Origin of the sequence: Lacticaseibacillus baoqingensis (assembly GCF_003946165.1) — a bacterium.
Lineage (GTDB): Bacteria > Bacillota > Bacilli > Lactobacillales > Lactobacillaceae > Lacticaseibacillus > Lacticaseibacillus baoqingensis.
In genome coordinates, this window is sequence record NZ_RHOI01000010.1 from 1 (window position 1) to 57,671 (window position 57,671).

Genomic DNA, 57,671 nt, shown 5'->3' on the forward strand with positions numbered 1-57,671 from the left:
TTGTTAAAGAAGAAAGTATCGCCGATCATCATTATCTTTGGTTTGTTCATTGTGGGGATCTTGTTCCACGTTTGGGGCATCATGTAAAACAATTTTTCAGACCTGCGGCTCAGGCATTTGCCTGGGCTGTTTTGGTATAATGAATTAAAAACAAGGGAAACGGTGAAAAAATGGTCGAGTCTGCTTTTGGAAAAATCGAGTCATTGAACTCAAAGGTCGAATTAGTTGAAAAAGGGACCTCGTATTTAGGCCTGGGTGACTATGGGAAGATCATGATCGGTGATCGCGGGTTTGAATTCTACAGTGATCGCAATATCAAAAACTACATCCAATTACCTTGGCGAGAAGTCGATGTCGTGATCGCTTCGATCATGTTTGGCGGTAAGTGGATCCCGCGCTTTGCGATCAGGACCAAGAAAAATGGGACTTATTCTTTCGCGTCGCATGATCCTAAAGCCGTTTTGCGGGCTTGCCGTGAGCATATTCCGGCAGATCATATTGTCCGATCCTTAAGTTTCAATCAGGTATTTCGACAAGCCATCAAGAATTTCCCGCAAACCATGCATGCGCTTCCCGGCCGCTTGCGCAGCCGGTTGGGGAAACATAAGGATTAATATCATTAAGGACACTCCTATGATCGGGAGTGTTTTTTTTGCCTATTTTCCATCCGGGTCGGTGTTTTCGAGGAAAATTGACCGCACAAAACAAGCTGTCAAAGCCTGAAATCGCTTGCTGGGAAAATCACAAGCATATTATTAGACGAAAGCGCTATTAGTGGGTACACTGACAGCACAGTGATAAAAACGTTTGCTCGACGAACTTCAGGACGTCGCCATCAGGCGGCAGAAAAGGAGGCAACGCATGCAAGTGGGATTGATCGGATTGGGGAAAATGGGCGGTGCGCTGGCAGCCAATATGTTGGCCCATAATCTAGATGTCGTGGCGTATGACCCGCAACTTCCCGATAAGCTGCCGCCGACACTAGTGGCAGTCGCGGATGTGCCGACGCTGGTCGTTAAATTAGCTAAACCGCGCGTCATTTGGCTGATGGTCCCGGCCAAAGTCGTGAAAACGGTGGTCCAGGAACTAGTTGAGGTGTTAGCGCCAGGTGACGTGGTGATCGATGGCGGGAATTCGTTTTATCGAGATTCCGTGGCCCTCGCGGAGCGCTTAGCTGATTATGGCGTTGAGTTTTTGGACGTCGGTACTTCCGGTGGCGTGGCCGGTGCCCGTGAAGGGGCCTGTTTGATGATTGGCGGGCCGCAAGCAACGTATGCGCGCTTAGAGCCTTTGTTTGCGGCTGTGGCGGTGGCTAATGGGTATTTTTATGCCGGTCCAACTGGTGCCGGCCATTATCTCAAAATGGTGCACAATGGCATTGAATATGGCATGATGCAAGCTATTGGCGAAGGCTTTGAACTGTTGAGTCAAGCCCCTTACCAGTTTGATTTGGGCGGTGCGGCAGCCGTATGGACGCAAGGCTCCGTGATCAGAGGGTGGTTGATGGAATTAGCGGCGCAAGCTTTTGCCGCTGACCCGCAATTAACGGCGATCCAAGGTGTCATGCATTCTAGCGGTGAAGGGGCTTGGACCATGCAGGAAGGTTTAGCCCATCATGTGCCACTGCCGGCGCTAGGGGCCGCGTTGACCATGCGCTATCGCTCTGAAACCGCTGATACTATGACCGGAAAAACTGTGGCCGCCTTACGCAACGGGTTTGGCGGCCATGCGGTGGAAAGGAAAGTGTGAAATGGAAACCATGATCGGCGTTGATTTGGGTACCACGAGCACGAAAACCGTGTTGTTTGACGTGCAAGGGCATGTGCTGGCGACAGCAAACATTGATTATCCGCTGTACCAAGATGAGCCAGAAATGGCTGAAGAGGATCCAGAGACAATTTTTGAAGCCGTGATCGCGGGATTAAGTCAGGTTTTGCGCCAACAGCCGGAAAATGCGGCAGCAGTTCAAGGGGTCGCATTTTCTGCGGCCATGCACAGTGTGATCTTGCTGGATGAGCAATATCACCCGCTGACGCGCGTGATCACTTGGGCGGACAATCGCGCTGCGGCCGCCGCTGCGCAATTGCAGCAGTTGCCTGGCGCCCAAGCCTTGGTGCAAAGGACTGGTGTGCCGATCCATCCGATGTCGCCTTTAGCCAAGCTGATGTGGCTGCAAGCTGAGCGCCCTGAATTGGTTGCGCAAATGCGCTATGTGGTCGGGATCAAAGACTACGTATTGTGGCGGCTTTGCGGTGAATTAGTACAAGATTATTCGCTTGCCAATGCGACCGGGTGGTTCAACTTGCACACCATGGATTGGGACAGTGAAGCGCTGCAACTCGCAGGATTGACGCCGGCGCAATTGCCGCGATTGGTGGATACCAGCTATATCTTGCCGCGGATGGATCCTGCTTTTGCGACGGTCACTGGTTTGTCTGCAGAAACCCCGTTGATCATTGGGGCCAGCGATGGGACGCTGTCCAATTTAGGCGTGAATGCGATCGCGCCTGGGGTCTTGGCGGTCACGATCGGCACTTCCGGCGCCGTGCGGGCAGTGGTTGATCACCCGGTTGTGGATCCTAATGGAAAGTTGTTCACCTATTATCTCGCCCCAAACCGGTGGGTGGTCGGCGGCCCGGTGAATAATGGGGGCATCGTTTTTCGTTGGGTGCGTGATCAGCTATTTGCGCCGGAAAAGCTGACGGCAGAACAGTTGCAAATCGATCCATATACACTGCTGACAGAAATCGCGGCGAACGTGCCGGCAGGGGCAGAAGGATTATTGTTTCACCCATACCTGGGTGGTGAGCGCGCCCCGATCTGGAATGCGGATGCTCGCGGGAGCTTTTTTGGGTTGACGCGGCGGCATACCCGCGCGCATATGGTTCGCGCGACATTAGAAGGGATCGTATACAATTTGTATGCGGTGATGCTGATGATCCAAGGCGTTGCTGGAGAGCCAGTAGCGATCCAAGCAACCGGCGGATTTGCGCAAAGCGCATTGTGGCGGCAAATGTTGGCGGATATTTTTGAACGGGAGGTGACGATTCCAGCAAGCTTTGAAAGCTCCGCGTTAGGGGCTGCTGTGATCGGTATGCAGGCTTTAGGCATGATTGACAGCCTTGATGCCGTTGCTGAGATGGTTGGGGCCACTAATGTGCATCAGCCTAACGTTCAAACTTTTGATGCTTACCGTGCGTTATTGCCGATCTGGATCCGACTAGCCCGTGAAGTGGCCGGAGAGTATGCAGCGATCGCGGCTTATCAACGCGATCATCACTAAAAGGAGGAGAGCCTTGTGACGCTATTGATCTTAGTCTTAGGTATTGCGTTATTGTTGGTGTTGATCATTCGCTTCAAAATGAACACGTATCTGGCACTGATCATTACTGCGATCGTTGTGGCGTTAGGCTTGGGGATGCCGGCTGGGCAGATCGCAACTAGTATTCAAAATGGGATCGGCGCTCAGTTGGGAGAGTTGGCGTTAGTCTTTGGGTTTGGTGCGATGTTAGGGCGTTTGGTTGCAGATGCCGGTGGGGCCTATCGGATCGCGCATACTTTGATCGAAAAGTTTGGGCAAAGACGCCTGCAATGGGCGGTGGTCGTCGCATCGTTTATTATTGGCATCGCGCTGTTTTTTGAAGTCGGGATCGTGCTGTTAGTCCCGATCGTTTTTGCCATCGCAATAGAAGCAGGGGTGCCGATTTTGTATCTGGGATTGCCAATGGGGGCGGCTTTGTCAGTGACTCATGGCTTTTTGCCCCCGCATCCGGCACCGACAGCAATTGCCCAAGCACTAGGCGCGCCTGCTGGGGAAGTATTGTTGTATGGCATTGTGATCGCCATCCCCACGGTGATCATTGCCGGGCCGTTATTTACAAAAATCGCGCAAAGCTATGCGCCAAAAGCATTCACCAAAAGCGGCGACTTAAGCGCTTTAGGTCCGCAAAAAACGTTCAAGCTGGATCAAACGCCTAGTTTTGGCCTATCGGTGTTGACCTCGCTGTTTCCGGTATTATTAATGGCCTTAACGACGATCTATATGATGATGCGCCATGGCGGGACCATGCCCAAACAGCCTAGCGGATTAGATAATGCGGTAGCGTTTGTCGGTGCCCCAAGTATCGCCATGGTCATTTCATTGTTATTTGCCTTGTGGAGCATGGGGTATCAGCGGCATATCCCGACCAAAGCGATCATGACCAGTCTTGAAGAAGCGGTGAGATCCATTGCGATGTTGTTATTAGTGATCGGTGGTGGGGGTGCGTTTAAGCAAGTCTTGATCGATGGCGGAGTCGGCGATTCCGTCAAAGAACTGTTCTTAGGCGCCCATGTTTCACCGTTGCTCTTAGGGTGGCTGATCGCAGTGGTGTTACGCTTGGCATTAGGATCAGCAACGGTTGCGGCATTAACGGCTGCGGGTTTGGTGACACCATTGATGCAACAAGCCGGCGTCGACCCTGCCTTGATGGTGTTGGCGCTAGGGGCCGGCAGTTTAGCGGCAAGTCATGTGAATGATGCGGGCTTTTGGATGTTCAAAGAGTATTTTGATCTTTCCGTAAAAGAGACCTTGATGACGTGGACGGTGTTAGAAACGGTTATATCTGTTGTTGGATTGGCTGGTGTCTTGATACTTTCGCTTATCGTCTGACGCGTCAGGGATATTATGCTAAAATAAGACCATTGAGCGCCCTCGACTTTTCAAATCTTTGTGGGTGACAGTGGAGGATAATGTGACGAATCATCGCAGTCGAGCATATCGCATCAGCATTTTAGCGCTATTCATTGCTATTGTTGCGATTCAAAATGTGATCCCTTTTCTCGGATATATCCCTATTGGACCATTTAGTATTGCCATTATTCAAGTGACGGTCGTCATCGCTGCTGTCACCTTAGGCCCACGAGATGGTATGATCGTCGGCTTGACTTGGGGATTGATCAATTGGGTACGAGCGTTTGCATGGCCGACTAGTCCGTTGGCGGTTTATGTGTTGGTCAATCCGCTGGTTTCCGTTGTTCCTCGCGCTTTAGTCGGATTGATCAGTGGCTGGTTATTTTTACGGTTGGTGCGCGGTGATCGCCATCAAGCTAAGCTATGGCAACTGGCTATCGCCGGTTTGAGTGGCGCTTTGGTCAATACGATTTTGGTGTTGGGCTTGATGTGGGTGATGTATCTGTTTGGTTTAGTGCCATTAGCCAAAATGCACATCGACGCGTTGATGCCGTTTTTGCTGGGGATCATGGCTACCAATGGCATCCCCGAAGCGATCTTATCGATGATCGTCGTACCAGCAGTGGCTAAGCCGCTGTTGCGGATCATTGGTAAATAAAGCAGACGCTTTTCAGGGATGATGACAAAAAAGCCATCATCCCTGATTTTGCTTTTTGGTGTCTGAATCAGGTAACGATCGGCCCCCTCAAACGCCCCTAGATCTCTTTGAACATAGTCACTGACCAGGTTCGTGGTAGGCAGAAGCGGTTTTTGGCGCCTGAGACTAAACTCAAATGATTTCGCAATTTATTGGTTGAAAGCCTACAATAAAGGGGAAACTTTTGAGAAAGAGATGATCCTTTTGACCAAACGTTACCAAGGCTCTTGCACGACGATCTTAGTGGGCAAAAAAGCCAGCATTGATGGCTCGACGATGATCGCCCGCAACGAAGACGGGGCTGAAGCTCTTAACCCTGAGAAGTTCGTTTATGTGAAACCAGAAGACCAGCCGCGCCATTACCAGGCGGTGTTGTCCAAGTTCCACCTGGAATTGCCTAATGATCCGCTGGGCTATACGTCGACACCAGACGCGGTGGCTGGACACGGTATTTGGGCCGCTGCCGGTATCAACAGTGCCAATGTTGCGATGACAGCCACCGAAACGATCACGACCAACTCTCGAGCGTTAGGGGTCGACCCGCTGAATCCCGATGGCTTAGGGGAAGAAGATATTACTGCCATTGTCTTGCCTTACATCCATAGCGCTCGCGAAGGGGTGCTGCGCTTAGGCAAGCTGCTTGAAGAATACGGGACTTACGAAACCAATGGGATTTGCTTTTCTGACAAAGACGAGTGTTGGTATTTTGATAGTATTGCCGGGCACCACTGGGCGGCTGTGCGCATCCCCGATGATGCGTATGTGATTGCGCCTAACCGCTTCAACATTGACCATTTTGACTTTGATTCTGAGGATACCTTGTGCGCGCCGGACCTGAAACAATTGGTTGACGAGCACCACCTGAATCCCGATCCAACCGGCTACAACTTGCGGCACATTTTCGGTTCTGCAACGATCAAGGATACGCGCTATAATAACCCGCGGGCTTGGTATGGACAAAAGTATTTCAATCCAGAGATCAAACAAAGCCCGATCGACCAGGATCTGCCATTCATCTGTCGCACGGACAAGTTGATCGCCGTAGAAGACATCAAGTTTGTGTTGAGCTCACACTATGAAAACACTGACTTTGATCCTTATGGGACCACGAATACCGAAGGCCAAAAGCAGCTTTATCGGCCGATCGGCATCAACCGCAATCAAGAATTGCACATCTTACAGATCCGCAACGATGTCCCCAAGGCAATCGCCGGCATTCACTGGTTGGCATACGGTCCGAACACATTCAATGCGATCGTACCGTTTTACGCCAATGTCAATGACACACCGGTACAATACAAAAATACTGGGGCTCACTATACGCAAGGCAGTCAATACTGGTTGTCTTACCTGCTGGGGACGTTCGGGGATTATGACTTCCATTTATTTGAAGACTTCGAAAACATTTTCGAACAAAATACCGTGGGTGCTTGTCGCCATATCCAGTTGGCAGCAGACCAAGTTGCGCTGACGAAGCCTGACACGATCGGGTACCTCACTGAAGTCAACGCCAAGCTGGCAGAGGTCTCATTTGACAACTCCAACCAATTACTGGGTCAGATGATCGAGTTAGCTGCACCGCGGATGAAGCTGCAATTCACGCTGCATGATTGATCCGCTTAACCTCAGCGCAAAACGCCGTCACCACCGTTTCTCAAGAAACGGCAGTAACGGCGTTTTTTTGACTTTACGGCATCAAGGCAAACGTTAAGCGCGCAGGCGTATGGTCCGAGTACAAAAAGCTCGTATCCACGATTTTGACGGATTTGGCTAAGACGTTAGGCGAGAGAATAAAACCATCGATCAAGGTGACAAAACTCTTGCCTGGCACCCAAGGCTGGTCAAGGGCGCGCACGGAAGGCTGTGCTGCTTGGGCCAATCCCATTGTCGGAACGTAAAAGCCTTTAGGCAGGCGGGCATAAGGAAATAAGTGCGTCCAAGTTTCGTTTTGCGCACGCGTGTGAAAAATATGCGCCGAAGCGTTCAGCAAGCGATGATTATAATCGCCTCCAACGATCACATAATCGCCTTGGTGATAAGCTTGGGCGATGGACGCAAATAACTTGGCAAACTGTGCCGCTTGCAAGGCGCGATCTTTGGTAAAAGCAGAGAGATGCACATTGACAAGGTGCAGGTATTTACCATTGCTTGTTGGGACCTTAGTCACGGTATAGGCGCGGTCAAGGTCGGTAAACTTAGTTGGATCCGTCGCGATCGGCAAGGAATAACGTTGTGCCGCAGTGATCTTGAACTTAGCCAAGGTCATCAAGCCAGATTTAGCCGCACCGATGGGTTGGTTAAAGGGATAAAAAAGATAAGGGGAGTCATAATTTTGCCCGTAAACACTGCTGTATTGACGGCTAAATGCCGTGCTCAAGGCTGCAACTTCGTCAACGTGCCATGAGCGATCACCATTTTGGTCCACTTCTTGAAAAAAAGCGATATCCGGATCGCCGGCGCGAGTGGTTGCAATGATGCCAGCCAAGGCGGTTTGTACCGCTTTTTTACTGTAGGCGCGGGCATATCGGCCGCCATCCATGAAAAATGAGTAGCTGGGCGGATAAGCACCATAGCCGATATTGTATGTTTGGGCCAGATAGGTTTGTCCGACCTGGATGACGTTGGTTTGGAGATGTTTGGGCTGTAAAGGCAGATCGTCTGGCAGACGATAAAATGCCGCATACAAATACCCCACATAACCGCCTAAGGCCACAGCCGCTGCCCCAAGCAACCCGCCAAGTGTTTTCAATCCGCGGTGATTTTTCACAATGGGCCTCCTTGCAGCGATGCGCTTTATTTTACCATATTCGGCGCAAGTATAGCTGAAAGGTAAAATGGGGTATAATCTGTAAAGTGTTAGCTGAAAGATATCGAGATAGGCTGATAAGGATGGAAATTGGGTGATTGACCATCAATCAGAATTTTAGGAGTGAAAAAGTGGGTAACGACGCAAAAAATCAACGCAAAACAGTGATCCTTGAAGGCCTGTTCATCATACTTTGTGCAATTTGTTTGGTTTTGCCGCAGTGGCATCGACAAGGCTTGATCCTAGGAATGGATGTCTCCTTTCAATATAATCGCTTCTATGAAGCCTATATGCAATTGCGCACCGGCCACTGGAATTTCTTCCAGTCGCTGTTTTCGTTTGACCAATCTGGGCGTATTGTGAATGCTGTTTATGGCAATGGTCTCGCTTATTTAGGCGGGTTGATCATGTGGAAGCTGCACGATTGGCTCCAATTCCAAATGCTGATGGCGTTTTTGTGTGAATTAACAGCCGGGTTCACCATGCTTGCGTTCTTGCGGCGCTTGCGCTTGCGCTCTTGGATCGCAGTGTCTGGCGCAGTGTTATATATGAGCTCATTTGTAGTCAATACATGGATCTTGAACCAATCGGTCACCGGTTGGGGTGCAGCGTTGTTGCCGCTGGTTTTTATCGCGGGGGTGGCAGTACTCGACAACCACCGCAAAAGTTTCAATCCCATCTTATTGGGCAGCGCGATGGCACTTTTAGTGATGACACACTTAGTTTCGGCGCTGTTAGGCGCGATCGCATTAGTGCCATTTTTTATTGTGGGATTCATGCAAAGCCGGCAGCGGAGCCAACTGATCCAAAAGGGCTTGGTGGCCGTGGTGACGGCGATCATCTTGGCTGGGTCCAGCTTATTGGGACTGTTTGAAGTGCAGTCGAGCAACCATTTATACACCCCTTGGCACAACAAACACATGATGGACGCAACGGCGAATTTATCGACAGGCGATAATGGTATGATCACGATCGGGTTGATCTTTTCGGTGCTGTTTGTGTTCCAAATCGTATTGGTGCTGAGCTCTTGGCGTCGCCGCACGACCCAAGAACGCGTGTTGACCGCGACTGGGGCAGTATTTTTGATCCTCTCGTCGAAATTATTTCCTTGGGTCAGTGTCGCAAAACAATCTGATTTTATGGCGGGCTTACAGTTTCCATGGCGCTTTAGCGTGATCGCTTTTATCTTATTGTTGGCAGGGTTTGGTTTAACGTTGCAACGATGGATCACTGCGGTTGCGCAACGAGAAGAGATCATGCGGGCACTTTATGCCACCGGCGCCATCATTTTGGCGATGACTGCCATGACTTTGATCGATACGCGTACCAGTTATTGGCATGGGGATAACCCGACTGGGGCAGGCGATAACGCCCAGATCATCCATACGCGGGACCCGAAAAAGATCCGAGCAATTTTTGCGGATAAGAATTTATTAGTGGGGATCCAAAACTTGCAGCGGCCTAATCCTGATTATTTACCGCTGCCGGCAAATAAGCACCAGAATAAAATGCACGGCTATACCTTATATGATCGCGAGATCATTCATAACACTTTGCCAGTGAAAAAACAGATCACCGCAGATAATGCACTTGAATATACGTGGCATCAAAAAAATGCGGCTACTGTGACGGTGCCTGCGATCATCTATGCGCACTCCGCGGTGCGCGTCAATGGGGTGGCGACGGCACCGGCAAAAATCAAGAAAACAGGGATCGGTGCTGCTCGGATTCAAGCCAAACAAGGGCAAAATACGCTGGTTGTTGGCTATCAACAACCGCGTTTATTACCCATCATTTTGATCATTCAGATCATTGCTTGGGTCGGCGTATGCATGGCAGGCATCAAGGCATTGGTGCGCTGGGGGATCAGGCGACCCAGCAAGCATGAGAACACGCGGGGGGATGATCCCCAAGATGTGCGGATAAAATAGGCTAAAGGAATGGTGAAATGAAGCTGATCGCGACAACGGATCAACAGCTAAGATCAGGAAATTGGCTGCGCTGGCTGATATTAGGAATTTTTTTGGTCAATGCCTTGATTTGGGCTTGGCAGATCCCCTACAATGGCGGCCCAGATGAAAAAATGCGGTACTTGTTACCCTTATATCTTTATCACCATGGACAACTCCCATTTGGCACCCAAGATGCGGTCACGTATCAGTTGGGAAATTGGTCATACGCGTATTACCCGCAGTGGCTTGGGCCAATTTTTAGTGCGGTGAGCATGAAGCTCATGAGTGGTTTTTCGACCACCGCGCATGCGTTATTGTTCGCTGCTCGGCTGGTCAGTGTGTTGGCTGGTGCGATTTGTTTGTGGTTATGCGGGACATTGAGTACTTATTTGGCACGTTCGGCAGCTGTTGGCGGATTGGTTATGGCGGTCATAGGATTTTTACCGCAATACTTGTTCTTGGCGAGTTATGTGAATAATGATATTTTAAGCGTCTTAGGGGTGGCCATGATCATTACCGTGATCGTTTGTCGACAGTGGCGGTGGCGAGACTGCCTGCTGTTTGCAGGCGGGATCGTTGTTTGTGCCCTAAGTTACCTTAATGCCTATGGTTATATTCTGGCGGCGGTGGTGTTTTTTATCGGTCACGGGCTGATTGCAATCCAAAAAGGGTGCTGGACGTGGAAGCAATTTGTCGCCAAAGCGGGGATGATCACCGTATTATGTGCGATATTGGTGGTGCCATTTTATGTGCGCAACCTGCTGGCGTATGGCGATCTGTTTGGATTACAGGCATTTCATGCGGCGTATATGCGCTGGTTAGCCAAAGGCGGCGCGGTGTTGCAACATCGCTATCCGGGTACGCTCGGGCAATTATTGATGGATCCAGTCTTTTATCTCAAGCTAAGACTTTCCAGTATTGGCCGCTTCGGCTATTTGAGTGTGACCATGAGTGCTTGGGTCTATCGCCTGTATTCACTGCTTTGGGGCGGCTTGTTCATAGGGGCGCTTGTGGGGTGGGTGCGCGTTGGTTATCAAGCAGCCCAGCAAAAAAACTTGTGGTGCCGCATTCGGGCTAATTATTTAGAGGCCGGTTGCATTGGCTTAGGGAGTTTGATCACCCTGGCCTTATATTTTTACTATTGCCTGGAGACGGATTACCAAGTACAAGGCCGCTATTTGGTCACATTGCTCATTCCAATTGCAGCAGTGATTGCTGTTGGGTGGGGACAAGTGTTCAAAGACACGGCTGTGCGACGCCAAATGTGGCTGATTACACCGGTCACGATGGCATTGGCAGCAGGTGCGGTCGGTATTTATCATTGGTATATTACCCAGATATAAAGGTTAAGGACGGTTACGATGCGAACGATTTGGTTAAAGGGCAAACAATTCTTGGTGGCGCATCAACTTTTAGATGTGCTGGCGTATCTGATTTTTGGTGTGCTGACGACGCTGGTCAACATTGGCGTTTTCGCCTTAGCAACGCGGTTGTCATTGAGTTGGCAAGGTGCTAATTTTTGGGCGTGGTTACTGTCTGTGCTATTTGCCTTTGTGACGAATAAACGCTGGGTCTTCAAATCCCAAACCACCAGCTGGGGTAGTTTTTTATGGGAATTCAGCAAGTTTATTGGCGCACGCGTGTTGTCATTAGGGATCGATTATGCATGTATGTTCTTATTCATTCAGGCGTTGAGTTGGCATGATTTGGCAGCAAAAATCGTGACCCAAGTGGTGATCGTTGTCGCCAATTATTTGCTCAGCAAATTTTTGATCTTCACCGCTCATGCGTGACGACGTGATTACTGCTGGCGAGCATCAAAAAAGCGAGTCCCATAAGACTCGCTTTTTGACGTTTTATTTGATCTCTTTGGCGATGTAAATCGGCCGATTTTTCACTTCGATATAGATTTTGCCAATATAGCGGCCTAAGATCCCTAAGGCGAACAGCTGCAAGCCGCCAAACATCAAGAAGATCGAAACTAATGACGGCCAGCCAGGGGTCGGATCACCATAGATCAAGGCGCGAATGACGATGAATAACAAAGCCAAACCAGCCGTTACAAAACTGAATAGGCCGACCCAAGAAACGAAGGTCAACGGCGCATCAGAAAAGTCGATGATCCCATCTAAAGAATATTTGAACAGGTTGGTGAAACTCCATGACGTTTGGCCATATTGACGTTCGACATTTTTGTAAGGCAAGTACTTGGATTTGAACCCGATCCATCCGAAGATCCCCTTAGAAAAGCGGTTGTGTTCACTTAATGACAACACGGCATCGACATAACGCGGGGTCATCACGCGAAAATCTCGCGCGCCAGGGACGATGTCTGCTTGGGAGATACGCTTCATCAATTTGTAAAACAGGTTTGAAAAGAAGCTGCGCAATATTGGCTCACCCGTACGGTCGACGCGCGCGGCGCCGACCATTTCGTACCCATCGGCGATCCCGGCAAGCATTTCCGGCAGCATTTCTGGCGGATCTTGTAAGTCGGCATCCATGATGACATATAAGTCGGCTTTCGCGTTTTGCAAGCCCGCATACATGCCTGCTTCCTTACCAAAGCCGCGAGAAAAATCGATGTAGTGGACGTCTTTGTCGGCTTGCTGCAACTGTTGGATCGCCATTAAGGTGTGGTCAGTAGAGCCGTCGTTGATATACCAAAAAAGCGGTTGGTAAGCAGGCAAGGGTGCCAGTGCTTTTTGGACGGCGTGATAGAAAACCGCGATATTTTCCTCTTCATTGTGACAAGGAATAATGATAGCGAGCGTTTGGGTCAAGATAAAGCCTCCATTGTGAACTAACGGTATTGATTATAGCATATCGCAGACTTGAGATAGTGGCGTTTAGCCGAATAACAATACCATGGCACACCGTCAAAATGGTGATTTGGAGACGAGGCAGGCACTAATTTTTTGTTAAACCTGAGTATGCAACCATCACTGGGACACACGGTTTTAACTTGGGTGGTATTCTATGACTTTGGAGGGGACATTATGCCGCAAACAATCTTACTGGTCGAAGATGAAACCAGCTTGACCACATTTTTAACATCAGAATTAAAATTTGAAGGGTATTCAGTGATCGTCGCTGCAGATGGGCAAGCCGCCTGGCAAACTTATCAGGCCCAAAGCACCCAACTTGACTTGGTGATCTTAGACTGGATGCTGCCTAAGCTTGATGGGTTAGAAGTTTTACGGCGTATCCGTAAACAATCAGACATTCCAGTGATCATGATGACGGCTCGCGATTATGTTGGGGATAAAGTGGCCGGCTTGGATAATGGCGCCGATGATTACATCACCAAACCATTTGAGATCGAAGAGCTGCTAGCACGCGTACGGGTGTGTGTGCGCCGCCAAAAAACCAATGTGCACCCGACTTATCAAGTCGCGGATCTAACGTTGGATACCAAAGCACGCACCGTGCGTCGGGGTGAAGCAATCGCGGTGCTGACGCCACGTGAATATGATTTGTTACTAGCGTTGATGCAACACGTCGATGCTCCCATGACGCGTGATGAGTTGTTGGACGCTGCTTGGGGTGCCGACTTTGAAGGACAAGTGAATATCGTTGACGTGTATATTCGCTACTTACGGCAAAAAATTGACCATGCAGGCGCTGCTCCGTTGATCCATACGGTGCGCGGAGTAGGTTATGTGTTAGCGGCGGATTGGTGCCATGCGTCGTAAAAAGGAAGGGATCTCTAACGCGGCGCGGATCTCACAAGCTTATGCCGTTTTATTAGTGGTCTTAGTGACGATGATCGGCTTGGCGACGATCAGTGTGGTCGGGGTGCATTTAGTGCGCACGAAACGCGATGATGCCAATCAGTTGATGACGACTTTGAACAAGACGTTTGTGGGCAACAAACCAGATTGGGATTATTGGCGAGATACCGCAAATTTTAATTCCCATGCCAATTTTGTCCGGGTCACTGTGCAGTATCCAGATAAAAAGCCCCAACGCTTCTATTCGCACAATGCCAAGAAATTCTTGCGCGATAATTGGCAAACTTGGGCGTTATGGGCACATATTCAATACCAAGATGATCAAGGAATCTATTATCATCGGGTGCAAAAGGTCCGCCATAAAGGCGCTGTGGTCACCTTTGAATTGTGGTTAAGTCTCAACAACATGTTGGAACTGTTCAAGCTGATCTTGTCGGTGATCGTCGTGATCGCATTCATTGGGTTGGGTATGGGGATCTGGATGATCCAGATCTTGGCGCGCCGCTTGAATCAGCCATTGGTCCAGCTGACGCAAGCGGCGCATACGATCGTTGAAGCAGAAGATACGACTTATCATGAGACTTTGCCTGTGCCGCCGAATCCTCAAGAAGTGCAGACCCTCAGTCGCGAATTTAATCGCTTGTTGCAGTCGTTGAATACGCAAGTGATCCGTGATCATCAATTCGTTTCCGATGCTTCCCATGAATTACGCACGCCGCTAGCCGCGATTCGCGGCCATGTCGGTTTGATTCGGCGGCATGCCGCCACTCACCCGGAAATCATTCCGGATTCTTTAGCCACGATCGAAAGTGAGTCATTGAAGATGCAGCGGTTGATCGAGCGGCTCTTGGCATTGTCAAGGATGGATCATGCGCATTTGCAAGCTGACTGGTTCGATCTAGGCCAGTTAGTGGCGCGGGTCGTGCCGGCATATCAAGCTCAAGGCCAACAGCCGATCACGTTAGATGTGGCGCAGCAAGTACTCGCTTATGGCAATCAAGACAGCATTGAACAGATCTTGGTAATCTTGTTGAATAATGCGCAAAAGTACACCCCGACGGCTGCGCCAATCACGATCCAAGTGATCCGCAACGCGGATCAGGCTTGTTTGCGTGTTGGCGATCAAGGCGTGGGGATCGCAGATGCCTTCAAAGAAAAAGTATTTGACCGCTTTTATCGCGTCGATGCGTCACGGTCCAAAGCAGTAGGGGGGACAGGTTTGGGGTTAGCGATCGCCAAGCGTTTGACCACGCTGAACCATGGTGAACTGACGGTGCAGGATAATCACCCGCAAGGCAGTGTCTTTACCCTTAAATTGCCTACGACCACGATGGAACCGTAAATTCTGAGAATTTCTCAGGAATGTTTCAGATATCCTAGAGTGCAGCCCAACGCGGATGACGATACACTGGTCATCGTTAGCGTTGGGCTTTTTGAATGCGTGCAGAAAGGAGTCGTCATGCAAGTCGCCGTGATTATACCTTGGAGCGAAACCAAGGAGATCTTGCCGCCGTTGCTCACTATCCGCAAGCAACTGGCAGATTGTGCGCGTTTATGGCCGCAGATCCATTATGACTATTGGCTGATCGATGACGGCACTGCAACGGCGATCCGTACCCAACTGTGTCAAGCGCAAGCGCGTTGGCCAGAGTGTCACTTATTGACCTTATCGCGGCATTTTGGCTTTTTGGGGGCGGCACAAGCCGGCTTAGTGACTGCAACGGCTGATGCCTACTTGATCCTTGACGTGGCGTACCCGGCACAATTTGCCGCCATCCCGCAGCTGTTAGCGGCCATGAATGATGGTGGTTGTGCGATCGTCGGCTTTGCCAGCGAGCAGCCGCGGCATTGGTGGGGGCAAGAAGCGATGGTGACGTTTCACGATTGTTTAGTGACGACGCCGGCTAAAAGAGCGCTATTGCAAGCGGCTGCGCGGGCTGGATTTTCGCTTGAATTGTTAGCCGAAATCGGCTTCAAGCAAAAGCTGCTGGCATGGAGCGGTCCCTGGCCTAAGTCGCCGCATACGTCGCGGTGGCCTTGGGCGGCGGTGGTTGGCGCGGTCATTTTTTGCGGCTGGTGGTGGCCTAGTGCCGTGGCCTTGAACATGATCTTAAGCGGTGTGGTGCTTTGGCAGTGGCGGCAACAGCGGCAGCGGCTGCCGCGAATCGGTTATGTGGTCAGTTCGATCCAGCGATGAGGAGGAGCACATGCATAAAATTTCTTGGTGGCAGCGGCCAATGGTGCAGTTTATTGCCCGGACCGTTTTGTATAGCGTGATCATTATCGGCTTAGTGTATCTCTATAGCTATCGCGGTGTTGGCCAAAGTCACTTTATTTATAACGAATTTTGATTGAGAGGCAGCATAAATGATAACAAATGTGATCTCGGCGATCGATGCGATCGCGACCGCCACCCCAAATCGATGGGCATACGATGTATTAGGCGAAAAGCATACTTATGGGGAACTCAAGCAAGCCGCAGAGACGATCGCTTTGGCGATCGCTCAGCGGGAATTACCCGAAAAAGCACCGATCATGGTGTATTGTGACCAGAGCTTTTTGACGATCGCAACGTTTTTGGGTTGTGTCAAAGCCGGCCACGCGTATATCCCCGTTGATACGCATTCCCCGCAAACGCGCTTGCGCATGATCGCTGAGATCGCTCAGCCGGCGATGGTGATCGCAGTGGCGGCATTACCAGTCGCGCTTGATGTGCCCATCGCCACTGCGGCTGAATTGTTGAACACACCAGCAGTGGCGAATGCACTTTTGACGCCTGTGGTTGGGGCAGACACTTTTTATATTATTTTTACCTCAGGGACGACTGGCCAGCCTAAAGGCGTTCAGATCAGCCACGATAACCTGTTGAGTTTCGTCAACTGGATGGTCAGTTTTGACTGGCCAAAGCACCCCCAAACACTTAGCCAAGCGCCCTATTCGTTTGACTTATCGGTAATGTCGTTATATCCAGCTTTGACGCTGGGCGGGACGCTTAAGGTGTTACCGGCCGCCACAACCGCTGATCTTAAGGCTTTGTTTGCGGCGTTGCCAACGTTAGACTTGCAGGTTTGGGTCTCAACGCCTTCTTTTGCGGCAATCTGTTTGCTGGAGCCAACTTTCAATGCGGCACATTATCCGCAATTGACCAGGTTTTTCTTTTGTGGTGAAGAATTACCGCATGCACTGGCACAAGAATTGGTACGGCGTTTTCCTCAAGCGCAGGTGTATAACACCTATGGGCCAACGGAAACAACGGTGGCGGTTACGGCAGTGGCAATCACTCAATCGGTGTTGGACCAATATGATCGGCTGCCGATCGGCCAAGCCAAGCCAGACACTCGTATCAGCTTGCGCGCCGGCAGTCAACGTACAGATGGTGACCAAGCAGTGGGCGAATTGATGATCGCCGGTCCTAGTGTTTCCAAAGGTTATCTCAACCGGCCTGACAAAACTGCGGCAGCGTTTTTGCCGGCAGGTTATGCCACCGGTGATCTTGGGTTCATTGATGATACTGGCATGCTGTTTTATCGCGGCCGCACTGATTTTCAAATCAAACTGAATGGTTATCGGATCGAATTAGAAGAAGTCAGCCATTACTTAAATGATGAGTCTTTGATCCAACAGGCGGTGGCAGTGCCCAAGTATGGCGCGGATCACAAGGTCAAGCAATTATTAGCTTACGTCGTGCCTGCGGCCAATGACTATCCCAATGAACTGGCCTTAACCAAGGCCTTGCGGCAACGGCTGCAGGCCAAAATGATGGCCTACATGGTCCCGCAACGATTTATTTACCGGGAGTCGCTGCCTTTGACCACTAATGGTAAAGTTGCGATCAAGGCCTTGATCCAAGAGGCGAATGCATGATCAACTTACAACCATATGCCGATCCGCAATATTTTGCTTATCTGCTGGTGGCCTTGATCCCGCTGACGATTGGGTTATTGCGCGGGCACCGCTGGCATTTCTATGAAACTTTGGTCTCATTAGCGTTTATCATCTTGATGTTCACTGGCGCCAAGTGGCATCAAGCAATCGCGTTGCTTGGCTTTTTAGTTTTGGAGCTGCTGGTCGTGTCAGGCTATGCCAAATATCGTCAGCAACACAACCAGACACGCGTTTTTATCGCCGCAGTGGTGGCAGCGATTTTGCCGTTAGTGGTGGTCAAAACAACGCCGCTGTGGTCAACTCAGCCGTCATTGATCGGCTTTTTAGGGATCAGTTACCTGACGTTCAAGGCGGTGCAAATGGTCATGGAGCTGCGTGACGGGACGATCAAAGAATTTTCGAAGTTGGCATTTTTGCGCTTTTTATGTTTTATGCCGACGTTGTCTTCTGGACCGATCGATCGTTTCAGGCGGTTTCAAGCAGATTATGAGCACGTTCCTGAGCAGGCAGCTTATGTTGAGATGCTGGGTCGCGCGGTGCACTATTTGTTTTTAGGGTTCTTGTACAAGTTTTTACTCGGGTATATTTTTGGGACTGTCTTGTTACCTAAGTTAGCTCACTTGGCAATGTTACAACATGGTGCGTTTGGCGGCTTAGGGCTGTCATGGCCGTTGGTGGGTTACATGTATGACTACAGCATGTACTTGTTTTTTGATTTTGCAGGGTATTCGCTGTTTGCGGTAGCCATCAGTTTGGTGATGGGGATCGATACGCCGATGAACTTTAACCGCCCATTTGCTGCCGTGAATATCAAAGAGTTCTGGAATCGCTGGCACATGACCTTGAGCTTTTGGTTTCGCGATTTTGTCTTCATGCGGACAACGTTTTTCATTATGAAACATAAGTTGATCAAAAATCGTATCCGGGTGTCCCAAGCGGCTTACCTCATTAACTTTTTAGTCATGGGATTTTGGCATGGGGTCACTTGGTATTACATCGTTTATGGGCTATTTCATGCCGGAGCGATCATTATCAATGATATCTGGCTGCGGTTCAAAAAAAAGCATCGCCAACAATTGCCGCATAATCGTTGGACCCAAGGGCTAGCGATTTTGATCACCTTCAATGTGGTATGTTTCAGCTTTTTGATCTTTTCAGGTTTTCTCAATCAACTCTGGTTTGCGCCAAGCTTGAAGTAGCTTTGGCAACCTTGATCCTGACAATTTGCAATCAAAGGAGTACTAATTATGGACACAAAAGAAACTGTATTGGATATCTTGGCAACATTAACTGGTGAAGACTGGCATCACGCGTTAGATGATGACTTGTTTGCCAGTGGCATGCTCGATTCTATGGATACTGTCCAGTTGTTACTGGAATTACAAGACCAGCTTGGCGTTACCGTGCCGGTGTCTGAGTTTGACCGCAGTGAGTGGAATACCCCTAACAAGATCATTGCTAAGGCGCAGGCATGAAACGGCGCCTGTTACAGCTGTTTGGTCCGGTGCTCTTAGCTTGTGTGCTTGTCGGCGGGGTGTTTTTACTGCCATTGCCGCAAGGGCAAGCCAGCCAGCAAACCGTTAAAAAAGCTGCCGTTTCACTGTCGCCTAATGTCTTATTAGGGCGCCGTTTAAAAGCTCAGGCGCTGGCGGAGGGGTATGTGCCGTTTATGGGCAGCTCAGAACTGTCACGGTTGGATGCGTTTCACCCGACAGTGTTGGCTGAAAAGTATCATCGACCTTATCGGCCACTGCTGCTAGGGGCGCCAGGGACACAGTCATTGACGCATTTTTTGAATGATCAGTCTTGGATCCGGCAATATCGCGGCCGCAAAGTCGTCTTTGTTTTATCTTTGCAGTGGTTCACACCAGGTGGGCAGCGGCCAGACGCATTCAGCTATTATTATTCCCCGCTGCAGGCGATCACGTTCTTGAGAAATGCCCAACCGCATCGGATCGCTGATCGCTATGCGGCCCGCAGAATGTTGCAGATGCCGCCTTTGCAAGGGCACAGTGCGATTCGGGATGGGTTGTTAGAAGTGGCCGCTGGGCAGTATCCAGATCAAGGCGTTTGGACGCGGTTGAACTTACAAGACGTCGCCTTAAAAAATGAAGATGCCCTATTTTCGCGATTATTGCTCCCATCGCGGGCCAAAAAAATCACGCAAGGCTTGGCGCAGTTGCCAGCACACGCTACTGATCAGCAACTGGACGCGTTAGCAACGCAAATCGGTGCCCGCCAAACCACTAATAACCGCTTTGGCATCGACAACCAGTTTTATGCCAAGCGGCTTGGCGGTGATAAAGTGCAGGCACTTAAAGGCAGTCAAGCGCACTTTGACTACCGGCGTTCGCCGGAATACGGGGATCTGCAGCTATTATTGGCTCAATTTGCGCGGTATCACATTCAAGTGCAATTTGTGATTCCCCCAATCAACCAGAAATGGGCGAGTTATACCGGCTTATCACAACCTATGGTGGCCCAAACGACTGCCAAGCTGAAGCATCAGTTGACCAGTCAAGGCTTTACGCGGGTCTTAGATCTCACGCAAGCCGGCGGTGAACCGTATTTCATGCAAGATACGATCCATCTCGGGTGGCGCGGCTGGGTCGCAGTCGATCGCGCGGTGCAGCCATTTTTGACGCAAAAACAGCCGGCGGCGCATTATCGGCTGAATGATGACTATTTTACAAGCAGGTGGGCGCATGCGCGTTAAACAAAATCGGCGTTGGCGCAAAGAGCGTCTGTTCTTGATCAGCATCACGATTCTTTCGCTGAGCGTCGCTGCGCTCAGCGCGTGGCACACGACGCATCTTTTGAATACGATCCCGCGCGTCCATGCGCGGCACCGCGTTGCGGTCAAGCCGGCGATAAGCCGCAATGGCACCGCCACGCGGCAGTTAGCCCAGGCACTGCCGGCAACGGCATTTTCAGGTACGGCGATCATCGTCCAAAACGGGCGTGTGATCGCACAGTTGAGCCGTGGGTATGCAGATCGCAAAACGCAACAGCCGAACACATTGAAGACCTTATATGAAATTGATTCCGTGCAAAAATCGCTGACTGCCGCCATGGTGATGCGCCAGATCCAAGCGGGAAAGTTGAGTATGACCACAAAGTTGTCCCGTTTTTATCCTAATATCCCAGGTGCCAATGAGATCACGATCCAGCATTTGCTGGATATGACTTCGGGATTAAGCATTCAAGGGCAATTAGTGCCAAGCCGCTCGTATGGGGATGCGGCTGTAATCGCCAATTTACGACCGCACTTGCGCTTTGTCGCCAAGCAGTTGAATCTGTGGCATTATCAGCCCGCCAATTATATGCTGCTGGCTGGCGTCTTAGCACAGTTGGATAATGTCTCATATCAAGAATTGTTTATGGCGACGTATCTTCAAGGGTTAGGGTTGACGCAAACGCGGTTTGCATATGCGGCAGATCAAACTGATTTTGCCCAAGGTTATGGCTGGGGGGCACGCGGTTTGGCCGATGCGCCGCAGATCAATGCCACTGTTGCTCAGCAGCATATGGAATTAGGTACCGGCCAGGTGATGATGTCGGCTTTAGACTTGTATAAAGCCGAAGCAGCGTTACAAAATGGCCAGTTATTGACAGTTGCTTCGCGGGCATTTTTATTTGCGCCTGGCAGTGCCGCGACATATGGCGGCGGGTTGTATCAAGCCCCAACCGGGTATCGTTTTGCCAATGGCTCTGGTTATGGCTTTCAATGTTTCTTACGGATCAGCAATGATGGTCGCAGTGCAGTCGTGGTGATGGCAAACTGTACGCCGCCGAATGCCTTGGTCAAAAACGCGGCTGATCGGCTGGCAACAGAGTATGTCAGATAATCGGGTTATCTCGATAACCACCTAATAGTGCCCTGAGATCACGCTTTTATAGCTGCGTGATCTCAGGGCACTATTGAATTTTTGCAAGGCAGCAAGGTCAACGCTGCTCAGGCGCGTTGGGGATCAGCTGGCCGTGAATGGTCAAGGCATCGCGGCCGTGGTTCTTTGAGCTGTATAAGTATTGATCTGCACGCCGATAAATATCCAGGTAGTTTTGATCATCAGCAGTGGCGCGATCTTGACCAAGCGAAATCGTGATATGCAGCGGCTGGCCATCAAAGGTAAACGACAGCGCAGCTAACTCGTGGCGCAACTGTTGTGAGATCGTGGTGGCTTGTTCGAGTGATTAAACAATATTAAACAACAAGATACTGAATTCTTCGCCGCCGGTCCGATAAACTTTGGCCGGATATTCTAGTGATTTTGTCCAATGCGTCAAGTGAGTCGATACGACGCGAAGGACTTCGTTGCCTGCGAGGTGGCCGAAGCGATCATTGATGCGCTTGAAGTGATCGATATCAAAGGTGTACAAGGCATAAAGCTCGCCATTAGTTTGGTAGCGATCAAACGCCGCATGCAAGTCACGATCAAAACAGCCAAAGTTGGCAAGCTGGGTCAGCGAGTCGATCGTTGCTTCACGTTTTAAGCGCTGCTCATGTTGGACTTTGGCAGCAAGATGAGAGTTGACCAGCCAAAGCGCCAGTTCCAACGCCATGAACCCAACGATTTGAAAAGGCCAGCCGACATCGATCCCAGCCAGTTTCTGTGAGTTCACGAGAAATATTGGCGCTGCAAAGAGTAAGCCAACCGCATAATATAAGGCTTGATGGACGTTCAGCGCAGCCGCATAGTGATGGATCACACCGATCATGCAAAAGGTCAACCCAATCAGCCATAATTCACCGCCTTGCGTCATCCAAACAAACCAGCACCCGACGATCGCAAGCAATGCCGTTAACATCGCGCGCGAATGGGTTGTTAATAGTGCGTAGTAGATCGTGATGATTTGAAAATTTAAAAAAGTCCAGCCATAGCCGGCCGGGTGGCCTTCATTGGCGATGTTTAACAATGAATCGGTGTGAAAAAAGATCAGTGAAAGGTAGGTTAAGCCAACCGTTAGTATCAGTGCATACCGCCGGACCCAGACCAATTTGGCTTCATCCTGAATCCAGTGATATAACCACACAAAACTGATCAAGACAATTAGATTCGTGAGCATTGTCATTAGGCGCAAGCCCAAGGTGATCATAGCGAGTTCCTTTCTGAAAATGGTATTGGTTATTAGCATACCACACTATCAATAATTTCATATAGGCCAATCGCCCTTGTAAATCCGAACAATTAGCACCAGAATAGAGGTGTTGGCGAATTAGAGGCACCTGAGTTAGAGGAGGCTAATTATGGCAATACCTCATACAAGACAGGATCTACTGATTGCAACACGGACACGATACGACGATATTTGGACGCTGATCGACGCTTTGCCCGCGGATAGCAAGACCATGACGTTCGGATTTAAGGGACGTGATCGCAATTTGCGGGATGTTTTGATTCATTTGGCCGCATGGCAAGAATTATACTTGCAATGGAGTCAAACCAACTTAGCCGGGGAGCGGCGCGTCCGTTTTCTCCCGAAACCATATACATGGGCCACTTGTGGGCGCTTAAGCAAAAAGATCCAGCAGGAGAATCAAGCGGTGAGCTTGGGTGCTGCTGAGAAGCGTTGGCAAAAATCGCACGTGCAAATGGTGCGGCAGTTTGAAGCATTGACCCAAGAGCAATTATTCGTGCCAGGCTTTTTCCCGTGGACTGGCACCAGTGCCCTCGGCGATTATGCCACCCTTTTTACAGCTACGCGTTATGCGTGGGCGATCAAGACGTTGCGGCATTTCCGCCGCCAATTCCAATCGACCCAAGCACCGGTGACGCAATGATCACTTGAGACGTCGGTTACCGACGCCTTTTTTATGTACAGTTAAGGTGAGCACATGGGATAATAGCGGGGGAAAGAAGGCGAGCAGATGATCAATGAAAAAATGGGACAAGTCAGCTTCGGACAAGCATTCAAAGATTTCTTCAAGGGGTATGTGGATTTTCGCGGCCGCTCGACTAGAGCCGGCTATTGGTGGATGCAGCTGTGGTTGATCCCATTGTGGATTGGCTTGGGCGCATGGGCGCTGATCAAAATATTCGTAGATTTGATCAGGCAATTTCAAGGTGCCCATGTGAGCAGCTATCTGCCGCTGGTCATCACGCTTGCGGTCTTTGGGGTCGGCTTATTTCTCCCCACATTAGCGTTGCAGATTCGGCGTTATCGCGATGTCGGTTTGCGTGGGCGCGGGAGTTTAGTCTTGTGGTTGATCACTGATGCGATCGAAGCGTTGCGCTATTTTGCGCTGATGCGGCAGCTCCAAGCGGCAACGGTGTTTCGTGACCCCAACTTGTTAGCACCAGCTGGCAGCCGCGGGGTTGAGGTAGTGCTGACGGTGATCATGATTGGGATCAGCGGTTTTTTCTTCGTGTTAACGCTGCTTCCAAGCGATGTCATGACCACAACCAGCACCAATCGCTTCGTGCGCTTTTTTATTCGCGGCAAGCAGGTTGCGTCAGCAGCGGGCTAAACGAATACCAAAAATTGCACCCACTTGATCATGGTGAACTGCAAAAACGCCGGCGTCTCCTTTGAGGGGACGTCGGCGTTTTTAGTTGAAGCGGCAAATTCGTCATGATCACGCATGTGTGGCTAAGATCTGCTTGGCACGGGCGACTTCTTTTTCAACGTTAGCCACTGCGGTGCCGCCTAGACTGGTCCGGCGATTAACGGCGGCTTCACTGGTTAAGTCGGTATAAACATCAGCTTCGATTTGGGGTGCGGCTTTTTGCAAATCAGCTAAACTCATGTCTTGCAAGCTTTGGCCGGATTGGATCCCTTTGAGGACCAACTCACCAACGATTTCATGGGCTTGCCGGAATGGCACGCCTTTGGTTGCCAAGTAATCTGCAAGTTCAGTCGCATTGGAAAAGTCTTTGATCGTGGCATCATGCATTTTTTCTGGATGAACGGTCAATGATTCTAGCATCCCAGAGAAGATATGGACACAACCTAAAACCGTATCATAGGCGTCGAAAATCGGTTCCTTGTCTTCTTGCATGTCCTTGTTGTAGGCCAAAGGTAAGGACTTCATGGTCGTCAACAAGCCCATGAGATCGCCATAGACCCGGCCAGTTTTGCCACGAGTCAATTCGGCAAAATCCGCATTTTTCTTTTGCGGCATGATCGAGCTGCCAGTCGAAAAGGCATCCGACATTTCGATGTAATTAAACTCATAGGTACACCAGAGGATCAGCTCTTCAGCCAAACGTGAGAGATGTTGCATCAAGATCGCGGCATTGCTGAGAAATTCTAAGGCAAAATCACGGTCTGAAACCGCGTCTAATGAGTTGTGATAAACCGCATCAAAGTCGAGTTGCTCAGCGACAAATTCCCGATCGATCGGAAACGTCGTGCCGGCTAACGCAGCTGCTCCTAACGGCAACATATCGGTATGCTTTTGGGTGAAAGTAAACCGTTCATAATCTCGCTGGAACATCTCGAAGTACGCCAGCAAATAATGCCCATAAGTGATCGGCTGGGCATGTTGCATGTGCGTGTACCCTGGCATGATCGTGCCCGCATGCGCGTCAGCTTGTGCAACTAAGACACTTTGTAAATCAGAAAGAGCTGATTTTAACGCAGGCAGGCGGTGTTTGAGCCATAAATGCAGATCCGTAGCGACTTGATCGTTGCGACTGCGAGCGGTATGCAATTTACCGGCGACTGGGCCGATCAGATCCGTGAGCATGCTTTCAAGGTTCAAATGAATATCTTCATTAGCGATCGTGAAATGCAACTCGCCGGCCTCTAATTTTTGTTGGAGTTGATGCAAGCCTGCGGTAATGGCGTCGGCGTCCGCTTGCGGAATGATGCCGGTTTTGCCCAACATCGCGACATGAGCCAAGGAACCTTCGAGGTCTTCGTGTGCCATTTGCTGGTCGAAGCTGATCGAGGCACCAAACTTATCGACCCATGCTGCCGCCTTTTGGGTGAAGCGACCGCCCCATAACTTATCCGTCATTATTTTGTGACCTTTTCTTCAGAGTGGACGTGGTTGACTTGTTCATAAACGGTTGCCGGTAAGGTCCATAGCTTGATGAAGCCGGCAGCTGCTTCTTGATCGAAGGAATCAGCGCTGGTGTAGGTGGCCAAGTTCTCATCGTACAAGGAGTTTTCAGACTTGCGGGCCACTGCGGTGACATTGCCTTTGTATAACTTCATTTTGATGACACCGTTGACGTTCTTTTGGGTTTCATCAACGAAAGCCATCAACGCGTCAAACAACGGGGTGATCCACTTAGCTTCATAGATCATGTTGGTGATCTGTTGTTCGATCAATGGCTTGTAGTGGGCAATGTCCCGCTCCAAGGTGAGGTTTTCCAGTTCATGGTGCGCCGTCATGATCACAGCGGCACCAGGGGCTTCATAAACTTCACGGGACTTGATACCAACCATCCGGTTTTCGATCTTATCGATCCGGCCAATACCGTTGTCACCGGCGACTTTGTTCAAAGTCTTGATCAAAGTTGCTAACGGCATTGCCGTGCCATCGATCGCGACTGGGAGCCCTTTTTCGAAGGTGAGATCCAGGTAGGTGGCTTCATCAGGCGCTTCTTCTGGAGAAACGCTCATGCCCCAAGCGTCATCAGGCGCTTGGTTCCAAGGATTTTCGAGGATACCGGCTTCGTTGGCCCGGCCCCAAAGGTTGCAGTCAATGGAGTAAGGGGACTTCTTGCCGATCGGGACTGGGACATCGTGATCTTTGGCATAATCGATTTCTTCTTCACGCGACCAGTGGAAGTCCCGGATCGGCGCTTCGATCTTCATGTCAGGGTCTAAAGCGTGGATGGCTGCTTCAAAACGCACTTGGTCGTTGCCTTTGCCAGTAGAGCCATGGGCGATCGCAGTCGCACCATGGTCGTGGGCGATCTTGACGAGATGTTCGATGATCAAAGGCCGGCTCAAGGCGGATACTAACGGATAGTCGCCTTCGTACAAGGCGTTGGCTTTGATGACCGGCGCCACATATTTGTCGGCAAATTCATCTTGGGCGTCGATCGCGTATGATTCAGAAGCGCCAACTTGCAGCGCCTTTTTTTGGATGAAGTCCATATCTGCGCCTGGCTGGCCCACATTCAAGCACACGGCGATGATCTCATCATAGCCTTTGTCTTTTAACCAAGGAATAGCTACTGAAGTATCCAAACCACCGGAATAAGCCAAAACGATTTTTTCAGTCATAATAGAAGTCCTCCTAGAGATTAGTTGCATGGATGCAATGATTAACACAGTGAATATGACGCGTTCGTTAGTTCATGCGCCGTTCGACGACGCCTAAAGCCCGCGTGAGAATGAAGGTCATGGCGAAGTAGATCAACGCCACGATCATCATTGGGAAGAACGGCTGGAACGATGCACCTTGCACCGTTGAGCCTTCAAACATCAGCTCGCTAGCCCCGATCACAGATAAGACGGAGCTTTCCTTGATGTCGGTCACAAATTCGTTGCCTAATGCCGGCCAGATGTTCTTGATGGCTTGCGGCAAGACCACGTATTGCGTGGTTTGCTTGCTGGACAAGCCAAGCGAACGGGCTGCTTCGGTTTGGCCGATTGGGACAGAGTTTAATCCCGAGCGGATGATCTCGGCGACATAAGCACCGGAGTTGATTCCCATAGCAATTGCCCCGGCAGTAAATGCGCTTAAGCTGAGGCCTAACACTTGCGTCCCGAAAAAGACGATGAACGCTTGTACCATTAAAGGTGTGCCGCGAATGAATTCAACATACACCGCACCAACAGCCTTGAGGATCCAGATCTTGCTGCGGCGCATCAAGGCGAGGATCGTGCCTAAAATGGTCCCGGCAATGACCGTCAAGAAGGCGAACAGCAAGGTGTTCAAAGCCCCTTTGACAAAGTAGTTGCCATATTTGTGCCAGAACCCATCAGATTGGTTTTGCAACGTGTAGGCTTGATTCAGGTATTTCTTCCACAAACCTTGTTTCTTCATTGAGTTGATCGAGCCATTGATCTGGTTGGTCAACGCCGTGTCGCCTTTAGGCAAAGCGACCACGGTTGGGGATGCGGAAGTGGCAAAGTGCGGATCGATCATGGTCAAGCTCTTATTTTTTTGCACGTAAGCGCCGGCGATGATCGAACTCATGACCCCGGCATCTAATTTGTTATAAGACACTTGGGCGACCACATCATTGGCTTTTTGTAAGCTGTGGATCTTGGCTCCGGGCAGTTGAGCTTTGGCGATCGCTTCTTGGGTGGTTTGTTTTTGCGCCCCGACGGTTGCCCCTTCAAAGTCGGCAACGTTTTTGTATTTCTTCTTATCCGCTTTGCGGATCACCACGATCTGCTTTTCGTACATATAGGGCTTGGAAAAGTTTACCTGTTTGGCACGCTCTGGTGTTTTGGACATCCCTGAGATGACCATATCGACTTTGCCGGTTTTCAAAGCGCCGATCAAAGCGTCAAAACCCATTTCCTTGATCTGTAATTTGACCCCGGCATCTTTGGCGATCTTCTTAGCCAAAGAAACGTCGGCACCAACGATCTTATCTTCACCATTGACGGTCGCATGAAATTCTAGCGGCGCGTAATCGGCGGATAGGCCGACGGTGATATAGCCGCGGTCTTTGATCGCTTGTAAGCGGCTGGTGGCCGCATCTACTGGATGCGCGACGCCGGCGACGATGAATGCCAATCCGGCGATGAGGGCGAATGCCCACCGTTTCATTTTTCCCATATCCTGCCAACTCCTAAAAGTGAATTTTTATTGAATATATACCCAATTGGCGGAATATGCAAGCTTTTTGAGAAAATATACAAAAATTATTCAGTTCGATATGGTTGCAAAAATGCGGCTATATAGTGGTAGAACTGCTCATTGTCTTTGACATAAGATGAATGCGTCGCATTAGGGACAATCCGTAAAATCGAAGTGGGGATCCCACTGGCGATCGCGACGGTTTCTTCTTTTTTGATCACGTCTTTGGCCCCAGCGATGACAAACGCTTGGGCACTGATGCGGCTCAAGGTGGTGATATCGATGTGCGGTTCATTCAGCATCAGCGCCAACTTAGGATCAGGATGCCGCCAGTTGGCTAATTTCACTCCGATGCGGCTGGTGAACTTGACCCCTTCTGGCGTGAGGTTGCCGCCTGCCAAGACGATTTTGTGCACTTGTGCTGGCCGTTGACTCGCCACTAACATCGTGACGACCGCCCCATCTGAAAAACCGACTAAGTTCAAGTCATGCAAATGCAAGGCGTCAGCAAACGCCATCACGTCATCTGCCATCAATTGATACGATAACGGCAGGCCGTGTTGACTCTGACCATGATCACGGCTGTCCAGCGCATACACCGTGTAGTCACGGGCAAGTTTTGGAATCATGTCTGTAAAGAGACTATGGTCTTCGCCATTGCCATGTAACAGCAGCAGCGGTTGGCCGTGACCGGTTTGCGTGTAGAATAAACGAATTTGATTAACGGTGATTTCCATGCGGTTTCCTCCATAAATCCCTCTAGATTTCTATTGTACGCCTTTGCCATAGGCGCGCAAAAGGGCTGATCAGATCATCAGCTGCATCCGGTACAAGGCGCATTGGCTGGATTTAGGCGCGCTTTTGCCGGTACGGGCAGAAACCGGTATAATAGAGACAATAAAGCCGAGGAGGGCCTATACTATATGGCAAAAAAGATCCTGGTGGTTGATGATGAAAAACCCATCTCTGATATCGTAAAATTTAATTTAACTAAAGAAGGTTATGCTGTTGTCACGGCTTATGACGGTGAAGAAGCACTAGCTAAAGTCGAGGAGGAAAATCCCGATTTGATCTTGCTGGATCTGATGCTGCCGAAGATCGACGGTTTGGAAGTGGCGCGGCAAGTACGCAAAGACCACGACACCCCGATCATCATGTTGACCGCTAAGGATTCAGAGATCGATAAGGTCTTAGGGTTGGAAATGGGTGCGGATGACTATGTGACCAAGCCATTTTCCAATCGTGAATTAGTGGCGCGGGTCAAGGCCAATTTACGCCGGCAAACCGCCAATGCCCAGGCACAAGAGCCTGATGATGAGAACAAAGATCTAACCGTTGGTGATTTAACGATCCATCCAGATGCCTATACCGTTTCAAAACGCGGTGAAAAAATCGAGTTGACGAACCGTGAATTTGAACTGTTGCACTATCTCGCCCGGCATCTGGGCCAAGTGATGACCCGTGAGCATCTGCTCCAAACGGTTTGGGGCTATGATTATTTCGGTGACGTGCGGACCGTTGATGTGACGGTGCGGCGGTTGCGGGAGAAGATTGAAGACAGTCCCTCACATCCTGAGTGGCTCGTCACCCGGCGCGGGGTTGGCTATTACCTGCGCAATCCAGATGCAGAATAGCATCTTTTCACAGGAGTAATCATGAACAAAAAGATCCGCTTTTTTTCATCGATCCATTTTAAAATCGCGCTGGTGTTTATCCTGTTACTGTTGGTAACTGTGGAGCTCATTGGCGCGTATTTTGTGCGCTCGTTGGAACAGCAAAATGTTGAAACGTTCAAGACAAGCTTAAATGTGGATACCTATATTCAAAATAAGCTAGGTGCTGACTTGATGCGTACCGACACCAGTGCGGCCAATGCCGACATCAAAACCACGATCAATCAAGCGGAGATCACCAATACCGCTGAGTTGCAGGTGGTGGATGCCAAAGGGACGATCCGCGCTAATTCAAACATCAATGATCAGTCAGACATTGGCCAAAAGTCGGCGTCTGGTAACGTTAAGTCGGTGTTATATAACGGCCAGATCTTTGAAGGCTTCCAGTATGGAGATAACACAGGCTCCACTTATACCAAGATCATTCCGCTGAAAAACCCGAATGCCACAGGTGACGGCAGCTCCGTGATCGGTGCGATCGTGATCAGTGCATCGATGGACTCAGTTTATGCCAATATCAATAAGATCGTGCGGATCTTCTTGATCGCCAGTCTTGTGGCGGTGGTCTTAGGCACCTTGATCTCGATCGCGATCTCGCGGGCGATCACCCGGCCGATCGACGAAATGAAAAAGCAAGCGATCCGGATGGCCCGTGGGGATTATTCTGGGCAAGTGCGCATTCACGGGCAAGACGAACTTGGCCAATTAGCCGTTGCTGTCAACAACTTGTCGGTACGGGTCGAAGAGGCACAAGAAGCTAGTGAAGCCGAACGGCGGCGATTAGATTCAGTTTTAGCCCACATGACAGATGGGGTCATCGCCACTGATCGCCGTGGCAATGTGATCATCATCAATGAAACTGCGCTAGATATGTTAAGTACGCGCAACGAAGATGTCATTGGCTTATCTATCTTGAAGTTGTTGAATATCGCCAAAGACTACACGTTGCGCGATTTACTCGAAAGCCAACAGGAGCTGTTGCTGGATTTTTCAGAGCAAGCTGATCATGATTTGATCTTGCGCGTGGACTTTTCATTGATCCAACGTGAAACTGGCTTTATTTCCGGCTTGGTTGCCGTGTTACATGATGTCACTGAGCAACAAAAGAATGAACGGGAACGCCGCGAATTTGTGTCTAATGTGTCGCATGAGTTGCGCACCCCTTTGACGTCGATGCGCAGTTATATCGAGGCGCTGTCCGATGGGGCATGGCAAGATCCAGAAATCGCACCGCAGTTTTTGAAAGTGACACAAGAAGAAACGGATCGGATGATCCGAATGATCAATGACTTGCTGAGTCTGTCGCGAATGGATTCTGGCACCAGCAAGATCGAATTGGAGACGATCAACCTCAATGAGTTCTTCAACTATATCCTGGACCGCTTTGATATGATGCTTAAAACCGACAACGAAAGTGCTGGGAATGACAATAATCGGGTCCAACCGCTGCCATCCAGCCGCAAGAAGCGCTATACGATTCGGCGCGAGATCACTAAACGCGATTTATGGGTCGAAGTGGACCAAGACAAATTCATGCAAGTGATCGATAATATCATGAATAATGCGATCAAGTATTCTCCTGAAGGCGGGGTGATCACCGCGCGGCTGGTTGAAACGCATAATCACGTGATCCTATCGATCACCGATCAAGGCTTAGGGATTCCGCGCAAGGATATCAACAAAGTCTTTGATCGGTTCTATCGGGTCGATAAAGCCCGTTCTCGCCAACAAGGCGGGACCGGATTAGGGTTGGCTATTTCCAAGGAAGTTGTTGAAGCATTGGGTGGGCGCATTTGGGTCGACTCTCAAGAAGGAAAAGGCTCAACGTTTTACATCTCTTTGCCATATGAGCCGCTAGAGGAAGGGGATGACTGGGATGAAGCTTAGTGGGTGGTTATTACGAGTCGCCTTGATCGCCATGATCGCAGTATCGTTAGTCTTCACCTGGTTGATCTGGCAAAACCCTTCACGTTTAGGACACCAAGAAGCTACTGTCACCACCAAGCGGAAAGAAGATCCGGATGTGGCTAAAAATGCCGGGATCGTTTTTTCGCCGACGACCGTATATTATCAGCACGAAAATCAAAAAACCTGGTTGTTTTCGCCAGATGACAACGTTGCACTTAACGTCCGCAATGCGATCCATTCTTGGCGATTAGGGTCGGTCACCAATGGCGGCAAGCTCACGACCAGCGAGTATAACGCGTTGCTTAGTACCAATGACAGCCTACAGCTGTTGTACTCAGACCAAATGGCGTATCAGACCTTCAACGCACACTTTTTCACCAAAAAAGCGACGGCCACGAATGCGGACTTTACCTTTAACCGGCTGTTATTGTCTTTGAGTGGGCATAGTGACCAGTTAGTGTTCATTAACGATGCCAATCGGACGATCCACACCGGCAAGCTCACGCATGGCCAATTGGCGGCATTGCAACGCTTGATCAACAAAGCCGCAATCACTGGCAAATCCGTCACTGAGCGTCGGTTAGCCAACGGCCGGCAGATCCCGATCTTTACCGACAACGTTGCACTGCAACCATACGTCTACTTGTTAGATCAGCAAAGTGCCAACCACTATGTGTCCTTGTTGATGCCAGCCACAGCTGCCAGCTCAGTAGATGCGCGGGAAATCGGGGCAGATACGGTGTACACGGCGGGAACGGATTATCGCTTGACATTAGATACAGATACGGATGTCTTACAATTTGACGATACCGGAACCGCTACCCCAGCCAAAAGCCTAGCCACTAACTTGAATAAGGCTTATGCCGCATTAGGGTCGTTAAATTTGTTAGGGCTCAATAGCATGCGCTATGCGCATTATCATAGTGCGACTAAAACGGTGACGTATCGTTCATATGCCCAAGGATTACCAATTTTTAACCAAGACTATTACGGGCGGGTGACCGTGGCGAACACGAGTAATGGCCAGCAGATGTTTTTTTCCACCAATAATTTGACCGTGCCGATCCCCACGGATCAAAACGCCACCACTTTACCGCCGACGCAGGCCGTCTTTGATCAGCTGCAAGCCAGTGGGTATAATGCGGACACGATCGAAGATATCACCCTTGGCTATTATTGGGCTAAGCAAGATGAAAACTCGCAGGTGGTCAATTTGACGCCGACGTATTTCGTTGAGATCGGTGGCAAATACCGCCGTTATGATCAGTGGCCGCGCCTAAATGCCGCCGCCAAAAAAGCTAATACTGCGCCGACTGCGGCGCAAGAGTAGGAGGGCAACATGGATTTTAGACGGATCGAGTGGATCTTTTTGATCGTCTTCGTGGGCCTGAATATATTCTTAGGGATCAGCTTCTTTCAAAGTCAAGAAGTGGATCAAGCCGTCAGCGAGTCGACCAATAGTGAGATCGTTGCGGATATTCAACGCGATCAGATCAAGCTGCCGCAATTAAGTACCAAAACACCTACCGGAGGCTATTTGGCCTCGCAAGCCAACAACGTCTTAATGAATAATCGCTCACAATTAGTTGATATCGACACAACGATCACGAATAACAGTACCTTGCACGCCACCTTGCGCGCGCCGCTGCCAGTGAAAAAAGACAAAGCGGTGGCGACATTGAAGGCTTGGATGCAAGCACCTGAGCACGTTTTGTATGGTCGTCATTATCAGTATGCCGAAAGTTTGTCGAGTGGGAATCATTATGTCTTTAGTCAACAGATCCAAGGTCATAAGATCTATGATCGCCGGGCGCAGATTACGTTTTCAGTTGCCAATGGCAAGCTGACCGGCTATACGCAGACTTATATTGCTAAGATGTCCGTATTGAAAAGCAATGTTGAGCTTACGTCAGCGCAAGAAGCAGTATTGACGTTATATAAAGACAATGAACTAGCCAATAATGCCAAGGTCGAATGGGTAGAGCTGGCTTACAACTACTTGCTTGATACTAAAGGCAGTACGGTTTATGTTCCGACTTGGTTCGTCGGCGTCGAAAACCAAGGCGCTAAGAGTGTGACCATTAAGAAACTTAACGCGATCACTAAGACCGTCGTGAAAGAAAGAGACTAAGATTAATGTGGTGAGAGCGTTCCGTTAAGTATTGAAGTTGCGATACTTAACGGAACTTTCTTTTTGTGCGGGGCTCTGAATCGGCGCTGTTGTAAATGGTTGTTGGCCCAATGCCGATCTAGCGTGTGTGCTTGGTGGCAGCCACAAAAGCCATGCCGCATACGATGGTGGGGGTTTTGTGGTAGGATTAAGGCAATAAGAAGAATTGTCCGGCTCACGTGGTTTTGGTGGGTGTGGACGTATAGAAGGGGAGCAGCAGTTTGACGGAAGATTTTGGCATGCGCGTCAGTGTTTTAGCCAGCTCAAGTTCGGGCAATGAAACGTATATTGAGACGCCAAGTCACAAGGTGTTAGTCGATGCAGGCTTTTCAGGAAAAAAATTGGCGGCGATGATGCAAAGCATTGGGCGTGATCTGGCTGATGTGGATAGTCTATTTTTGACTCATGAACATTCAGATCATAGCAAAGGCGTCGGTGTATTGACTCGGCGGTATCCGGGAATGACTTTGTATGCCAATCAGCGCACGTTAGAGGCCTTGCCTGCAAGTATTGGGAAGTTATCGGCTCAACAAGTGAAACTTTTTGAACCAGGAGAAACCATGAGCTTAGGGGATCTTGATATCGAAAGTTTTGGGGTTTCACATGATGCTGCGCAGGCGCAATTTTATCAGTTCCATCATGACGATAAAGCATTCGCGATCTTAACGGATACCGGCTATGTTTCTGATCGCGTCGCTGGGACCATTCGGGATGCGGATGCTTTGGTGATGGAATGCAATCATGACCTTGAAATGCTACGGATGGGGCCTTATCCGTGGCCATTGAAACAACGTATTTTAAGTGATACCGGCCATTTATCCAATGAAGATGGCGCCAATGCGATCATGGATGTGATCGGAACGCGGACTAAACGCGTTTACTTAGGCCATTTATCCCCGCATAACAATATGAAAGAGTTGGCCCACTTAACCGTGGCCAGCATGTTAAAAGAGCAAGGTTTAGGCGTCGGTCGAGATTTTGATGTTTATGATACGGACCCGGCTGTTGCCGATCCGATGTTTACAGTCGGGGCCTAGCATCTTCTTTGGTGCCTACTGACAAGGCAGGTATAATAAGGTTAAGACCAAGCGGGTGTGAGCCGGCGGCGGTACTTAGGTATCGTCGCCGGCTTGTTTTTCCGGTCTTATCCGCGGAATATTCATAATTTCATCAAATACTGTCAGTAGTATTAAGACTGTCAATAAGGATCGTAGTCGAGGAGGATCAGACATGGATAATCAATCTCACAATTTTCAGGAGCAAGAACCTGGAAAGCCAACCAAAAAAAAGAATAACCTGAAGCAAACTGCGATTGTCGCAGTTGTGGCGGCAGTTATTGGTGGTGGCGTTGGTGGCGGAGCTGCTTATTGGGGACTCAAGGCTGCTAACAGTGCTGATCTTGGGGTTGCGTCCACAACACAAAAATCTGGTACGACGCAGGTTTCGAATGTCTCTGTTAACGAAAGCAGTGCCAGTTCGGCGGCGTTTGCTAAAGTGAAAAAATCAGTAGTTTCCGTGGTCAATTTGCAAAAGGCCCAAAGTACCAGCAGCGGGTTGGATGATTTTGGCGATTTCTTTGGGGAATCAGGGAACTCGAATTCAAATGGCAACAGTGCTAATTCCGGCTCCTCCAGCTCAGATCTAGAAGAATACAGTGAAGGTTCTGGGGTCATTTATCAAAAGAAAGACGGCAAGGCTTATATTGTCACGAATAATCATGTGGTATCCGGTTCGGATGCTTTGGAAGTGATCTTGAGTGATGGCACCAAGTTGACTGCAACCAAAGTGGGGACCGATGAAACTAGCGATTTGGCCGTATTGTCTATCGATGGCAGCAAGATCTCAACAGTGGCTAGTTTCGGAGATTCAAGTAAGTTGAATGCTGGGCAAACCGTCTTAGCGATCGGCTCGCCGTTAGGGTCGCAATACGCCACTTCAGTCACGCAAGGGATCGTCAGTGCTACGAATCGGACCGTTGACGTGACCGATGAAAATACTGGCCAAACCACGGGTCAAGCCACGGTCATCCAAACTGATGCCGCGATCAATTCCGGTAATTCTGGTGGCCCGCTGATCAACTTGTCAGGCCAAGTTATTGGGATCAATTCAATGAAGTTATCTGGGTCGACCAGTTCGGATTCTGCCACGATTGAAGGGATGGGTTTTGCGATCCCAAGTGATGAAGTTGTGTCGATCATCAATCAGCTGGTCGCTAATGGGAAGGTCGTGCGGCCGGCATTAGGCGTTGAAGTGCGTGATTTATCTAGTGTGACTGCCTCCCAGCAAAAGTCCGTCTTAAAATTGCCAACCACGGTGACAGATGGCGCCGTTTTGGCCGGCTTTACCAGCGGCAGTATCGCTAAAACGGCTGGTTTAAAGCAATATGATGTGATCGTGGGCATCGATTCAGACACCGTGACTGGCGTCGCAGACTTGCGCACGGCACTATATAAGCATCAAGTTGGCGATACGGTGAAAATCACCTATTACCATGAAGGTGAGAAAAAGACGGTCAATGTGAAGCTAAGTGAGACCACAGCAAGCAATAGTACCTCTGATCAAAGCAACAGTAATTAAGGCAATGCCAGTGGCAATGCCTATACAGCGCCTTGGAACCGCGATTCCTTTATTGGATCGTGGGTTCAAGGCGTTTTTTGCAGTCAGGGATGGCGAGCAAACGATTAATGTCCAAGGCGTTTTTGACCAGAATGTTCAGCTCTGAGTTGTCAAGTGTGGATAGTGATTGGGCATAACTGCGGACCAATTCTGTGGATAACTCTGTGGATAGTGTTCATAACTACGATTTGCGCATGTGGAGCAATTTTAAATCAGCCTGTGCACAACCTGTGGATAAAAAAATAATCGATTCATGCGAACGTCTGTACGCGCATGGGGCCCAAGGGATACGCCGCTTACAAAATTGATAACCGAACAGTTCATCCTTGTGGATAACAGGAACATTTAAATTAATCCCTTGATTTTTTGGCCATGATCATCTGGTGTCAAACTTTCATCACGACACTAGATTTAGGGGCGAACATTTGCACCTTGTGGATAACCGCTGGGGATGACGTGTGCATCTTGTGCACATAAGCGGCTGCCTTGACATTTCATCACTTATCTACTATACTAAAGTTAGTAATTAAGTTGCGTACAATTTAAAGGAGGAGCTCATGGACATTACGATCAAGCCAGACGCGTTGGCCTATTTGCAGACGAAGATGGGATCACAAGAGCGGCTGTTTTTGGCATTAGATGATGGTTCAAGCAAATACTCTCAACTGGGAGGGACCTGTGCGATTGGCAATAAGTACCAGCTGGTGATCAGCGACCAAGCAGATCCGGATTATGCGATCCCATTAACCAATGATGCTGGGTTAGCATTGACGACTGGCGATCTGGAAGAGATGTATTTAGGCCATGGGCTCGTGTTGGATTATCAACTGGCAACACTGGCATTGCGTGATGATAGCGGCGTCTTAGATGGGGCTGTGATGCTCAACCGGCCAGTGGTCGTGGTTGATGATAATGCGTTGAAGGCACAGCGCCAAGCGATTGGTAATCAAATATGCTGATCATTTTAGGCTGACACCACTCGTGGTTTAGCCATACACAAACGTCTTGCAGGCGATTTAACCTTTGAATCGCCTGCAAGACGTTTATTGGCGTCTAGAGAGATGACGACCAGCTAGAATTTTTTTTCGAAAAGTTTTAGCACTCTATTGACTGGAGTGCTAAAAGGGATTACTATATATTATGTAAACAAGAGGTGGTGCAAAACCCCTCGATCAAGAAAGGAAGTCTGTTGTATGGCTAATGAAATGATGCGTCGTAATGACTGGTTAGAGGATCCCTTCTTTGACAACTTGGGGCGGCGGTTCTTTGAAGATTTCATGCCTACTCGGACCGCAGCAGATCAGGTCTTGAACACAGATATCAAAGAAACTGACCATGATTATGTCGCTAAGGTCGATGTCCCAGGAATCGCTAAAGATGATATTAAGCTGAACTATCAAGATAATATCTTGAACATCAGCGTGAAGAAGAATGATTTCAATGATCATGAAGATAAAGATGGCAATTTGTTGATGAGCGAGCGGCATTACGGTGCGATGAGCCGCAGCTATCGTTTGCCAAACGTTGATGAGGCAGCGATTAAGGCGGCTTACGCGGATGGTGTTTTGACCATCACATTGCCAAAGCTGACAGAAGCGCATCACGATAATCACCAAATTGAGATCAACTAGTTGATTGCACAGTAGGTTGAGACACAAAGCGGTTTTAGCCTATAGCAAAAGCGCCTTGGGGCCACGATTCGGTTTTAGAATCGCGGCCCCAAGGCGTTTTTGTTCGGGCGTGGCTTGGTAGAACGCGGCTAGACTAGGATGCCTTGGCCACTTATTTTTTTGTGAGTATTCAAGGCAACGCGAGCGTAAATGAGGGGTTTTGCGGTGCAGATATTTACTTTAATACTTTTTTAATGTAAAGTAGCAACAAGAGTTTTCATGCGTGTCTGCAGCAAGTCCTGTCAATAACGCAGTTGGTATCTCCAAGACAGTGCCGTCACGGTTATAATGGTGGCGGCACTGTTTTGTATTTTATGCTCAGAGGAGTAAGTCATGATCAAATATATCTTAAGGCGAGTCGGATTCTTGATCTTGACGCTGTTTCTGGTGGCCTCGATCACGTTTTTCTTGATGAAGTTACTGCCAGGAACGCCGTTCAACAACCCAAAGCTGCCCGCTGATCAATTGGCCCAGTTAAAGGCGCAATACGGCTTAGATAAGCCAGTTTGGCAGCAATATTTAAATTATTTGTGGGGTGCTGTGCACGGCGATTTTGGGACGTCTTACCAGTTTACCGGGCAAAAAGTTTCTTACTTGATTTCCTCACGCTTGGGTCCGTCATTACAGCTAGGGGCGCAGGCGATGGTTGTCGGGACGCTGCTGGGGATCTTGCTTGGTGCATTAGCCGCGATCCGTAAAAATACCTGGGTCGATGCCGTGGCCACGATTTTTGCGATCTTAGGCCGGTCGATCCCTAATTTCGTGTTTGCGGCGTTATTGCAATATTTTGTCGCGTTTAAATGGGGCGTGTTGCCTGTGGCGTTATGGGAAGATGGTTTTTCCTCCAGCGTCTTGCCAACGATCGCGTTGGCCATGGCACCCTTGGCCAATACTGCGCGGTTTATGCGAACCGAAATGGTCGATGTCTTATCCAGTGACTACATCGAATTAGCGCGGTCCAAAGGCGACTCTCAGTGGCAAGTCGTGGCGCGGCATGCCTTGCGCAATTCAATGATCCCGGTCGTGACGATCATCGGGCCGATGGCAGTGGATCTGATGATCGGGTCGATGGTCGTAGAAAATATCTTTGCGATCCCAGGCATCGGTGAACAGTTCGTCAAATCGATCACGACGAATGATTATCCGGTGATCATGGGTTTGACCATCATGTATTGTTTCATGTTGACCGTCGTGATCTTGATCGTGGATATCTTATACGGCTTCATCGATCCGCGAATTCGACTGAGTGGGGAGGCTAATTAATGGCTGCTAGTAAACATATCGCGCCAGACGCATTTAAGCTTGCTCATGTGGCTGCCACTGAAAAAGAATATATCGCAGCACCGGCGCTGACGTTTTCTCAAGACGCGATGCGCCGCTTGAAGCAAAATAAGGCAGCGGTGATCTCTTTTTGGCTATTAGTGATCATCTTTGCAGCAGCCTTATTGAGCTTGGTGATTACGCCGCATGATCCTAACGCGCAAAACTTGAATTATACTTATTTACCGCCAAAATGGGGTGATTTGAATATCCCGTTTTTCAATGGACATGAAAATGGCATCGACATGTATGCGCGTAATCAAGTGCCTAAAGGAACCTATTTTTTGTTAGGGACCGATTACCTTGGGCGTGATCTGTTGTCACGGATCTTAGTGGGTACCCGGATCAGCTTGTTTATTGCGGTGATCGCGACCTTGTTTGATCTGGTCGTGGGCGTCGGTTATGGCATTATTTCTGGATGGAATGGCGGGTGGATCGACACATTGATGCAGCGGGTGATCGAAATCATTTCATCAGTGCCGAATCTGGTCGTGGTGATCTTAATGCTGCTGGTGTTTAAGCCAGGCTTAAAGTCGATCATTGTGGCGATTGCCGTGACGAGCTGGATCACCATGGCTCGTTTGATCCGGGCGCAGACCTTGAAGCTAAAGGATCAAGAATTCGTCTTGGCCGCCAAGACGTTAGGTGAATCCAGCTTTCAGATCGCGCTCAAGCATTTGGTGCCGAATCTCAGTTCTACGATCATTATTCAAACGATGTTTACGATTCCTACGGCGATCTTTTTTGAAGCCTTCTTGAGTTATATTGGCATCGGTTTGCCAGCACCGACAGCAAGTTTAGGCACGTTGTTGAATGACGGCCAAAAGGCGCTACAAACGCAGCCATATTTACTGATTTATCCGGCGATCGTGATCGTGGTGTTGATGTTGGCCTTCAACTTGTTGGCCGATGGGTTGCGAGATGCCTTTGACCCGCGGAGTGCACATTAGGAGGCAGGTTATGGAAAGAATCTTAGAGGTCAAGGATCTTGCAATCGATTTTGCCACCTATGCAGGCACGGTACACGCGATCCGGCATGTCGATTTTCACCTGGACAAAGGCGAAACGTTAGCGATCGTTGGTGAATCCGGATCGGGTAAGTCTGTGACCATGCGCACCGTCATGGGTTTGTTGGCAAATAATGCCCGTGTGGTTTCTGGATCGGTCAAGCTGGCAGGGGAGGATATTCTCCATAAGTCGGAAAAAGCCCTGAACCAAATGCGCGGCAATGAAGTGGCAATGATCTTTCAAGACCCGATGACCAGCTTAGATCCGACTATGCCAATTGGCAAACAAGTCGCGGAGCCGCTATTGCTGCATACCAAAGCCACGCGCGCTCATGCGATGAAAGAAGCTGCGCGGGTCTTGGCGCTAGTGGGGATCCCGGATGCTCAGGCACGGTTAAAAGACTACCCGCACCAATTTTCTGGCGGCCAGCGGCAGCGCATTGTGATTGCGATCGCGATCATTAACCATCCCAAGCTGTTGATCGCCGATGAACCCACCACGGCATTGGACGTGACCGTGCAAGCGCAAATCGTGCATTTATTGAAGGATATTCAAGCCAAGTTAGATACGGCGATCATTTTTATCACCCATGATCTCGGGGTAGTGGCTGGGATCGCCGATCGCGTGGCCGTCATGTATGCCGGCAAGATCATCGAATATGGAACCGTGGATGAGATCTTTTATAACCCGATGCATCCTTATACTTGGGGCTTGTTAGAAGCGATGCCGACCCTCAGCGCGACCCGCAAGCGCTTATTTGCGATCCCAGGGACACCGCCAGATTTACTGACACCGCCGCAGGGGGATGCTTTTGCCCCGCGCAATCCCTATGCGATGAAGATCGACCAAGAGCAAGAGCCGCCGTTTTTTGCAGTTTCTAAAACGCATGCCGCAGCGACTTGGTTGTTGCATCCAGATGCGCCTGCTGTCGATCCGCCAGCTGAAATCAAGCGGCGCAAGCAGATCTGGGCGCAAAAGGAGGGCAATCATGATTACAGATAAAACCCCATTGGTACAAGTCCGCCACCTTGTGCAGACGTTTAATGCGGGCAAAAAAGATGAAGTGCGCGCCTTACAAGATGTGTCATTTGATATCTACAAAGGTGAAACGCTCGGTTTGGTGGGTGAATCCGGTTCGGGTAAAACCACGACGGGGCGGGCATTGATCCGCTTATATCAGCCGACTAGCGGTGAAGTATTGTTTGCAGGCCAAGACATTGCCAAGCTCAAAAATGGGAGTGCACAAATGTTGGCATTTCGGCGGCAAACCCAGATGATCTTTCAAGATCCCTACGCATCGTTGAATCCGCGGATGAAAGTGAAAGATATCATCGCTGAAGGTTTGGATATCCATCACCTGGTCCATTCGCCGCAAGAACGTGATGCCCGCGTGGCCGAATTATTAGCTGAGGTGGGCTTGAATGAAGATCATGCGTCGCGTTATCCGCATGAGTTTTCAGGCGGTCAGCGGCAACGCATTGGGATCGCCCGCGCGTTGGCAGTAGAGCCGCAGTTCATCATTGCCGATGAACCGATCTCGGCGCTTGATGTTTCGATCCAAGCGCAAGTAGTCAATTTACTTAAAGACATTCAAGATAAAAAAGGCTTGACCTACTTGTTCATCGCCCATGATCTTTCAATGGTCAAATATATTTCCGATCGTATCGCGGTGATGCATAATGGGCGGCTGGTGGAGCTGGCAAGTGCAGCAGAAGTCTATCATCATCCTTTGCACCCCTATACAAAAAGCCTGTTATCTGCGATCCCTGAACCTGATCCAGACAGCGAACGCCAACGGGTGCCGATCGCATATGATGCCAGGCAAGCAGAAGGTGGTCAGCGCCAGTTAGTGGAAGTCTTGCCAGCGCATTATGTGTATGCCACTGCCGCAGAAGTCGCCGCCTATCGCCAATCCAATTAAGAAAAATTCTTGTCACCGTTGATAAGTCGTTATATACTAGTTGCAGTCTTAAAAACTGAATAGACCCGCTCACCTGAATGTCAGTCGCGTCGGCGCATTTCAGGACGACCCGTACGCAGAAGCTTGGCTTGCTGTTGTGCGGGTCTTTTCTATTTTTAAGCAAAAAAAACGCTCAGGACCTTGGGAGTTGTCCTGCGCGCGTGAACGTAAATGGCTTGGGAGACATTTACTCGTTTATTTTAGCATATTTTATGGCTTGGGCGCGATATTCTTTTCGCGAAATATAGTCTTGAGTGCAAGGTCAGTCTGAATGAGACTGACCTTTTTTCGTGTCTGTTTAAAGCTGTCCGGCGTTACAGGTCAAAGACGCGAGTGGTGCGATCTGGTTGGTGGGGGACCTTACGAAATTCAGCGTGATCGTCATCCACATCAGCAACGACGTCATAGTCAAGATCATTGACTAATTGCCCAAAGTTAAAGCGGGTTTGCGCGTTGGTTTCTTCGACGGTCAAGCTGCGGGCTAAGAATTTTAAGCGATCAGTTTGATGATGGTGTTGGCGAATCATTTCCCCGGCCTTGGTGAGGGTGTAGCCGGCTTCGATCAAAGAAGAGATCAACATGATCTGAATGATATTTTTGAGATCAAAACGCTTGTTGGCGCCATCTTCACGGCGAAACGACCGCACCATTCCTTTTTTCTCCCAGTAGCGGATCTGCGTGACGGTGGCACCAGTGATGCGACTGGCTTCACCAATGCCAACAGAGATATCCAGTGATTTGACGCGTTGCATAAAATCGAGTTCCATGGTTTCCCCCTTTCAACGAAGATCTTCATGAAATGACAGTCCGTCATATTTTTTCTGAAAACAGTTGACTAACGTATAATGTAAGTGTAACATATCGTTTTGTCAATATCACATTATGTAATAACTTGATCACAAAATATACTTACTTTAAAGGGGCGATGCACATGCACGTACAAGACAGGCATGGTAAGACAATCAATGTACCAATGATGGTCGTGACGCTGATCGTTGGGGTTTTCATTACCGTATTGAACCAAACGATCCTGACGACGGCTTTTCCTACATTGATGAGCGCGTTTGATATTTCCACTGGGACGGTTCAGTGGTTGACAACCGGGTTCATGATGGTCAACGGGATCATGATCCCAGTATCGGCATATCTTTCTGCAAAGATCTCCACCAAGTGGCTTTACATTGGCGCGATGTCGATCTTTGGTATTGGGACATTAGTGGCGTTTATTGCCGGCAATTTCCCAACCTTGTTGGTCGGGCGCTTGATCCAAGCACTGGGTGTTGGGATCACGATGCCGTTGCTGCAAAACATTATGCTCAACTTGTTCCCGCCAGAAAAACGCGGTACCGCCATGGGGCTCACCGGCTTAGCTGTCGGTGTGGCACCGGCAATCGGGCCGACTTTGTCTGGTTGGGTGATCGACAATTCTGGTTGGCGGACGCTGTTTGGCATGCTGTTGCCGGTTGTCGTGCTCGTCTTATTGCTTTCGCTGTTTTTTGTTAAAGACGTTTTACCAACTTCTGATCCGAAGCTTGATGTCTTATCATTGATCGAATCTAGTTTTGGCTTTGGCCTGTTGCTATATGGGTTTTCTGAAGTCAGCTCTCGTGGCTGGGGCGATGCGATCGTCCTCGGCAGCATTGTGGTCGGCTTAGTGATCATTGGGTTGTTTGTGATGCGACAGCTGCATCTGGAAGAGCCATTCGTGCAAGTCAAAGTCTTCACCAGCAAAATCTTCACGATTTCAACGATCTTAAGCTCGATTGCAATGATGGCAATGGTCGGGGTTGAAATGATCTTGCCATTGTACTTACAGATCCTGCATGGCAAAACGGCGCTTGAATCTGGGCTGACCTTGCTGCCAGGGGCGCTGATGATGGGGGTCATGAGCCCCATCACTGGGTATGTCTTTGACCGCATTGGTGCTAAGCGTTTGGCCCAACTTGGCTTTTTCTTCTTAGCGGCGGCGACACTGCCATTTGCATTTATCACAGCAGACACGCCATCGTTATTCATTACTTTGATCTATGCGGTGCGGATGTTTGGGGTGTCGATGGTCATGATGCCATTAACTACCAACGGGATGAACGCACTGCCGATGGATATGATCCGGCACGGCACTGCGGTCAACAACACTGTGCGGCAAATCGCCAGCTCGATGACCACCGCGATCTTAGTATCAGTTTTATCTAACGTGACCAGTAATGCAGCGCCAGCAAAGCACATGGTGACCACTGACCCGTTGCGTTACAAGCATTTGTTCTTCAATGCGACTTTGGATGGGTATCATGCGGCCTTTTGGTTTGCGATCGGTTTTTCCGTCTTAGGTTGGGTGCTGACGTTCTTCTTGAACAAAAAGGCAGTTGCCAGCCAAGACGTGACTGCTAAGGAGGTGCGCGCATGATCATTGCGACATTAATCATCGGCGTTATCGGCTTGTACTTAAGCTTTGTTATGATGAAGACCGGCTGGGTCCGCGGGATCTTAGTGACCGTCTTTGGCATCGTGATGCTGGGCTCATTGTATCTGGTCAATGCCAACGACCGCAGCCATTTTGGCATGAAAAAACAAACGACGACCACGACTCATGTGATTTATTCTGCCAGCCCAAATAAGGCCTTACCAATGCTGCTGCGTCAAGACGTAGGCACAAGCGGCAAGCGGCAAGTGTACATCTATAAGTTAAGTGAAAAAGGCAAGACGACGCATACGCAAGCAGATTATCTGGTGACCAATCACGTGGCCAAAACCAGTAAGAAAACGGCCACTTTGAAAACGGTCAAAACCGAATGGGTCTATCAAAATGATTTCTACCGCGCCTTTTTCAGTAACCAAAATAACCACAAACTGGTTAAAGCCAGCAATACTATCACCATTCCCAACGCTTGGGCGAATTTGACGACGGCCCAAGCTAAGGCGTTAGGCAAACAATTGAAGCAAGCGCAAAATCCTTCTGCGGCTGATAAAGCCAAAATGGCAGCAGCAGTTCAACAAGCTGTCATGGCAGCGCGGATGAAAAATCCGCAAATGACGGCTGCACAGCAACAGCAAGTTATCGCCAAGGCGCAAGCACAACTCAAGCAACAAGCAATCAAAGCAGCGATCAAAGCGGTGACTGCAAAATAAAACTTGTTTAATGACACAATCAAAATGGCGTTGCGGCTACCGATTTACGGTGGTCGCAACGCCATTTTGTGCTTGCATTAATTCTGGTCGACTTTGGCTTGTTTCGCTTGTTGGGCGATGCCATAAGGTAATTGATAACGCGTTTGTTTTTCTGTCTGCTTAAAATGCCACACCGTCTTGCCTAACTTGAGATCTAGGCCAGTTTTAGTTTTGGTGAAAGTACCAGCGCTGCGGGTGTCGCCGTTTTGATTGTAGCTGTACTTAGTCGGGTTGATCCCGGCTTCAGCATCGCTTTTGGTGGCGAAGTTTGCGGCGACGATCTCACCGGTGGTCTTTAAAGTCGTTTGGCTGCCTTGGGAATGACGCGTTAACGTTTCGTAACGCCGGTAGTATGGATTGGTGGTCAAAGTGGCGGTCGATAAAACGCCTTGGTCATCATCGCGATTGAGGTAAAGTGTCATTTCCACGGCGGTGGTGACCGGTTTGGTTTGGCCCTTAGTGGTGTAGCTTTGGGCGGTATACACGGCACCACGGGCACTGGTGTCTTGGCGCTTGCAGCCGGTCAAGGTCAAAAAAAGTCCCAAGACGGCGAGGAAGGTAAATAATTGCCGTTTCATTGAATCGCTAACCTCCGTGTTCGTTATTGGTTAATTCTAACACAGAAGAAAGACGCTGCGGACAATCACTGGCCAAGTGTCAGCGCTTGTCCGGTAAAACAAGTCAGCCAGCCGTGAGTTGAAACTGTGTTTGGGGGACAAGAAATTAATGGTGGGGGCAAAAAAGCCTGTTTCTGACAGGTTGGGCCAGAGACAGGTTTTTGGGGGCCACGCTTAATCACTTGCAGCAGTGGCACTCGACGCGGTCGCAGCCGGTTGGCTGGTCGAGGTGCGACTGCTTGCAGTGGCCGCATTCGCGGTTTCAGCGGTTTCGGTCGTGGTGTTTGCCGCGGTTTCTGCAGTGGCAACCGGCTGACTGGATGAAGCTGCCGCTTCTGTTTCAGAAGGTGCGTCAGGGGTGGTCGCAGCGGATTCTGGGGTGAGCTTTTGTTTGGCGGCGGAAACGACCGCTTCGGCTTCAGCAGCAAACGCGGAGTCATCGCCATTGGTCACCGCATTGACCGCAGATTCTGCCGTGGTGATCGCTTTAGGCGTCACTTTAGGCGCGGTTTGCAGTTTTTGCAACGCGGAAACCGCGGTGGCGGCTGAGTTTAAAGTGGTCACCGGTTGTTGATAGACTTGGGTGAACACCGGCTCAGTTGTTTCCAGCTGGGCATAAGCAGATAAGGCTGCCGCTGCAGTTTGTCGATAATCTGTGGTCGGAGCGATCGGCGCTTGGGTGGCACCGACGACAGTCAACATTTGATCGGCTTGAGCGACTTCTTGTTGGGCTTGGTGCAGCTGCTTTTTTTGTTGCGCATCTAAGCGCTGCTTAGCGGCGGCTTGAACCGCCTGTTTTGCTTTAGCCACGCGGGCTGAATTGAGATCCGTTGCCGGGAGGGTGTGCGTTGAGTTGCGATAAAGCGTGTCAACGGAAGCCTTGGCCTGACGAACGGTAGTCGTGGTCACTTGCGTACGATGATAATAATACCCACCGCCCAACGCGAGCATTACGGCAGCAGTTAGGGCCAACAAAACACGAGTGCGCATATCCTCACTTCCTTTACCGTAAGGATACCGGGTCAAGATGACAGGAAGGTGACATCTAGATAAATATATCAATAAAAACTGACAGCCATATATTTCAATTCAGATGTGCGCCGTTTGAGGCGATCACTTGTTGGAACCAGTAGAACGATTTTTTCGGCGTCCGCCGCAAGTCGCGCAAGTCGTGATTGGTGCGATTGACATATATCATCCCATAGCGTTTATCCATGTTGCCGCTGGAGCTGGGAATATCGATCAATCCCCAGCCAAGATACCCCAGCACTAAGACACCATCTTGGAAAACGGCGTCTTTGAGCGCTTGCAAGTGGGCACGGTGATAGGCGATCCGGTAGTCATCTTGGAGCTGGTCTTGACCGTCGCTGACTTCGCGGATGCCGATCCCATTTTCAATTGGGAATAACGGCAGGCGGTAACGGTTGTAAACGGTGGTTAAAATATCGCGAAAACCAAGCGGGTCAACATTCCAACCCCATTCGTTGGCTTGGGTATAGGGATTAGCGACCGAACCGTGATCTAAGTAATAATTGACCGGGGTATTGATCGGGACGCGACTGCTATCGATCAAATGGCTGCGGTAATATGAAAAGGCAAAAAAGTCAGCATGCAGCTGATCAAAAGCGGCTTGATCGTCGGCGGTGATCGTCCAGTGCAGGTGCTGCTGCTTGGCGTAGGCTAAAACGGCTGGTGAATATTGGCCGTTTACGAAAACCGAAAGCAGATTTTGATTCAAGAATTCATCGATCTGGCGAGCATACCAGGCGTCTCGGGGGTTGCTGGTGGCTGGGTAGCATTCTTCGTAAGCCAGCATGCCCCCGATCTTTGCACTCGTAGTGGCATGCAGGTAATTGGCGACGCGGGCATGGGCGACCATCACGTGATGGTTGATCGTATAAAGTGCTTCAAGGCTGCGCGGGCCGGTCAAATCACCGGCAATGTCAAAAGCGTCGCTGGTAAAGTAGAGGTTTTGTTCATTGAACGTCAGCCAAAAAGGCACTTTAGCCGCAAACCGATCGATCATCTCTTTGGCAAAGCGCACGAAAGCGTTGACCACATGACGACTGGTAAAGCCGTTGTAACGCTTGGCTAAGGATAAAGGCATATCGAAATGATATAAGCAGATCATTGGCGTGATCCCGCGTTGTCTAAGCGCGGCGATTTGGTTGGCATAAAAGGCGATACCGGCTTCGTTAAATTCGCCGTCGCCGGTAGGACAAACGCGGCTCCAGGAGATCTGGAAGCGGTAACAATTCATGCCGGCTTTTTGCATCCAGTCGAAGTCTTCGGCATAGCGGTGATATTCGTCGATGGCCACACGCCAGGCGCTGGTGGTGTCAGTTGCCGGGCGAATGTCGTAGACGGATCGGCCCTTGCCGCCTTCAGTTACGCCGCCTTCAGTTTGCATGCTTGACGTTGAATTTCCCCATAAGAAGTTTTTAGGCAGTGGTTGGCTCATCATCGTCCTCCTATTTCTAAGTCATCAGTGGTCTTAGGCGTCTTGCTTGTGATGGCAAAGCTGAACCTGCCATAATAAAGGTAGGCTCAATTGCTGCTGAGGTGGGCTGAATGGAAATAAAAACTCATTTTCGGATCGGCATAAATGGTCTTTGAAAAGTTGAATAACGTATTGTTTTTGGTGTAATTCATCTGTGCTAAAGTCAAGCGGTGAGTGCCTGGTTTTTGGTCCAAAAGCGTCGCTTGATCTTCTGCCAGCTTGGTCATAGACAGGTAATCGTCGCTGGCGATCACCGCGATGTTGAAGGTTTCGGCGAGAAACTCGAAAATCGAGCCGTTGACACTTTCTGTGGACAAAAAAGGGACCACTGCCGTTAAGTAGTAAGATTCTTCCAGTGCATAAACGGCTGCGTCCATATAGCGCAGGCGGATGACGCGATAGACTTCCGCGTCGGCTTCGACGTTGAACTGCGTGGCTAATGGGATCGTGGCGGCGATCGCTTTATCAAACGTCACGATCTTTGACGTGGGCCGCGGTGAATTCTTCACTAACGGCTTGCCGGCGCCAACAGAGAGGTTCACGGCATGTTTGCTATTGAGTTGGACGTGATTGATGTAATATCCAGATCCTTGAACGCGGCGCAATAGACCTTGTTGGTAAACGACGTCAATGGCGCGGCGGATCGTATTGCGACTGACCCCAAAGCGAGCCATCAGTTTGGCTTCGGTAGGCAGTTTGCTGGTGAATTGACCTTTGGTGATCGCTTGGATCAGCTGGTCGGCGATTTCATGATACATGTTTGGGCTCACCCTCTAACAAATTTTAGTTGCAAGTACTTGTCAAATTTGTACCTACGTATTATTATAGCATTGTATTGAAAACGCTTTAAGTGTTTGACGCAAATCTTTTACGAAAAAAGGAGAAGTTCGTTATGGCTAAGAAAACGATCATGTTAGTTTGCTCCGCAGGCATGTCGACAAGCCTGTTAGTCTCAAAGATGCAAAAAGCGGCTGAAGCAGACGGAGTCGATGCTGACATCTTTGCGACGGCATCGACGGATGCAGACAACAAGCTGGCAGAAAAGCACCCAGACATTTTAATGCTCGGGCCGCAAGTGCGTTTTATGCTGGACAGCTTTAAGCAAAAAGCCGCGAACATCCCGGTTGAAGTGATCAACATGCAAGATTATGGCATGATGAACGGTGAAAAGGTACTCAAAGAAGCGTTACGCGCTATCGACGCCAAATAGGCGGGCAGGATGCGCACTTCCATTTTCATATTCGCAGCCAAGCTTGTTGACAAGCACTGAGATCCTTTGGCAACAAAGAGACTGGACGTCATCTCAGGGTTGGCGAATGTGAAAATAGAGGCGCGCATCGGTATGTACGCCGCAATTAGTCGCAAGCAGGTTCACTTTAGGAGGATGACATGGCAGAAGAGAACAACGAGAACATGCAATCCGTCATGGGATTGATCATTAACGGCGGTAATGCAAAAAGTTCTGCTTTTGAAGCGATCGCAGCAGCCAAAAAAGGAGATTTTGCGCTGGCTGACAAAAAGCTTAAAGAAGCCGATAATTTTTTAGTCGAAGCGCATAATGGTCAAACCAAAATGCTGACTGCCGAAGCCAGCGGGGAGCATGCGCAAGTGACGTTGTTGATGGTGCATTCACAAGACCACTTAATGACGGCGATCACCTTCCGTGATTTGGCGGGTGAGATCGTTGATCTGTATAAGCGACTAGCAGAAAAATAAGGACTAACTTGGGCCAAGACATGTTGCGTTTGATCACGTGCCCATCCGCAAACGCCCATGGACCGCGATTCAAAGCATGAATCGTGAGCCATGGGCGCTTATGTTATCGGGGACAATGCTGGTGGCTCAAGACGTTTTCGCATCGAAGCGACTTCGGGGGAAGTGCCGCTTGGATGCGCGGAAAGATAAGGAGTGTGCATAAGTATGACCAAAGGGTATCAAATGCCTGCTGGCTTTCTTTGGGGTGGCGCTGTGGCTGCCCACCAAGTCGAAGGTGCTTGGCAAGCCGGCGGCAAAGGCGTGAGTATTGCCGATGTGATGCGCGCCGGTGCTAAGGATGTGACGCGTCAAGTGGATGCGCAGCCCACTGGTGATGCGGTTTATCCTAATCACTGGGGGATCGATTTTTTCCATACGTATCGAGATGATATCAAGTTGTTTGCGGAAATGGGGTTCAAGTGTTTTCGCACGAGTATTGCGTGGACGCGGATCTTTCCCAATGGGGATGAGGCATTGCCCAATGAGGAAGGCTTAAAGTTTTATGATGACTTGTTTGCCGCTTGCCAGCAATATGGGATCGAACCGATCGTAACCTTGTCGCATTTTGAAATGCCTTTACACTTAGTGACCGCAGATGGCGGCTTTCGCAGCCGCAAAGTGGTCGCGGCGTTTTTGAAGTTTGCACAAGTGTGCTTTGAGCGCTACCACGACACCGTCAAGTATTGGATGACTTTCAATGAAATCAATAATCAAGCCATGTGGCGTGATCCGCATCCGTTGTTGCAAAATTCGGGGTTGCAGTTGGACGACTCGGAAAATTCGGAAGAAGCGATGTTTCAAGCCGCGCATTTAGAATTAGTCGCTTCCGCCAAAGCGGTCAGCTTAGCGCACTTGATCGACCCCACGCTGCAAGTGGGGGCCATGATCGCCATGACGCCGATTTATCCGCTCAGCGCCAAGCCAAAAGATGTCTTGATGGCAGAACGTGCGATGCGATATCGTTATTACTATGGCGATGTCCAAGCATTAGGGACCTATCCTGCGTGGCTGAAGCGCTATTGGGCGCGTAAAGGCTACGCGATCGAGATCACGGCAGCAGATGCGACGGCGTTAAAAAATGGCACCGTGGATTATGTCGGGTTCAGTTACTACAACTCATTGGCCACCGAATATTCAGCAGACAATCCGGATTACGATTATGATGAAGCGCGCTCAGTCGTGCCCAACCCTTATGTGCCGCGTTCTGATTGGGGCTGGCAGATCGATCCAGTGGGGTTGCGGTATGGGATGAATTGGATGACAGCGCGCTGGCACAAACCGTTATTTGTGGTTGAAAACGGCTATGGCGCGTATGATACCGTGGTAGATGGGCAGATCCATGATGATTATCGGATCGCCTACTTGCGCGATCATATTTTAGAAATGGAAAAAGCGGTCGTTGAAGACGGCATCGAATTACTTGGTTACACGCCTTGGAGTGCGATCGATATTATCTCAGCATCTACTGGCGAAATGAAAAAGCGGTATGGGTTGATCTATGTCGATCAAGACGATCAAGGGCGTGGCAGCGGCAAGCGTTTGAAGAAAGATTCGTTTGCCTGGTATCAACGCGTGATCGCCTCCAATGGCGAGCAGCTTTAACCATGCTAAAAACCCGTAAGCCAGCTTTGCCGGCTTACGGGTTTTAGCATGCGGTTAGTGTTTGAACGCCATGGTGGCTTGAACTGCAGCTTGCCAGCCGGCGTACAAGCGACTGCGGCGATCAGCCGGCATTTGGGGGATGAACCGTTTAGCGGGTGCGGCGATTTGTTGCAGTTCGTCGGTATTTTGCCAAAAGCCCACTGCCAGCCCCGCCAAGTAAGCTGCGCCCATGGCGGTGGTTTCTAAATTGGCCGCCCGTTCGATCGGGATGTTGAGGATGTCAGCTTGAAATTGCATCAAATAGTCATTTTTAGCGGCACCGCCGTCGACGCGCAACGCTGGGATCGTGATCCCAGTATCTTGATACATGGTTTCCACGACATCCCGGGTTTGGTAGGCCAGACTTTGTAAGGTCGCTTTGATGAAATCTTCTCGCGTCGTGCCGCGCGTGATGCCAAAGACAGCACCGCGCGCATCTGCGTCCCAATAAGGTGCACCTAAGCCCGTGAAGGCTGGGACGACATAGACTTCATCTTGGCTGTGCGAGCGTTTAGCAGCAATTTCAGAAGCCGGAGCGGATTCGATCAATTGCATGGCATCGCGCAACCACTGGATCGCACTGCCTGCGACAAAAATCGATCCTTCTAAAGCATAGTGAACGACGCCATCAAGACTATATCCGATCGTCGTCAGTAGGTTATTAGCGGACATGGTCGGTGTGGTACCCGTATTCATGACGATGAACGACCCAGTGCCATAAGTATTTTTGACCATGCCAGGCGCTAAGGCCAGCTGGCCAAACAACGCCGCTTGTTGATCACCAGCCATGCCGGCGATCGGCACACCAGAACCGTAAAAGTGGTAGTCAGCAGTTTGACCATAGATCTCGGAATTGCTGCGCACTTCAGGCAGCATCACTTTGGGGATGTTCAAAGCGGCTAAGATCTCATCATCCCATTGCAGGGTGTGGATGTTAAACAACATGGTGCGGCTGGCGTTGGTGTAGTCTGTAATGTGAAAAGCGCCGCCAGAAAGCTTCCAAGACAACCAGGTATCGATGGTCCCAAAAAGCAGCTCGCCTTTTTCTGCGCGCTGTTGCGCCCCAGGGACATGATCGAGGATCCAGCGGATCTTGGTCGCGGAAAAATACGGATCGATCAACAACCCGGTTTTTTCGTGGATCATGGTGTTCAGCCCGGCGTCGCGTAGTGCATTGGCAATGTCATTGGTTTGCCGCGATTGCCAAACGATCGCATTGTAAATCGGCAAGCCGGTGGCTTTGTCCCAGATCACCGTGGTTTCGCGCTGGTTGGTGATCCCCACGCCGCGAATCTGGCCAGGTTGGATGTGGGAGTCGATAAAGGCGGTGGCGATCGTAGATAAAACGGCATTCCAGATCTCATTGGCGTTATGTTCGACCCAGCCGGGTTGCGGAAAATACTGGGGAAATTCACGCTGAGCATCTGCGACTTTTTGCCCGTTGTGATCAATGATCAAAGTCCGCGTACTGGTGGTGCCTTCGTCGATCGCGAGGATATATTCAGCTGCCATAATTGCCCTCCTTGATAGCGGTTACTGCTTTTTCATTTTAGCTGTTTTCGCCACGAGGGTAAACTCCTACCATTGTTGGGTGGCGAAATCAGCCATTAGTCCCATGGCGTATACCAAAATGATTGCTAGGCTGAGGATAAGGGAGGGAGCGGCGATGAAAAAGTGGCAAAAGCGGTTATTGACGATCGGGTTAAGTATCGGGTTGGCCTTGGGTATTTCACCATGGCTGACGCGCAATCAAACTACAGCGGCGGCTGCGGCATTAGATTATGCCAACCCGGTGGTGCCGGTGACGACCGTCTATGTCGATCCGGCAGTGCCTGAGGTGCAATGGCACGCAAACAATCACGGCGGCTTAGATTATACTTATGCGGTGATGAGTTATGATGCTACCGGCAGCGGGCGCAAGCTCATGCTGCATGTCTCAGACGCCCCGTTGCCAACCGGGACGCCACTGGCGGTTAAGATCAAAGGCCAAACCGTGCTGAGCTGGGAGTCAGTTTCTGCTAACAAGACGCCAAAACTCGCGCGCCAACGCCTCTCCCTTAAACCGTGAGTATCGCAAAAAATCAGCGGGCACGTCATATCGACGCGCCCGCTTTATTAGGTGGAAAACTAGATCATGAAATCTAAGATTCCCCAACCAAGTAAGGCTAAGATCGCTAGACCCAAGAAATTCAAAGCAGAAAAACCAAGGAAGAATTTGCCGGAATCTTTATTGCCCCAGTTGGTATATTCTTTGAAGACTAGGAGATTGCACATCGAACCAACGACGGTGCCAAGGCCGCCAATGTTTGAGCCTAAGAATAAAGCTTCTTGGAAATTGGTAAACTTGGCGATCAACACCGTGGAAGGCACGTTGGAGATGATCTGGCTGGAGAAGATGCTGGTCAAGAACACGGAATGCTCAGTTGCCACCAGCCCGGAGATCAAGCTGACGACCCAAGGCAGCTGTCGCAAGACGCTGACGATCATGAAGAACCCGCCGAAAGTCAACACGATCCCGTAATCGACGTCCAACAAGATCTTGCGGTTGTAGGCAAAAGCCAAGGTGAGGGCACATATCGCCCCGACCCAAGAAGGGATAAATTCCAGTACCCCGCCAAAAATGATCAGCGCCACAATGATGGTGACAATGGTCGGCCGAGTTTGGATGCGAATGTCTTGAGCAGGGACGTTAGGCAACGGGGTCTTTTTAATGAAGAAGATAAAGATCGTCATTAAAATCAAGCTTGCGATCAATAGCGGGATCGACCAGGTGAAAAACGTTCCCACTTTAATGCCGTAATGGTTCATCAAAAAAATGTTATGGGTATTCCCAAACGGGGTAAATGCACTCCCGAAATTTGCGCCCATGCCGATCAATGTCACCGGCAAGATCTCCGGCAGCGAAAACTTCTTGGCGATGCGCAAATATAATGGCACTAAAGTCAAAACGGTGACATCATTCGTTAAGAACATACCAGCCCCGACGGCCAATACCACAAACATCCAAGTGAGCTGGCGGTTGCTGGTGGCGCGACTCGTCAGCCGGTAGGCAAAATAATCAAGGATATGTAGATACTCGAATATCTGGATGACGGTCATCATCCCGAGAATCGAAAACAACGTGGAAAAGTTGATATCTGCTAGTCGTGGCCTGGCAAAGAACAGACTGAGCACTACCAAAGCCGCGGTGATTTGGAACACGCGGTCTTTGACAATGTTTTTAATTACGGTCATGAATTAACCCTCTCCAAAATTGACTCAACATTCCTATTTTGCGCTAAAACCGCAACGGAGACAACCGGCCTAATGTAAAACTCTCGTAAAGATGGGGCAGGATTTTTTACATTGAAGACATTTCCCGGGAAATACGCGTCAGCCAAGGTATACTGAATGGATGAAGGGGTGAAGACATGACGATCAAGATCATTGGGGTTGGAAAGTTAAAAGAAAAGTACTTTAAAGATGGCATCGCGGAATATAAAAAGCGCCTTGGCGCGTTTGCCAAGGTGGAATTAGTTGAAGTGCCAGACGAAAAAGCGCCAGAATCGCTTTCAGCAGCGGAAATGGCCCAAGTCAAGGCAGTTGAAGGCCAGCGCATCTTGGCCAAGGTCAAACCGCGTGATTGGGTGATTGCCTTGGCAATCGAAGGCAAGCAACGGTCATCAGAAGCCTTTGCCAAAGAGTTGCAAGAGCTCGAAACTTATGGCCATTCGGATATCACCTTCGTGATCGGCGGCTCTTTGGGCTTAGCGCCAGAGGTGATGAAACGGGCAGATAATACATTGAGTTTCGGCTTGTTGACGATGCCACATCAGCTGATGCGGTTGGTCTTGATCGAGCAGGTCTACCGCGCATTTATGATCAATGCGGGCAGGCCGTATCACAAGTGATGCGGTTTACCAAATTAAGTCATACAAAAGTATCCGATATGGTCGTTAGTAATACAGTTGAATTTTGGAGGAAAAAAATACCGCTTGCTCAATATTTTGAGCAAGCGGTATTTGGTATGTAGTGAAGAAGTATTCAGTAGTTGAGTTGAATTCTGGAGCTTATTTGTTCGCCTCGGGAAATTGCTGAGTCGTATAGATGTGATCTAGTTTGTCACCGTCTTTATAGATGCTGTATGGTTGGCCGGTTCGATTGATCCAAGTAATGATCGCGGAGATTCGTCCAAGTAGGAAATACTGGTTGTAGTCATCACCAATGACAGAAGCAAAGAGGTCAGTGAAACATTTAGTGATCACTTCGTCGAACTCTGAATCGTTTTGCTGGATGACAATCGTGTTGTGGAAAGATTGTTTGTAAATCTCGTTGAAAAGTAAGAATGGGTGATCAAGTAAATTCTGACGCCAAGAGGTGTTGATTGTAATTGAACTCTCGAATATTTCTGTAAGTAAGGCATACTTGTCGGCATAGTATAAGTAGAGTGTGTTTCTGTGGATCATCGCTTCTTTAGCAATCATGTTGACGGTAATTTTACTGAAAGGAACTTGCTGTATTAATGAATTCAACGCGCGTTGGATTTCTCGTTTGGTGCGAATACTGCGCTTATCAGGCATGTTTTCACCTCATTTTCACGAATGTGTAGTACTACTGTGCATTGTATCATATTTATCCATTTACGCAGTCACGCAATTCAATTAACCTAAACTTTGTTGTTTTCATAATTTTCTGAAAACGAAATTTAATCTTGAGAATATATGATGTTAGGAGTAAAAATGAAAAAATCATATGAAGATATTCATGGGAAAAAATATAATCGTTGGCTGATCTTGTTCGTAGTCGTTTTAATTGCCTTTGCCGGTACGATCATGCAGACTTCGTTAAGCACAGCACTGCCAACGCTGATGAAGTCGTTTGATATCAGCATGAGCACTGCTCAGACTGCGACCACGTATTATTTGTTGGTCAATGGGATTATTGTGCCATTATCTGCGGTATTTCTGACCCGGGTGCCAACGAAGCGATTATATCTTATTCTCGGCATTACGCAGCTTGTTGGTATCATAATGACTTACTTTTCACCCAATTCATCATGGGGATTCTTCATTGCCGGTCGAATCATCACGGCCTTAGCAGTTGGCATCTTATCGTCGACCATGGCAGTCATTGTCATGAATATTTTCTCGAGTAAAGAACTGGGCACCGCAATTGGACTGACGGGTTTGGCATTAGGACTTGCGCCAGCCGTGGGACCGACACTAACTG

General features: G+C 49.5%; 54 protein-coding genes and 1 pseudogene (1 of these 55 running past the window's edge). 40 read left to right on the forward strand and 15 right to left on the reverse strand.

Features of this window, described 5'->3' with window-relative positions; all coding sequences use genetic code 11:
* The first annotated feature begins 170 nt into the window (after positions 1–170).
* From EKM91_RS05705 to EKM91_RS05730, 6 genes are all read left to right on the forward strand, one after another.
* A complete protein-coding gene (locus tag EKM91_RS05705; RefSeq protein WP_125751124.1) occupies positions 171–614 on the forward strand; it encodes a DUF956 family protein in 444 nt (147 codons plus the stop codon).
* 247 nt (positions 615–861) lie between these two features.
* Positions 862–1,749 (forward strand): phosphogluconate dehydrogenase (NAD(+)-dependent, decarboxylating), encoded by an 888-nt coding sequence (gene gnd / locus EKM91_RS05710; protein WP_125751127.1) that lies wholly within the window; start codon positions 862–864, stop codon positions 1,747–1,749.
* 1 nt (position 1,750) lies between these two features.
* Positions 1,751–3,283: a gluconokinase gene (gntK, locus tag EKM91_RS05715; protein WP_125751130.1), complete on the forward strand. Its 1,533-nt coding sequence runs from the start codon at positions 1,751–1,753 to the stop codon at positions 3,281–3,283.
* A 15-nt stretch (positions 3,284–3,298) separates the two neighbouring features.
* A complete protein-coding gene (locus EKM91_RS05720) occupies positions 3,299–4,651 on the forward strand; it encodes a gluconate:H+ symporter (protein WP_125751133.1) in 1,353 nt (450 codons plus the stop codon).
* An 82-nt stretch (positions 4,652–4,733) separates the two neighbouring features.
* Entirely contained in the window at positions 4,734–5,330 is a 597-nt protein-coding gene (locus EKM91_RS05725) for an ECF transporter S component (protein ID WP_125751136.1), read from the forward strand.
* Between the two features lie 243 nt (positions 5,331–5,573).
* On the forward strand, positions 5,574–6,983 hold the full coding sequence (locus EKM91_RS05730; protein ID WP_125751140.1) for a C69 family dipeptidase: 1,410 nt from the start codon (positions 5,574–5,576) through the stop codon (positions 6,981–6,983).
* Positions 6,984–7,056: 73 nt separating this feature from the next.
* Here EKM91_RS05730 and EKM91_RS05735 read toward each other — a convergent pair whose 3' ends face one another.
* The gene (locus tag EKM91_RS05735; RefSeq protein ID WP_125751143.1) at positions 7,057–8,139 is read right to left on the reverse strand and encodes an endonuclease/exonuclease/phosphatase family protein; all 1,083 of its coding nucleotides are present in this window, start codon (positions 8,137–8,139) and stop codon (positions 7,057–7,059) included.
* A 167-nt stretch (positions 8,140–8,306) separates the two neighbouring features.
* Between EKM91_RS05735 and EKM91_RS05740 the strand changes: the two genes are divergently transcribed.
* Genes EKM91_RS05740 through EKM91_RS05750 form a run of 3 tightly spaced genes read left to right on the forward strand, consistent with a single transcriptional unit; the run spans position 8,307 to position 11,920 of the window.
* Entirely contained in the window at positions 8,307–10,106 is a 1,800-nt protein-coding gene (locus EKM91_RS05740) for a glycosyltransferase family protein (protein ID WP_125751146.1), read from the forward strand.
* Positions 10,107–10,123: 17 nt separating this feature from the next.
* Entirely contained in the window at positions 10,124–11,470 is a 1,347-nt protein-coding gene (locus EKM91_RS05745; protein ID WP_125751149.1) for a hypothetical protein, read from the forward strand.
* A gap of 18 nt (positions 11,471–11,488) precedes the next feature.
* Positions 11,489–11,920 carry a GtrA family protein gene (locus tag EKM91_RS05750; protein ID WP_125751153.1) on the forward strand — a complete coding sequence of 144 codons (432 nt, stop codon included), beginning with the start codon at positions 11,489–11,491 and terminating at the stop codon, positions 11,918–11,920.
* A gap of 63 nt (positions 11,921–11,983) precedes the next feature.
* Here the strand turns inward: EKM91_RS05750 and EKM91_RS05755 are convergent, their stop codons facing one another.
* Entirely contained in the window at positions 11,984–12,910 is a 927-nt protein-coding gene (locus tag EKM91_RS05755; protein ID WP_125751156.1) for a glycosyltransferase family 2 protein, read from the reverse strand.
* Between the two features lie 216 nt (positions 12,911–13,126).
* On the opposite strand from EKM91_RS05755, the gene EKM91_RS05760 reads away from it, so the two are divergent.
* From EKM91_RS05760 to EKM91_RS05800, 9 genes are all read left to right on the forward strand, one after another.
* A complete protein-coding gene (locus EKM91_RS05760; RefSeq protein WP_125751159.1) occupies positions 13,127–13,822 on the forward strand; it encodes a response regulator transcription factor in 696 nt (231 codons plus the stop codon).
* Entirely contained in the window at positions 13,812–15,203 is a 1,392-nt protein-coding gene (locus EKM91_RS05765) for a sensor histidine kinase (RefSeq protein WP_125751162.1), read from the forward strand. Before EKM91_RS05760 ends, EKM91_RS05765 begins: the two co-directional genes overlap by 11 nt.
* A gap of 99 nt (positions 15,204–15,302) precedes the next feature.
* Positions 15,303–16,058 carry a glycosyltransferase family protein gene (locus EKM91_RS05770; RefSeq protein ID WP_164508472.1) on the forward strand — a complete coding sequence of 252 codons (756 nt, stop codon included), beginning with the start codon at positions 15,303–15,305 and terminating at the stop codon, positions 16,056–16,058.
* 10 nt (positions 16,059–16,068) lie between these two features.
* A complete protein-coding gene (locus tag EKM91_RS05775; RefSeq protein ID WP_125751168.1) occupies positions 16,069–16,212 on the forward strand; it encodes a teichoic acid D-Ala incorporation-associated protein DltX in 144 nt (47 codons plus the stop codon).
* Between the two features lie 16 nt (positions 16,213–16,228).
* Positions 16,229–17,725: a D-alanine--poly(phosphoribitol) ligase subunit DltA gene (gene dltA / locus EKM91_RS05780; protein ID WP_125751171.1), complete on the forward strand. Its 1,497-nt coding sequence runs from the start codon at positions 16,229–16,231 to the stop codon at positions 17,723–17,725.
* Positions 17,722–18,945, forward strand: coding sequence for a D-alanyl-lipoteichoic acid biosynthesis protein DltB (gene dltB, locus EKM91_RS05785; protein ID WP_125751174.1), 1,224 nt, complete (start codon positions 17,722–17,724; stop codon positions 18,943–18,945). The genes dltA and dltB overlap by 4 nt, the downstream gene beginning before the upstream one ends.
* A 48-nt stretch (positions 18,946–18,993) precedes the next feature.
* Positions 18,994–19,221 (forward strand): D-alanine--poly(phosphoribitol) ligase subunit DltC, encoded by a 228-nt coding sequence (gene dltC, locus EKM91_RS05790; protein WP_125751177.1) that lies wholly within the window; start codon positions 18,994–18,996, stop codon positions 19,219–19,221.
* Positions 19,218–20,462 carry a D-alanyl-lipoteichoic acid biosynthesis protein DltD gene (dltD, locus tag EKM91_RS05795; protein WP_125751180.1) on the forward strand — a complete coding sequence of 415 codons (1,245 nt, stop codon included), beginning with the start codon at positions 19,218–19,220 and terminating at the stop codon, positions 20,460–20,462. The genes dltC and dltD overlap by 4 nt, the downstream gene beginning before the upstream one ends.
* Positions 20,452–21,594, forward strand: coding sequence for a serine hydrolase domain-containing protein (locus EKM91_RS05800; protein ID WP_164508473.1), 1,143 nt, complete (start codon positions 20,452–20,454; stop codon positions 21,592–21,594). The genes dltD and EKM91_RS05800 overlap by 11 nt, the downstream gene beginning before the upstream one ends.
* 97 nt (positions 21,595–21,691) lie before the next feature.
* Here the strand turns inward: EKM91_RS05800 and EKM91_RS14220 are convergent.
* A pseudogene (locus tag EKM91_RS14220) lies at positions 21,692–22,882 on the reverse strand (GGDEF domain-containing protein).
* Between the two features lie 112 nt (positions 22,883–22,994).
* On the opposite strand from EKM91_RS14220, the gene EKM91_RS05815 reads away from it, so the two are divergent.
* A complete protein-coding gene (locus EKM91_RS05815; RefSeq protein WP_125751192.1) occupies positions 22,995–23,528 on the forward strand; it encodes a ClbS/DfsB family four-helix bundle protein in 534 nt (177 codons plus the stop codon).
* 87 nt (positions 23,529–23,615) lie between these two features.
* Positions 23,616–24,215: a DUF805 domain-containing protein gene (locus EKM91_RS05820; protein ID WP_125751196.1), complete on the forward strand. Its 600-nt coding sequence runs from the start codon at positions 23,616–23,618 to the stop codon at positions 24,213–24,215.
* A 108-nt stretch (positions 24,216–24,323) separates the two neighbouring features.
* Here EKM91_RS05820 and argH read toward each other — a convergent pair whose 3' ends face one another.
* The 4 genes from argH to EKM91_RS05840 form a co-directional block, all read right to left on the reverse strand.
* Positions 24,324–25,709 (reverse strand): argininosuccinate lyase, encoded by a 1,386-nt coding sequence (gene argH, locus EKM91_RS05825; RefSeq protein WP_125751199.1) that lies wholly within the window; start codon positions 25,707–25,709, stop codon positions 24,324–24,326.
* Positions 25,709–26,929, reverse strand: coding sequence for an argininosuccinate synthase (locus tag EKM91_RS05830; protein ID WP_125751202.1), 1,221 nt, complete (start codon positions 26,927–26,929; stop codon positions 25,709–25,711). The genes argH and EKM91_RS05830 overlap by 1 nt, the downstream gene beginning before the upstream one ends.
* A gap of 67 nt (positions 26,930–26,996) precedes the next feature.
* Positions 26,997–28,439 (reverse strand): ABC transporter substrate-binding protein/permease, encoded by a 1,443-nt coding sequence (locus EKM91_RS05835; RefSeq protein WP_125751205.1) that lies wholly within the window; start codon positions 28,437–28,439, stop codon positions 26,997–26,999.
* An 86-nt stretch (positions 28,440–28,525) separates the two neighbouring features.
* Complete coding sequence (locus EKM91_RS05840; RefSeq protein WP_125751208.1) at positions 28,526–29,197, reverse strand: alpha/beta fold hydrolase; 672 nt, start codon at positions 29,195–29,197, stop codon at positions 28,526–28,528.
* Positions 29,198–29,383: 186 nt separating this feature from the next.
* Here EKM91_RS05840 and yycF point away from each other — a divergent pair, with 186 nt between their 5' ends.
* From yycF to EKM91_RS05900, 12 genes are all read left to right on the forward strand, one after another.
* Positions 29,384–30,094 carry a response regulator YycF gene (gene yycF, locus EKM91_RS05845; protein WP_125751211.1) on the forward strand — a complete coding sequence of 237 codons (711 nt, stop codon included), beginning with the start codon at positions 29,384–29,386 and terminating at the stop codon, positions 30,092–30,094.
* Positions 30,095–30,115: 21 nt separating this feature from the next.
* Positions 30,116–32,020, forward strand: a complete 1,905-nt coding sequence (walK, locus tag EKM91_RS05850) for a cell wall metabolism sensor histidine kinase WalK (protein WP_125751214.1) — start codon at positions 30,116–30,118, stop codon at positions 32,018–32,020.
* Positions 32,010–33,371, forward strand: coding sequence for a YycH family regulatory protein (locus tag EKM91_RS05855; protein WP_164508476.1), 1,362 nt, complete (start codon positions 32,010–32,012; stop codon positions 33,369–33,371). The genes walK and EKM91_RS05855 overlap by 11 nt, the downstream gene beginning before the upstream one ends.
* 9 nt (positions 33,372–33,380) lie before the next feature.
* The gene (locus tag EKM91_RS05860; RefSeq protein WP_125751220.1) at positions 33,381–34,172 is read left to right on the forward strand and encodes a two-component system regulatory protein YycI; all 792 of its coding nucleotides are present in this window, start codon (positions 33,381–33,383) and stop codon (positions 34,170–34,172) included.
* A gap of 278 nt (positions 34,173–34,450) precedes the next feature.
* Positions 34,451–35,248, forward strand: a complete 798-nt coding sequence (locus EKM91_RS05865) for an MBL fold metallo-hydrolase (RefSeq protein ID WP_125751388.1) — start codon at positions 34,451–34,453, stop codon at positions 35,246–35,248.
* Positions 35,249–35,441: 193 nt separating this feature from the next.
* Positions 35,442–36,788 carry a S1C family serine protease gene (locus EKM91_RS05870; RefSeq protein ID WP_125751223.1) on the forward strand — a complete coding sequence of 449 codons (1,347 nt, stop codon included), beginning with the start codon at positions 35,442–35,444 and terminating at the stop codon, positions 36,786–36,788.
* A gap of 596 nt (positions 36,789–37,384) precedes the next feature.
* Positions 37,385–37,786, forward strand: coding sequence for an iron-sulfur cluster biosynthesis family protein (locus EKM91_RS05875; protein ID WP_125751226.1), 402 nt, complete (start codon positions 37,385–37,387; stop codon positions 37,784–37,786).
* Positions 37,787–38,020: 234 nt separating this feature from the next.
* Entirely contained in the window at positions 38,021–38,458 is a 438-nt protein-coding gene (locus EKM91_RS05880; RefSeq protein ID WP_125751229.1) for an Hsp20/alpha crystallin family protein, read from the forward strand.
* A 372-nt stretch (positions 38,459–38,830) separates the two neighbouring features.
* Entirely contained in the window at positions 38,831–39,760 is a 930-nt protein-coding gene (opp3b, locus tag EKM91_RS05885; RefSeq protein WP_125751232.1) for an oligopeptide ABC transporter permease, read from the forward strand.
* On the forward strand, positions 39,760–40,767 hold the full coding sequence (locus EKM91_RS05890; RefSeq protein ID WP_125751235.1) for an ABC transporter permease: 1,008 nt from the start codon (positions 39,760–39,762) through the stop codon (positions 40,765–40,767). The genes opp3b and EKM91_RS05890 overlap by 1 nt, the downstream gene beginning before the upstream one ends.
* 10 nt (positions 40,768–40,777) lie before the next feature.
* A complete protein-coding gene (locus tag EKM91_RS05895) occupies positions 40,778–41,827 on the forward strand; it encodes an ABC transporter ATP-binding protein (RefSeq protein ID WP_125751238.1) in 1,050 nt (349 codons plus the stop codon).
* On the forward strand, positions 41,814–42,746 hold the full coding sequence (locus EKM91_RS05900) for an ABC transporter ATP-binding protein (RefSeq protein ID WP_125751241.1): 933 nt from the start codon (positions 41,814–41,816) through the stop codon (positions 42,744–42,746). The genes EKM91_RS05895 and EKM91_RS05900 overlap by 14 nt, the downstream gene beginning before the upstream one ends.
* A 353-nt stretch (positions 42,747–43,099) precedes the next feature.
* Here the strand turns inward: EKM91_RS05900 and EKM91_RS05905 are convergent, their stop codons facing one another.
* Positions 43,100–43,552 (reverse strand): MerR family transcriptional regulator, encoded by a 453-nt coding sequence (locus EKM91_RS05905; protein WP_125751243.1) that lies wholly within the window; start codon positions 43,550–43,552, stop codon positions 43,100–43,102.
* Positions 43,553–43,716: 164 nt separating this feature from the next.
* Here EKM91_RS05905 and EKM91_RS05910 point away from each other — a divergent pair, with 164 nt between their 5' ends.
* On the forward strand, positions 43,717–45,189 hold the full coding sequence (locus tag EKM91_RS05910) for an MDR family MFS transporter (RefSeq protein WP_125751246.1): 1,473 nt from the start codon (positions 43,717–43,719) through the stop codon (positions 45,187–45,189).
* The gene (locus EKM91_RS05915; RefSeq protein WP_125751251.1) at positions 45,186–45,911 is read left to right on the forward strand and encodes a DUF4811 domain-containing protein; all 726 of its coding nucleotides are present in this window, start codon (positions 45,186–45,188) and stop codon (positions 45,909–45,911) included. The genes EKM91_RS05910 and EKM91_RS05915 overlap by 4 nt, the downstream gene beginning before the upstream one ends.
* A gap of 77 nt (positions 45,912–45,988) precedes the next feature.
* On the opposite strand, the gene EKM91_RS05920 is transcribed toward EKM91_RS05915, so the two are convergent.
* From EKM91_RS05920 to EKM91_RS05935, 4 genes are all read right to left on the reverse strand, one after another.
* Positions 45,989–46,528 carry a hypothetical protein gene (locus tag EKM91_RS05920; protein ID WP_125751254.1) on the reverse strand — a complete coding sequence of 180 codons (540 nt, stop codon included), beginning with the start codon at positions 46,526–46,528 and terminating at the stop codon, positions 45,989–45,991.
* Positions 46,529–46,741: 213 nt separating this feature from the next.
* Positions 46,742–47,557 (reverse strand): hypothetical protein, encoded by an 816-nt coding sequence (locus EKM91_RS05925; protein WP_125751257.1) that lies wholly within the window; start codon positions 47,555–47,557, stop codon positions 46,742–46,744.
* A gap of 94 nt (positions 47,558–47,651) precedes the next feature.
* Positions 47,652–49,031, reverse strand: a complete 1,380-nt coding sequence (locus EKM91_RS05930) for a glycoside hydrolase family 1 protein (protein ID WP_225419454.1) — start codon at positions 49,029–49,031, stop codon at positions 47,652–47,654.
* A gap of 83 nt (positions 49,032–49,114) precedes the next feature.
* Positions 49,115–49,825 (reverse strand): GntR family transcriptional regulator, encoded by a 711-nt coding sequence (locus tag EKM91_RS05935; protein ID WP_125751263.1) that lies wholly within the window; start codon positions 49,823–49,825, stop codon positions 49,115–49,117.
* A 134-nt stretch (positions 49,826–49,959) separates the two neighbouring features.
* Between EKM91_RS05935 and EKM91_RS05940 the strand changes: the two genes are divergently transcribed.
* From EKM91_RS05940 to EKM91_RS05950, 3 genes are all read left to right on the forward strand, one after another.
* A complete protein-coding gene (locus tag EKM91_RS05940; protein ID WP_125751265.1) occupies positions 49,960–50,277 on the forward strand; it encodes a PTS sugar transporter subunit IIB in 318 nt (105 codons plus the stop codon).
* Positions 50,278–50,456: 179 nt separating this feature from the next.
* A complete protein-coding gene (locus EKM91_RS05945) occupies positions 50,457–50,783 on the forward strand; it encodes a PTS lactose/cellobiose transporter subunit IIA (protein ID WP_125751268.1) in 327 nt (108 codons plus the stop codon).
* A gap of 204 nt (positions 50,784–50,987) precedes the next feature.
* On the forward strand, positions 50,988–52,424 hold the full coding sequence (locus EKM91_RS05950; protein WP_125751271.1) for a 6-phospho-beta-glucosidase: 1,437 nt from the start codon (positions 50,988–50,990) through the stop codon (positions 52,422–52,424).
* A 54-nt stretch (positions 52,425–52,478) separates the two neighbouring features.
* On the opposite strand, the gene glpK is transcribed toward EKM91_RS05950, so the two are convergent.
* A complete protein-coding gene (glpK, locus tag EKM91_RS05955) occupies positions 52,479–53,975 on the reverse strand; it encodes a glycerol kinase GlpK (protein WP_125751275.1) in 1,497 nt (498 codons plus the stop codon).
* Between the two features lie 154 nt (positions 53,976–54,129).
* Here glpK and EKM91_RS05960 point away from each other — a divergent pair, with 154 nt between their 5' ends.
* Positions 54,130–54,531 carry a YxeA family protein gene (locus EKM91_RS05960; RefSeq protein ID WP_164508477.1) on the forward strand — a complete coding sequence of 134 codons (402 nt, stop codon included), beginning with the start codon at positions 54,130–54,132 and terminating at the stop codon, positions 54,529–54,531.
* Positions 54,532–54,590: 59 nt separating this feature from the next.
* Here EKM91_RS05960 and EKM91_RS05965 read toward each other — a convergent pair whose 3' ends face one another.
* Positions 54,591–55,697 (reverse strand): SLC13 family permease, encoded by a 1,107-nt coding sequence (locus tag EKM91_RS05965; RefSeq protein ID WP_125751281.1) that lies wholly within the window; start codon positions 55,695–55,697, stop codon positions 54,591–54,593.
* A gap of 176 nt (positions 55,698–55,873) precedes the next feature.
* Between EKM91_RS05965 and rlmH the strand changes: the two genes are divergently transcribed.
* A complete protein-coding gene (rlmH, locus tag EKM91_RS05970) occupies positions 55,874–56,353 on the forward strand; it encodes a 23S rRNA (pseudouridine(1915)-N(3))-methyltransferase RlmH (protein WP_125751285.1) in 480 nt (159 codons plus the stop codon).
* A 159-nt stretch (positions 56,354–56,512) separates the two neighbouring features.
* On the opposite strand, the gene EKM91_RS05975 is transcribed toward rlmH, so the two are convergent.
* A complete protein-coding gene (locus EKM91_RS05975; RefSeq protein ID WP_125751288.1) occupies positions 56,513–57,022 on the reverse strand; it encodes a TetR/AcrR family transcriptional regulator in 510 nt (169 codons plus the stop codon).
* A 159-nt stretch (positions 57,023–57,181) separates the two neighbouring features.
* Between EKM91_RS05975 and EKM91_RS05980 the strand changes: the two genes are divergently transcribed.
* A protein-coding gene (locus tag EKM91_RS05980) for a DHA2 family efflux MFS transporter permease subunit (RefSeq protein WP_125751291.1) crosses the window boundary here: on the forward strand, positions 57,182–57,671 show its 5' end (the start). Its footprint extends 1,016 nt past the window's final position; the window shows 490 of its 1,506 coding nt (coding positions 1–490); the start codon lies at positions 57,182–57,184; the stop codon falls past the right edge of the window.

Coding starts and splice junctions, on each gene's coding strand:
- EKM91_RS05705 (WP_125751124.1), top strand. CDS start 171: ATGGTCGAGTCTGCTTTTGGAAAAATCGAGTCATTGAACTCAAAGGTC.
- gnd (WP_125751127.1), top strand. CDS start 862: ATGCAAGTGGGATTGATCGGATTGGGGAAAATGGGCGGTGCGCTGGCA.
- gntK (WP_125751130.1), top strand. CDS start 1,751: ATGGAAACCATGATCGGCGTTGATTTGGGTACCACGAGCACGAAAACC.
- EKM91_RS05745 (WP_125751149.1), top strand. CDS start 10,124: ATGAAGCTGATCGCGACAACGGATCAACAGCTAAGATCAGGAAATTGG.
- EKM91_RS05750 (WP_125751153.1), top strand. CDS start 11,489: ATGCGAACGATTTGGTTAAAGGGCAAACAATTCTTGGTGGCGCATCAA.
- EKM91_RS05760 (WP_125751159.1), top strand. CDS start 13,127: ATGCCGCAAACAATCTTACTGGTCGAAGATGAAACCAGCTTGACCACA.
- EKM91_RS05765 (WP_125751162.1), top strand. CDS start 13,812: ATGCGTCGTAAAAAGGAAGGGATCTCTAACGCGGCGCGGATCTCACAA.
- EKM91_RS05775 (WP_125751168.1), top strand. CDS start 16,069: ATGCATAAAATTTCTTGGTGGCAGCGGCCAATGGTGCAGTTTATTGCC.
- dltA (WP_125751171.1), top strand. CDS start 16,229: ATGATAACAAATGTGATCTCGGCGATCGATGCGATCGCGACCGCCACC.
- dltB (WP_125751174.1), top strand. CDS start 17,722: ATGATCAACTTACAACCATATGCCGATCCGCAATATTTTGCTTATCTG.
- dltC (WP_125751177.1), top strand. CDS start 18,994: ATGGACACAAAAGAAACTGTATTGGATATCTTGGCAACATTAACTGGT.
- dltD (WP_125751180.1), top strand. CDS start 19,218: ATGAAACGGCGCCTGTTACAGCTGTTTGGTCCGGTGCTCTTAGCTTGT.
- EKM91_RS05800 (WP_164508473.1), top strand. CDS start 20,452: ATGCGCGTTAAACAAAATCGGCGTTGGCGCAAAGAGCGTCTGTTCTTG.
- EKM91_RS05815 (WP_125751192.1), top strand. CDS start 22,995: ATGGCAATACCTCATACAAGACAGGATCTACTGATTGCAACACGGACA.
- EKM91_RS05820 (WP_125751196.1), top strand. CDS start 23,616: ATGATCAATGAAAAAATGGGACAAGTCAGCTTCGGACAAGCATTCAAA.
- argH (WP_125751199.1), bottom strand. CDS start 25,709: ATGACGGATAAGTTATGGGGCGGTCGCTTCACCCAAAAGGCGGCAGCA.
- EKM91_RS05830 (WP_125751202.1), bottom strand. CDS start 26,929: ATGACTGAAAAAATCGTTTTGGCTTATTCCGGTGGTTTGGATACTTCA.
- EKM91_RS05835 (WP_125751205.1), bottom strand. CDS start 28,439: ATGGGAAAAATGAAACGGTGGGCATTCGCCCTCATCGCCGGATTGGCA.
- EKM91_RS05840 (WP_125751208.1), bottom strand. CDS start 29,197: ATGGAAATCACCGTTAATCAAATTCGTTTATTCTACACGCAAACCGGT.
- yycF (WP_125751211.1), top strand. CDS start 29,384: ATGGCAAAAAAGATCCTGGTGGTTGATGATGAAAAACCCATCTCTGAT.
- walK (WP_125751214.1), top strand. CDS start 30,116: ATGAACAAAAAGATCCGCTTTTTTTCATCGATCCATTTTAAAATCGCG.
- EKM91_RS05855 (WP_164508476.1), top strand. CDS start 32,010: ATGAAGCTTAGTGGGTGGTTATTACGAGTCGCCTTGATCGCCATGATC.
- EKM91_RS05860 (WP_125751220.1), top strand. CDS start 33,381: ATGGATTTTAGACGGATCGAGTGGATCTTTTTGATCGTCTTCGTGGGC.
- EKM91_RS05865 (WP_125751388.1), top strand. CDS start 34,451: ATGCGCGTCAGTGTTTTAGCCAGCTCAAGTTCGGGCAATGAAACGTAT.
- EKM91_RS05870 (WP_125751223.1), top strand. CDS start 35,442: ATGGATAATCAATCTCACAATTTTCAGGAGCAAGAACCTGGAAAGCCA.
- EKM91_RS05875 (WP_125751226.1), top strand. CDS start 37,385: ATGGACATTACGATCAAGCCAGACGCGTTGGCCTATTTGCAGACGAAG.
- EKM91_RS05880 (WP_125751229.1), top strand. CDS start 38,021: ATGGCTAATGAAATGATGCGTCGTAATGACTGGTTAGAGGATCCCTTC.
- opp3b (WP_125751232.1), top strand. CDS start 38,831: ATGATCAAATATATCTTAAGGCGAGTCGGATTCTTGATCTTGACGCTG.
- EKM91_RS05890 (WP_125751235.1), top strand. CDS start 39,760: ATGGCTGCTAGTAAACATATCGCGCCAGACGCATTTAAGCTTGCTCAT.
- EKM91_RS05895 (WP_125751238.1), top strand. CDS start 40,778: ATGGAAAGAATCTTAGAGGTCAAGGATCTTGCAATCGATTTTGCCACC.
- EKM91_RS05900 (WP_125751241.1), top strand. CDS start 41,814: ATGATTACAGATAAAACCCCATTGGTACAAGTCCGCCACCTTGTGCAG.
- EKM91_RS05905 (WP_125751243.1), bottom strand. CDS start 43,552: ATGGAACTCGATTTTATGCAACGCGTCAAATCACTGGATATCTCTGTT.
- EKM91_RS05910 (WP_125751246.1), top strand. CDS start 43,717: ATGCACGTACAAGACAGGCATGGTAAGACAATCAATGTACCAATGATG.
- EKM91_RS05915 (WP_125751251.1), top strand. CDS start 45,186: ATGATCATTGCGACATTAATCATCGGCGTTATCGGCTTGTACTTAAGC.
- EKM91_RS05920 (WP_125751254.1), bottom strand. CDS start 46,528: ATGAAACGGCAATTATTTACCTTCCTCGCCGTCTTGGGACTTTTTTTG.
- EKM91_RS05925 (WP_125751257.1), bottom strand. CDS start 47,557: ATGCGCACTCGTGTTTTGTTGGCCCTAACTGCTGCCGTAATGCTCGCG.
- EKM91_RS05930 (WP_225419454.1), bottom strand. CDS start 49,031: ATGATGAGCCAACCACTGCCTAAAAACTTCTTATGGGGAAATTCAACG.
- EKM91_RS05935 (WP_125751263.1), bottom strand. CDS start 49,825: ATGTATCATGAAATCGCCGACCAGCTGATCCAAGCGATCACCAAAGGT.
- EKM91_RS05940 (WP_125751265.1), top strand. CDS start 49,960: ATGGCTAAGAAAACGATCATGTTAGTTTGCTCCGCAGGCATGTCGACA.
- EKM91_RS05945 (WP_125751268.1), top strand. CDS start 50,457: ATGGCAGAAGAGAACAACGAGAACATGCAATCCGTCATGGGATTGATC.
- EKM91_RS05950 (WP_125751271.1), top strand. CDS start 50,988: ATGACCAAAGGGTATCAAATGCCTGCTGGCTTTCTTTGGGGTGGCGCT.
- glpK (WP_125751275.1), bottom strand. CDS start 53,975: ATGGCAGCTGAATATATCCTCGCGATCGACGAAGGCACCACCAGTACG.
- EKM91_RS05960 (WP_164508477.1), top strand. CDS start 54,130: ATGAAAAAGTGGCAAAAGCGGTTATTGACGATCGGGTTAAGTATCGGG.
- EKM91_RS05965 (WP_125751281.1), bottom strand. CDS start 55,697: ATGACCGTAATTAAAAACATTGTCAAAGACCGCGTGTTCCAAATCACC.
- rlmH (WP_125751285.1), top strand. CDS start 55,874: ATGACGATCAAGATCATTGGGGTTGGAAAGTTAAAAGAAAAGTACTTT.
- EKM91_RS05975 (WP_125751288.1), bottom strand. CDS start 57,022: ATGCCTGATAAGCGCAGTATTCGCACCAAACGAGAAATCCAACGCGCG.